The sequence below is a fragment of the Niallia sp. Man26 genome, assembly GCF_022049065.2.
In the GTDB taxonomy this organism is placed as follows: domain Bacteria; phylum Bacillota; class Bacilli; order Bacillales; family Cytobacillaceae; genus Niallia.
Genome location: NZ_CP095745.1, coordinates 57,672 through 115,342 on the forward strand (window position 1 = coordinate 57,672; position 57,671 = coordinate 115,342).

Below are 57,671 nucleotides of genomic sequence, written 5' to 3' on the forward strand. Positions count from 1 at the left end.
CATCTATTAATGTTTGTTTAACTGCTTCTATCTGGTTCGAAAATCCATTATAAGCTACAACAGATTTATCAGTTGAAAGCGTGATGTTTGTTTCAATTTTCTTATAAGGATCTTCATTAAATAACATATACACGTTTGAATCTACATGTTGATAGTGATAAGAACGCAAATATGGTTGTTTTTCACTTGTTTTAATATCATAAATTTCATTACTAAATAATGTTTTTGCCAGATTTTTTAGAGAGACAATTTCTATGTCATTAAACTCATTCTCTTTAAATTCTGCTCCAAATTCATTTCTACTTGGTAATGCGTCAATAATGAATACCTTAATACCTGCTAACTTAAATTCCATTAATTTGTCTATTAACTTTTGAGGTAATGATTCTGCATAAGGAATCACAATAGCTTTAAAATACTCACCATTAATAGAGTATTGGCTGCTTTCAATAACTGCTTCACATATTAAATCGATAGAAATTACATCAAAATCGATTTGATTCTGCATTAATTCACGTGCAGGCTTTTGAAAAAGCATATAATCTCCAAGCCATTCTGCTTCTGCGTGATAAAGTAACCCCGTACTAGCTATATGCTTTCCATCATTTAATAAATGACTTACTCTATTTAAATAATTAAATAAAATATGCATAAAGCGATATTGTGGATTATAGCCATCTGCATAGAAATGAGGTGGACAATCTGGATCTGGAAAAGCTTTAGCTGTAAATGCATGAGGAACAAAATGAGTTACCCCTCTTACTAACATGTGATCCGTAATCCATTTCATTAATTTAATACCCTCTGACCATCCATATGCACCGTAAACTTCGCACATTGTTCTGTTATGCTTCTTTGGATCCAAATGTCCTAAAGATGCACCCATTTTCGTCATTCCGTAATGAAAAAATTCCCCATCCCAACCTTTGGCTGTCATTGATTTGAATGTTCCTTTGTCCATACCAGGCATAATTTGATTTAAAACTACATCTAGTCCAGCCATATCTTGTTCCCATAAACCTCTGAAATAATGACCAGTGCCATAACCTAATCTTGCATGAGAATTATTATCTTCAATAAGATGACCTATATATTCAATACCATGATTACGGCACCAAGTCCCAAGTGTTCCGGTAAAAACTTCACCATACAATCGGCTTACTAAATCCATATATTTATATCGAATTTGATGTTCAACACCTTCTGCCTCAATTGGAGTAAGTAAGGTTAGTTGTAAGAATTCCTCGTCTGTAAACTCCTTATCAAGACCTTCTCTCCATGGAAATACCATTTCATATCTACCAATAGATCCATCAGATCCATGCATATTTCCAAATCTCGGTTCGTCGGAAAAGAATCCTGCGAACGCTTCCCCAAAATCATCTTTATACCTCTTAAAATGTGGCTCATACACTTCTTCAATTAAAACCTGTACAGCCTCTGGTACTAATGGATTTAAGTATCCTTCCGTATGTTTTTCTCCACCATAAATTGTTTTGAGTAGAACAAAAACTCGCCAATCTCCTTCAGGAATATCCCAATATAAAACACCGTCTTGGACTTGTGAACTTAAATTCACCAAAGTTTGTGAATCAATGCTATTATCTCCAGTTCTCTTTGCTGCTATAACGGCAATCACTTCATCAGGAACTGCATGCATAATTCCATCTAACGATAACTTGTTACCTGGACTTCCCCATTTTACAAGTGTGGATGCATCTTGCAGTGGACCAACAAAATCTAACGAATGAACTTTTAGATACTGTTTCATTTTATCCGGATAATTCTTTACAATCTTGCCATTAGCAGAACCTGTCGGGAAATGAGCATCGTCTAAAACCCAAACCTTCATATTTCGTTTTCTTGCTTCATCCATTATAATATCCATATCTCTCCACCATTTCTCCCCAACAAACTCAGGATGTGGTCTTGATTCAACACATATTGCTCGAATACCTGTATCATGGATTTTTTCAATTTGTTCTCTTAATATCGTTTCTTCTTCTCCATGCAACCATAGAAAAGGCAAAATATAGTTATCTTGATTATTATTTAATACCTCTATTAATTTTCTCATAAGAATTCAGTCCTTATAATTTATTAAGTTTATTCTTCTATTTTACACTGTTGTTTGATTTAATACTTAACCATTTGACTTACCAAACTTAAGTTTCTATAATCTACTAAGAGGAGGTAAATATGACTAGAGATGAGTTAAGAAAATTACTTATACAATTATCTGAAAGTGAAATGCGTCACAAGAAAAATCCCACTTCTGGTTTAAGTATTTACGAAAAGGTCAAGAAAGTAAGATCTAACGGAGAAGAAGTTTTGCTTTTTGATTTTGACCAAGATTTATATGAAATGACTCAAAAGAATACTAAGTTTCCATATAATATAAATAACCAATATTTAAATCATCAAATTGCTATTACACAGCATTCAAGATATTCACTTATACCGACACATATCCATAATTATGTTGAAATGACTTACGTTTATAAAGGTGAGTGTAAACAAATTATTAATGGTAAACTTCTTACTTTACAAGAAGGGGATATTTCTATATTAGATACAAATGTACCTCACTCTGTTTTAGAAACTTCTGAGAATGATATAATCATTAACTTTATTATGCTAAAATCCTTTTTCACTACTGCTTTTTTAAGTAGATTAGGTAGCACTGGTATCATATCGAATTTTCTTATCAATGCTATTTCTCAAACACAAGATCATAACCGCTTTATCGTCTTTCATACTGGAATAGAATCTATTTTCAAAGAAACAGTTGAGAATCTAATGTGTGAATACTTTGAACCTGATATTTGCTCAAAAGAAATAATAGAATCCTACATTGTCATCTTATTTAGTGAAATGCTTAGAACTTTTCAAAGAAATCAAGCAATGTTACATGGAAGCTCTTCTGAAAATAACTTAATACAAATACTTAAATACTTAGAGGACAATTATAAAGATTGCACACTTATTTCAACAGCAAATTACTTTAATTTTCATCCCAACTATTTTAGCTCTTTTATAAAAAAATCTACCGGTCGTACATTTAAAGAATTAATTCAAATACAACGTATGACTAGGGCTTGTATTCTATTAACGAATACATCATTAACAGTGAACGAAATTGCAAATGAAGTTGGTTACCAAAATCTTGGTTTTTTTTACAAAAAATTCACTTCCTATTTCAAGCAAACTCCCAGTGAATTCCGTAAAGGGAATTTGCAATAGATAAAGCCCTGTTAGTACTACCAACAGGGCTTTATCTTTACTTGTAAGTTTAATTAATTGTCATAACTAATTTCCCGGATTCCATATTTATACTTTGATCAAACTTTAAATCTAAAGATTCATAGTCTTGTGTATTAGTTACAATAATAGGTGTGGTTGTGTCATAATTTTCACGTTTAATCCATTCCCAATCTACTTCTGCAATTAACTGGCCTTTTTTAATTCGATCATTTTCTTTTATTTTAATATCGAATGGAGCACCTTTCAGTTCCACCGTATCAATTCCCATATGAATAAGTAATTCTACTCCATCGTCCGAAATTAGACCAATTGCATGCTTCGTATTGAAAACGGATAAAACATTCCCATCAAAAGGTGCATAAACATTCTTGTCTTCTGGGATAATGGCAAAACCTGATCCCATAGAACCACTAGAAAATACCTCATCTTTCACTTCCCCAATCGGAATAATAGTACCTTGAATGGAAGTATAAATAGCCTTATCTTCCACTTTATTAGTTTGAACTTTCTTTGCATTTTTATTTTTAATATTAGTATCTTTAAATCCGAAAAGATACGTTAAGATTGCCGTTCCAATTAAAGCTACTAAAGATGCTATGATAAAAGCGTAAAAACTAGAGTCGACACCTTCTGGATTGATAAATAGTGGAGCTGAAAATAGTGCACTTGCTCCAAAACCAAACATCTTAGCACCCATTACAGCGGTTATACCACCACCTATTGCACCTGCAATTCCAGCCATTACAAACACTCTTTTGTATGCTAGGGATACACCATAAATAGCTGGCTCTGTAACCCCTAAGAGAGCAGAAACAGTCGCTGATCCTGATATTCCTTTTAAAGATTGATTTCTTGTTTTTAAGAAAACTCCCAATGCCGCACCAGCTTGAGCAAAGATAGTCACATTTAAAATTGCATTCACTGGGTCTGAACCTAACGTAGTTATATTATTGATTAATACTGGAATAAAGGCATAATGCAAACCAAAAATAACAATAACTTGCCATAATCCGCCTAAGAGTATCCCAGCAATAATTGGTGCAAAATCATATATACCCATTGTAACGCTAGCAAGTAGTTGGCTAAATTCTGTTAGCAGAGGACCAACTGCTAAGAAAGTAACAGTACCTGTAATAAATATAGTAATCAATGGAACAAATATTAACTTAATTGAAGGAACTAATCTTTGTTCTAACCATCTTTCTATTATAGCTGCTAACCATGCTGCAAAAATAACTGGAAACAGGGATGATGTATAGCTGGCTAATATAACTGGAATCTTAAAGAACGATAAAGCTTCACCAGCTTGATATGCTGCAACAATTGCTGGATATACTAATGCTCCTCCAATTGCAGCTGGAATGTATGGGTTTCCTTTAAATTTACGACCTGCTGAAAATCCTACAATAATTGGTAAGAAGTAAAAAATACTATCCCCTAAAGCGTTTAAAAGAATATAAGTTCCATTTGTAGTTTCCATTAAATCTAGTGCTGTTGCTGCACCTAATAATCCTTTAATAATACCTCCCGCAGCCATTGTACCGATAATTGGTGTGATAATACCTATGATAATATCAATTAAGCGGTTAAATGCATTCTTTTTCACAGGATCTTGCGCTTGTCTTTCTTCTGATAAGAATGAATCTCCTAGTATATTGCCTACTTCTTTATATACCTCTTTTACTTTATTTCCAATGATAACTTGGTACTGTCCTCCACTAACGACAACTGTTAGGACTCCATCTAAATCTTTTATAGCTTCCGTATCAGCAATTGCATTATCTTTCAAGGTAAATCTTAGTCGAGTAACACAATGAACGACATTATTAACATTATTTTTTCCACCAATTAAGCGAATAACTTCAGTAGCTAACTGATGTTTCTCCATAGGAACTCCTCCTTAAAATCTTTATCCTCATTCACATCTGATAAGAACTCCCTTACTAGTAAGAAAAACCATTTTTAAGCGTTTTCATTTTTCAAAAAAATAATTCTACAAATACAAATACTTGTATTCTTTTTAAAGTTATAAGCTTATGAATGTATTTTAGCAATAATACATTTTTAAAAATACCTCTATTTCTTAATCACTTTAGTTACCAAACTTAACATGTATTATAGCGCTTGCAAACATTATAAGAAAACAAAAGGAAGAGTCTTAAAAAACGATACTCTATTCTTTTGTTTTCATTATAAATAAATTTAATTTATAATTTCACAGTAAAATTTAGTATTCCTGCTCTTGGTTTTACATTAAATGCTTTTGCAAGATCTAACAATTGTTGGTCACTAATCGTTTGTTTTTTTCCACCTTGAGCACAAACTATAGTGTAAACCTGGTTACGATTGCAATCAGATGAGGAAAGAACTCACATGCTTAAATTAGTGGATTTTGTTGTTGATCGTGATGGTACAGTCCAGCTAACTAACCTTCCCGCTCCACCAAGTGACTTCGGTACTCCCTTAGAGACTTTTCAAAAGGTATTAGAACATGAACAGTTTGTGACAAACTCTTACCGTAAAGCTTTTAATTATGTTAATCAAGTAGACCCACAAGCTGCTGTAATTGTTCAAGATTTTTTAAGAGAGCAGATTGATGAAGAAGCACAAGCTAAAACGATTACTGATCGCCTTAATCTTGTTCAGAATAATCCTTCTGCGTTGTTACTCGTAGATCAAGAACTAGGAGCTAGAACAACTCCTGCTGCTCCTGCTGCAGGTTAATTATACTTAGCTACTCCATAATGGTGACTCTCTCTCCTATAGAAAGGTCTATAGGAGAGATTTCTGACATGACATACCCTTGATTTGCAATTTCATTAATTTAAAAGGTACCTGAAAGTAACCAACTCCTAGGTCTTCTAATTATATAGACCAATAAAAATTAACCGCTAATTCAATAGAATTAATTTTAAACAACTTTAGCTCCATAAAAAATCTATGTATAAAATTGAATATTCGTTTCCTGAGTATTTCTAATTATCCGTAAAGCTTCTAGGTGGGTTTACATATTCCCCTTCAATTTTCACACCAATTCCTTGGTCGTATACCATCTTCCCTCCAAAATATCCTACTGAAAGGATTCCAATTGCGCATACCATAGATAATATAGTTCCTATTACTAGCCACTGGTTACCCATATTTTTCTTCTTTATTACAAAATAAAATCGAAATAAAGCAACAAACAAGCTTAGCCAAGTAGTAATGGTCGCTAGTTTATCATGATATTGAAAGAGATTAGTATTACCCTGAGCATCATGCCCAGGACCAGTTCCAATAGCTATCCACGCACTAATAAAAGCAAATAGCCATAGCCAATCTCCATTACGAGATGGTGTATGTTTAAAAGCTGCAAATAATAAATCGTATAGTGCTGCAAGAGTAATTATGACGATAGGAAAGTGAACAACTATAGGATGAGGATGTGAAATTATTTCATTTATCATTTTACTTTTCCTTTCTGTAACAAGAATCCTTTTCCTTCTTTATTTATAGCTTTCCTTTTATTCTTAGTTGTATTCTCTATTATGAGGATTTTAATAGCTTAACCTTATAGTAGAAACAATAGGATTGGGGTGAAGCTAGAACAGCACCTTCTATGAATTTCAAATAAGTTTTTACACTAAATCGCTATGTAACTAGAAGAGAATCATCTATACAGAAGTTTCTCTTTCCTTTTTGAAAATAACGAATAGTTTTCCTTCTATAGTTAACAAGATATAAAAGGCTTCAAAAAATTATTGCTACTAGACCATAACCATATGGTTTAGCAAACCAATATGGGGTTCCAACATAGCCTATAGGAGCAATAGGACCTACATAGCCATGATGTCCAATACCACTTATACCAATGTGTCCAATTGGGCCTACATGCCCAAAATGGCCAACTCCTATATGTCTTGTATAAGACAATATATTCATCATAATTACCTCCTTATGTGTCTTAACATTTAACATAAACGACTCTATTCTAGACAATAATTCATGAAGAATAATAACTAATTAATAGTGAAAAATACAAAATATGAAATTATCTTAGGAGGAAACAATGGCGGAACAATATGAGGTTATCCTGCGATCTATAGGTGCATTTATCATGCTATTAATTGGCTCCCATTTATTAGGCAAACAAACCATTTCTCAAATGAGAATTTTTGATTTTATATCTGCTATTTCTATTGGAGCGATTACAGGTAACTTGGCTTTTAATTTAGATATTAAAATACACCACTTGCTCCTCGCCTTTTTCATTTTCATTTTTACAGCTATACTAACTGCGGTGATAGCAATGAAAAATCGTAAATTAAGAAAATTTCTATCAGGAGATCCTACTATAGTTATACAAAATAGTAAGATATTAGAGGACAATATGAAAAAAATGCGTTATACAATTGACTATTTAAATCAACAATTAAGAGAGAAAGATGTCTTTAATATACACGAAGTGCTATATGCATTGGTTGAGACTAAAGGTACTTTAACTGTATTAAAAAAACCATAGTATCGAAATGTTACCATGCAGGACATGCACTTATACATAGCTTCTGAAAAAAAACTACCAATAGAATTAATTATGGATGGAAAGGTCATAACAGAAAATTTGCTACAAAATAACCTTTCAACACAGTGGTTGGATGAAGAACTTAAAAAACGTCAACTAGACTTAAAAGATGTGTTCTATGCCGTTCTACTTGTACAAGATAATCTTTATATTGATTGTTATAATGATTTTATTAGTTCACCCATAGATAAAGAGTAGAATCTAACATTTTAACTTTACATTAATAAGCTTTGAATTTTATTTTAAAAAATATAGAAACCATACCGCATGGTTTTGTTCGTCACTGGCTGCTCTTTTATATTGCTCTCTTATATATTCATTATCTGTTTTGGAACTTATTTCTAAATAATGGTCAACTGTCTTTTGTTCATCATGAAAAGCAAAATCTAATCCAGCTTTAAAGTTATTAGGACACTCCTCTGTTAATTTCGGGTTGTATTTTCTGCCTGTTAGTTGACTATAAATTTTAGAAAATGTATTTAAATGTCTCATTTCATCTTTCCTAATTTCAGTGATTATTTCTTTTTGTTCTCTTTTAGGTGCCATATTAATTAGTTGTTGGTAGCACGCTATTGCAGAAAACTCACCATCTATAGATTTCTCAATTAAAGGAATAATGTCGTTTTGTCTATGAGCTGCTGGAACCATTGGTCCAAGATATTGATAATAACCAATTGGAGACATTGGTGGATGTGGTATGTTATACATTTTTTGACCAAAATGAACGTGACAGGAAGGACCAGAGCAATGTAAAGGTTGCCCCCAAGGACCGTGATGAGCATGAGAATATCCCTGATAGACTACTCCATTTAGGCCAGTTGTTACAGAAGGATACATATACTTACCTCCATTTTTTAATTCATATTATGCATGGTTCAGGTAAGGGTAGGTTGTCTATTTAAGAATGGGTATTTGTGTAGTTGTTATTCCAACTAAAATTAGTTAAAAAATACATTTTTTGAAAAAACTTTCATATAAGGTGACATTTATTATGACGTACTAAAATCCTAACTTCTCTTTGTACCATCGATTATATAGAAAAAACTGCAGTATTCTGCAGTTTTTTAATTTTATTTCCTTGGATTATTATATGGTTAGTAATCATTAAATTTATGCAAATTTATTTTTCATAAGATAGATAACCATGTCTTCACTGCTGTTGCTAAAATTAATAGACCCATTGTCCCTTGTAACACTTTTATGTTAATTTTTTTACCCAATTTGGCACCTAAAGGAGAAGCAATTAAGCTAGCCACAACCATAATAACCGCAGGAAGTATTGGTATATTTCCTGTTACGATTTTGCCTGAAACAGCCCCAATAGATGAAATCAATGTAATGGCTAACGAGGATGCAATGGTCATTCTTGTTGGTATTTTTAGGACTACAAGCATAATAGGTACTAAAAGGAATGCTCCTCCTGCACCTACAATCCCTGCACCAATACCCACTATGAACGCAAACAAGGATGCAAGCCATTTGTTAAACCTTATTTGATCAAAATGAATATCCTCAACCCCTCTTTTAGGAAGAAACATCATAATAACGGCAATAAGAGCTAAGATTCCATAAACAATATTTATTCCATTCTCCGGCATATGAGTCGAACTGAGTCCCCCAATAAAGCTTCCAGTTAATATGCTTACTCCCATGTAAATGATTAACGTTTTATTTAGAAATCCATCCTTACGATAGGCTAAAACACCTCCGAGTGTTGCAAAAAACACTTGAATGGCAGTAATCCCTGAAACTTCATGGGCCGTAAAATGTCCTGCGCCTAACATTACTGGTATATATAGCAACATGGGATAGTTGATGATAGCACCACCAATTCCTAACATCCCAGAAATAAAAGAACCAACAAATCCAATTACAAAAATTGTAGCTATAATAGTAATATCCATGTTGTTACACCTCTTTAGAAAAAGGGAACCTTATTTGGTCCCCTTTATTTTCAACCCTTTTTAATCCAGAATTTTAATACTCCATTTTCGTCTTCATGTTTTATTAATTCATGTCCTCCTGATTTAGCCCAAGCTGTTAAATCGTTTAGCGCTCCTTTATCTGTTGTATGGACTTCTAATACTTCACCTGTTTCCATATCTCCCATTGTTTTTTTTGTCTTTACAATCGGCATTGGGCACGCTAACCCTTTTGCATCTAATACTTTATTTGAATTCATTTGTTATTCCTCCTATTTTATAATTAACGAACGGCACAACGGTTAGGTCCAATTTCCATCTCACGTTGTTTATCTATTTCCGGGTTTATTTTCCCCATATTTGTCTCACGAATTTCTTGATATGCATTTGGTTGTGGCGGCAAGTTTTCAGTTACTAATTTTCTAAACTCGTTTTCATTATCGATATTGAGTCCATGGTTTTTTGTAAACAATTTTCCAAGTTTTTCTGCTACGCTACCATCCTCATTTAACTCGTCTATAATCATAAAGTGTGCTGGTAGAACAATTAGTTCACCAGACAATTCTTTGTAGCGTTTATACAATGTCTCTCTTAAATCACTGACCCAGTCTTCTGCCATACCTGCAAGATCAGGCCTTCCGATAGAATCAATGAACAAAATATCACCTGAAAGCAAGTATTTATCATCCACAATAAATGAAGTTGATCCAATCGTATGTCCAGGTGAATACAATGCTGCAATATTAATGGTTGTATTACCAATTGTTACATCATTTCCATCTTCTAATGGCTGGTAAGAAAAAGTCACTTCCGTTGCATCCTTAGGTGGTAACCAATAGACAGCACCAGTTTTCTCAGCAATTGTACGTCCTCCGGAAATATGGTCTGCATGAAGGTGCGTATCAAATACGTGTCTAATTTTCACTCCCTTACTTACTGCAAAATCAAGATAGATATCCGTCATACGCGTTGAATCGATTACTACTGCTTCTCCTTCTGATAACACCATGTAGGATAGACATCCTTTACCTACTCGAACAAATTGATAAATTTCACCACCATCATTCAAGTCACCAATCTTAACTGGTTCTAAATGCTCACTCCATGCCTTCATTCCACCCTGTAAATAGAAAACATTTAATCCAACATCAGAAAGCATTTCTGCTACCATTACAGATGATCCTTCCTTTGCACAAACAACTAGTACTTCTTTCTTAGTGGAGATTTCACCTATAATTTCATCCACCCCATCAAGTAATTCAAAATAAGGAACATTTAAATATTCAATGTTTTCTCCTTCAATCTTCCAATCTTTAAAATCACTCTCATTACGAACATCAAGAATAAACAACTCTTCTTTATTCAAAACTTTTTTCGTCACATCTTTTGAAGTCATTACGTAAACAGTCATCTTTATACCCCCTATGGTATTATTTTATTTAAAAAAATATATAATTTTAAAAAGTTAAAGTTACATCTGCATCCTTTGCAAATTCCAAAAATGTTACTGCTCCGCCTACTTCCATTCCATCGACAAAATTTTCTTTTTCTAATCCCATAACATCCATTGTCATTTGACAGCCTATAAAATTAACTCCCATTTCTTTTGCCATAGACACTAATTCTGGAATGGAAGGTACATTCGCTTTAATAAATCCTTCAGCAAGCTGTTCTTTACCTTCAGGCATGATTAAGTGCTTATATGCTTCCTTATGAATCAAATTCAACCCTTCAAAAGTAAAGAAAACAGATACTTCTTGATCAGTTGCTGCTGCCGCAGTTGCAATGTTAAAAACCTTATAAGCATCAAATAATCCACCATTACTTGCAATAATTGCTACTTTTTTGTTCATCGTTAATTCCCCCATTTTTTAATCATTTATACTACTTGTTTTCCCACTCCATTGACTCATACCTTGTTCAACATTAATTACATTATTAAATCCATTTTCAGTTAACTTTTGCGCAGCAAGATCGCTACGATTTCCTGTTCGACAAACTATATAAATTTCATCATTTTTGTTTAAAACATTCATTTTGTTTTCCAATTCTCCCAATGGGATAGAGATAGCGTTAGGAATATGGTTAAAAGCAAATTCTGCATTTTCTCTAACATCAATAACTACAATGTTCTTATCCACATCTATTTTCTTTTCTAGTTCTTCATTGCTAATAATATTTGGGTGTTTTTTTTCATTCGATTCTTCATTAGAAGATTTACGCAAATAATGCTTCAGCACTTCCCCTTCTTCTATTGTTCCTAGATATTGATGTCCAGTGCTTTCAGCCCACGCTTTCATGTCTGCTTTAGAGCCTTTATCCGTCGCTTGAACTTCCAATACTTGCCCTGCCTCTAAGTTTTTCATTTCTTTTTTTGTTTTAACAATTGGCATCGGACATGCTAAACCTTTTGCATCTAAAATTGTATTTGCTTTTAAGTTCTCCATTTTTCAGCCTCCATCACTTATACCTGTTAGGGTATTATTAGTTTTAAAAAAATTTATTCTACTTTTCCTTCCCAAGCAAGCATTCCACCAGTCATATTAATCACATTAAATCCATAATCTTCAAGGAATTGTGTGGCACGACCACTTCTTGCACCAGAACGGCAAACGATGATATAATCAATAGTCTTATCTAATTCATGCATGCGAAACTCAACTAAACCTAATGGGATATTTATAGCACTTGGTATTTTCCCAGTGGCAACTTCATCCACCTCTCGCACATCAATAATATTTAATTTCTTTCCTTCGTTTATTAGAGCCTCTACTTCTTTTACAGTCATTTGTTTCATTAGTTAGTTCTTCTCCTTCTGTTTATTTTAAAACCAAGCACCCATGCCGCCTTTGACGTTAGTTACGTTTTTAAAACCTAACCTTTTTAAGACTTTACTTGCTCGTTGACTTCTCATTCCACTTTGACAAATTACGATAACTTCTTTTTCCTTTGAAAGTTCCTTTTCTGCTATTTGAGCAAGTTGATGGAGTGGTATATTTTTAAAACCTTTAATATGGTTTCCTTTAAACTCTCCATTTGTTCGAACATCTACAAATTGTTTGTTCTTATTATTTATTTCTTTTTTTAATTGATTAGTGGTAATATTGTTAATTCCCTTTATTGGTAAAAACCTTCTTATTATGAAAAATAGTACCAATGCAAGGACAAGATAATTTAAATATGTCATATTAAAACCTCCTTTAATCAAGAGAACTTATACTTTTATCTAGTTAGATAAATAGATTAACATTTCCATCCTCAGCATCCGCTAAATAAGCAGCAACACCTGCATATTCTATGTTACCTAATAACTCTTCTTGTTTTAGTCCTAATAAATCCATTGTCATGGTACAAGCTACAAGTTTTACATCTTGTTCTTGAGCCATTTCAATTAATTGTGGTAAAGGCATAGCGTTATGCTTTTTCATAATATCCTTAATCAGCTTAGGACCCATTCCAGCAAAGTTCATTTTGGATAACCCCATTTTATCAGCACCTCTAGGCATCATCTTGCCAAACATTCTTTCCATAAACCCTTTTTTTACTGCAATATCTTCGTCCTTACGTAAAGCATTTAAACCCCAAAAAGTGTGAAAAATAGTTACTTCATGATCATAAGCTGCAGCACCATTAGCTATAATGTAAGCAGCCATTGCTTTATCATAATCACCACTAAATAGTACAATGGTTGTTTTTTTCTTTTCAGTCATATTGTTACCTCCAGTATTAATTTAACCCATACCCGCATGGGTATTATAAAAAGCAAAAAATTATCCTTTTTTAATCCAAAACTTCAATACACCATTTTCTTCTTTTTGACTCAATAATTCGTGACCTACTGTTTTAGACCAGGCTGAAAAATCATTTATTGCCCCTTTATCTGTTGTATGAATTTCTAATATTTGACCAGTTTCAAGTTCAGTCATTGCCTTTTTTGTTTTTACAATTGGCATCGGACATGCTAATCCTTTTGCATCTAACAATTTGTCGAATTTCACTAGTAATCATCCTTTCCAATACCACTACCCCTATGGGTATATATAATAATTAAAAAAAGAGAAGGTGTCAACTCTTTCTTATCTGCTTTTTACAAGTAGGTTTACAGCTTCTTTTACTAATTCCTCTGTATTCTCACCATTTTTATCAGCTTCCCGAACACATTCAATTAAATTTGAACTAACAATCAATCCTATTGTTCGGTCAATTCCAGTTCTTGATGCAGATAATTGTGTAATTACTTCCTTGCAATCTTTATTCTCTTCCATCATTTTCAAAATTCCTCTTAACTGTCCTTCTATACGTTTGACTCTATTTTTTATTTGTTCATTATAATCCATTTTTCTTCCTCCCCTTTTATAGTAAATCATCATGTAATGATGCCATTTATATTAGTGTTTTAATTTTCAGCAATTTATATCAGGTTTTCATTGATAAAGTATAAGCAAATGAAATAATTTCACTTACAAGCTTTATAATATACCCCTATAGGTATATTGTCAATAAAGAATTTTATAAAAAAGACCGCAATTAGTTTAGCGGTCAAAAAGGATATATATGGCGTTAAGAAGTAATTCCATTTAAAATGATACACATTTATCAATACATCTAATTAAACGCTCTTCTATACTTTAGCAAATAACTCCATGTCCTTATCATTTAGAAGGCTTATCAGTGCAGTTGGCCTAGGCATTTTATCTTTGTTTGTCCATTATCTTCATAAACAACAATTTTACAAGGTAAAAAGTATCCTGCCATTCCATTTCCGTTTAGCACCCTATGTGCTTCATCTGGATTGCATACTTCTAAAACTTTGAACTCTTTTTGAAATTCTAACCCTTTCTCTTTAAGCTTTTCCTTAATATCAAACATCCACAAAACACCAAAATTTTCTTCTTTTAAGCTTCCCTCTAACCTAGTTATAGTATAATTTACGCTTTTATTTGTAAGAACTGTATAATCAAACACACTAAACACTACCTTCTTTTCTTTAAATAATTGCTACAATATCTCTTACTTTTGTACTAATTATAAATTGACTTCTTTCAAATCTAATCTGAAGGACGATTGAATTTACAAATTGACCTATAAAATAAATAGGAATCCTAAATAAGTTACTATTAATACATACTATTATCTGCCTTCGGAGGTGATTCCATCCACCCATTTTCTATTAAGATATTAGCTCCATCGTCTACAAATATACCAAGGTTGACGAGACTTCTACCATACATCAATCCAACATCTCTTCGCCCATTTACCGCAATTGAATTGCCCAAAGCCCTAATTTTCATTGTAAACATGTCGACTTTATGAAATAACATAAGTTTATCTGAAAATGCGGGAAAGCTGGAAGTTGTCACTAAATGATCTAGAAAGGTCGGGGTTGGCAAGTTATCCCGATGAAATTTTTCCATATATTTCTTAACCGATTTATCAGTCATATCAAGACCTCTTTTAAACAATGCTTTAACCTTTTCCTCTCTTACCGTACGATAAAATCCCAACAATAATGCTCGGCTTGTTGTATTATTTTCAATGTTATCGTATAAGTGAGTTATTTCTAATGCATGTAAAGGTCTAATATCTCCAATAAAACCTTTTAAGTAGCTTTGTTTGTTTATAAAGTCATTGTTCTTTGGTGTTGGAATAGATGGTGGTTTGATTATTAATTTTTTACCCATTAGGACACTATTGATCTTGATCTGGCCTAAGAAGATACTGGTGCATTGATTACAATAAAATAAAGAATTCTCTTATATCCTCTCTCATGATTATAGGAACAGCAATAGCATATATACTAAGTCCTGTCTTTGCTACATACTTTAAATAATGCACATAAAATTCATCTTGGTATAAACGAGGAGCACCTAAGCTTGCATCTTCATCATTAAAGCCAGATGGTATAGGGAAATTTGCATCATTAAATATTTTTTCTATTCTTTGAATAAAATCCTTAGACAAGGATTGACCATTCTCTAACAACATTCTTATATATTCATCTTCACAATGTTGTAGAAAATAGCTTATTATTTGAGAAGTCATACTGTTACCAATATAAGTGGCCCAAAGTTTACCCATTTCAACTGATGTTAAAGAATTAGTTTCATCTATTTTAACCTGGTTTAATTCTAATGGTTTTAAAATATCCATAGGGTTTAAAACATTCATGCAATAATCACCTTATCTTTTTGATTTAGATTAACCTTAATAAAGATAATTATGCTAATAGTAAAGAAATACTTTTTGGCTATCGCTTCTAAAATGAGAACCTAGAAGCGATAAAAATCGTATTAGGAATACAAAAGAAATACTTCGAGTAGTGAAGTGTTTGTATATATTATTCCTTATAGTTATTAAAGCGTAGATATTCGTCTTGTTTTTCCAAAATCCATTTGAATTGAACCTCTAATATATTTTCACAAAAACTATCCTGCCATGTTTCTCCCATAAGCTATTTTTTCATTTATTACAGGAATGCTGCCCTGTTTGTGAGAGAGCAAAAATTGCATTTTCTTTACTGGATCAACGCCCCCCTTTTTTTTAAAACACTACTTAATATCAGTTCAATTTTTTCAGGTATAGAAATTAAAGAACTCTTTCAGAAATAATGTACCTTGTACAAAAATAAAAAGAACTCTTTTTGGGAAATATAATTATCAAGTTAAAGATTATTATACGGAGTGATTTGATTGAACGAACAAGATATTCTACAATCAATTTTTGATTATAAAGAAAGAATTAGTGAACTACGTGTGGATCACTGGATGAAATATTCTAATTGGAAGACTTGGTATTTTTGGTTTAATATCCTGTCAATCTTAATTCCCTTAACCATGCTTTATTTTAAAATAGATAGAAAACGATTATTTGAAATCTGTTTTTTCGGGTTAATAGTTCATGTTACTTGGTCAAATATTGATAGCATATTATCTCAAAACAATTACTTAATTCATCCCCATGGATTTACACATTTTCTTCCTATGGGTATTACTGTTACAGCTGTCTTACTACCTGTCTGTTTTATGCTTTTATATCAATATTGCTCTAATAAAGGTAATAATTTCCATCTTTATACAATATTACTTTCTGCTTTATTTGCTTATGCTTTTGGTTACCTATCAAAGAAAGTAGAATTGCTAATAATGTATAAGGGAATGAAGTTAACATACCTCTTTCTGATTGATATTGCAGTTGCATACATAGCTTATTGGGTTACCAAATTATTCATTATAATTAAAAATCAAACGTCAAAAAAATAAATCTTCTTTAGATAGTATACAAAATTCAACTCTTTAAGTATTAGTACGTCAAAGTATCAATTAAGCAAACTTAACAAGGGATCTTATTTTTGTAAAAAAAGGAGCTAGGAATAGAATTTGCATAAGCAAAAAAACAAACCAGCTTAAAAACACGCTGAAGAAAAAATAATGATTGGTTAAAATATTATAAATAATCCTCCAATAAAGGGGATTATTTTTATTTTGTGAAGGAATGTACTTAAACTAATCTTCTTCCCTTTTTAGCGAAAAAAAAGACCCCAGGTAAACCTAGAATCTTTGATTGATTAATTGTTCTTCATATAGTTTTGATAATTCTTATTACCACCAGAAAGATTATAGATATCGTTAAACCCTAAGTTACGCATAACATTTTGTGCAGCATTCCCAGTTACACCACCATTACAGTAAGTTACTGTCGGCAAATTGGGATCAAGTTCTTTACATTTCTCACGCAATTGGCCTAGTGGTATATTTATTGCCGTCGCCACTTTTGATACATTATATTGTTTTGGTGCCCGTGTATCAATAACTTGAATGGCTTCTCCCTTTTCTATTCTCTCCGTTAGTTCCTTGGGTGTAATTAGCTTATTCTTCTTTTCAATAGCATTTTGCAAAGCCATTCCAGTGTACATTACTGGATCTTTTGTTGTACTGAATGGTGGTGCGTAGGCAAGATCAAGATGGAATAAGTCTTCTGCTTTTGCCTTAAACGTAAGAGCTGTTACAAAGACATCAATTCGTTTATCGACTCCTTCTTCCCCTACTATTTGCACACCTAAAACCCTGCCAGTTTCTCTATCTGCAATTGCCTTAATGACTATTTCTTTTCCGCCGAGGTACTCTGCTCTTGCTGGTTTAATATTATGAAGTATTTCAATATCATAGCCTTCTTCTAAAGCTTCCACTTCATTCATACCTGTTTGACCAACAGCTAAATCAAATACTCGTAGTATACCTGTGCCTAAAATACCTCGATGTTCTAAAGAGCCACCTGTTATTACATCTCCAGCTATTCTTCCCATTTTATTAGCTGTACTTCCTAATGGACGATAGATCGGTTTTCCTGTAATTACAGAGTAACTTTCAGCAACATCACCAACAGCGTATACATCAGGAAGGTTAGTTTGCATTTTAGTGTTAACTGAAATAGCACCAGTAGCACCAATTTCTACTCCGATATCCTTAGCCAATTGTGTATTTGGACGAACTCCCGTTGCTAATATAACAATATCCGTTTCAATAGCTTTTCCTGATTTAGTTTGTACTTCCTTCTTACTTATAGCAGTTACTTCATCATTTAAGATGAGGTTTACTCCTTTTTTCACTAAATGTTCTTCCACACGAGAAGCCATATCCTTATCAAGATGAGCCATTACATGATTACTGCGTTGAACTATTGTGACATCTAAGCCTCTGTGAGTAAGTTGTTCAGCCATTTCCAGACCAATATATCCAGCACCAATTATTGTTGCTTTCTTTGGTTGATTTGTTTTTATATATTGGTCAATTGCTGCTGTATTTTGTATCGTACGTACCTGGAAAACATGCTCACTATCTACGCCATTAATGTCAGGAGTTATTGGAGAAGCTCCTGTTGCAAAAATTAGTACATCGTATGTGTCTTCTTTTATTTCATTTGTATCTAAGTTCTTAACTTGAACTTTCTCCATCTTTGCATCAATTGAAGTTACTTCGTGACGAGTAAAGATATCTACGTTATAACGCTTTTTAAACCATGCTGCATTTCTCGGGGTTAATGTTTCCAACTCATCTACTTCTCCACCTAGAAAATAAGGAATACCGCATATTGAATAAGAAATGTCGTAGTCCGCATTATATAGAGTGATTTCAGCATTTTCATCGTTCCTACGTGCTTTTGCCGCTACAGATGTTCCTGCTGCTACAGATCCTATAATAAGTACTTTCATGATTAATCCTCCAAAATTAGTATCAATATTCTTTGTGTAATTAACTATCCCTTTTCAATTATGAAAGAATGGAAAGCCACAGATATAAGCCGATTAGAGTTATCAAAAGGGTTGGAATAGTTAAGACAATACCTGTTTTAAAATAAGTCCCCCATGATATTTTTACACCTTTTTGAGATAAAACATGAAGCCATAACAAAGTTGCTAATGAACCGATTGGCGTAATCTTAGGACCTAAATCAGACCCAATAATATTCGCATAAATTAACCCTTCTTTTATTACTCCAGTAGCATTTGTATCTGCAATTGCTAAAGCATCAATAAGTACCGTTGGCATATTATTCATAATGGAAGATATAATAGCCGCGATGAATCCCATACCTAAAGTTCCTACAAACAATCCTTGATCTGCAGCTGCTTGAATAACACTTGAAAGCAGGTCAGTTAAACCAACATTACGTAATCCATAAATTACGACATACATCCCAATTGAGAAAAATACAATTGCCCATGGAGCTCCCTTTACTACTTTCTTAATAGACACCGCTGAGCTTCTTCTTGCAAATACAAGGAAAATAATAGCGATTACACCAGCGATAAGTGAAACTGGAATAGACAGGAATTCGCTCACGAAATAACCAACAAGCAATACAGCTAAAATCAACCAAGATAAACGAAACATTTTTAGATCTTTAATTGCATCTGTTGGTACTTTTAATTGGTTTAAATCATAAACCTTTGGAATTCTTTTACGGAAGTATAAATACAACACAAGGATACTTGCTAATAAAGAAAAAATATTAGGCACAATCATTCGGGATGCATACTCTACAAATCCTATATTAAAGAAATCAGCTGAAACTATGTTCACCAAATTGCTTACAACTAAAGGTAAAGATGTAGTATCGGCAATAAAACCACTTGCAATGATAAATGGAAAAACCATTTTCTCATCTAACTTTAACGCCCTAACCATTGCTAAAACGATTGGTGTTAAAATTAATGCTGCGCCATCATTTGCAAATAGTGCGGCAACGATAGCCCCTAAAATAGCAACGTAAACAAACATTTTTAAACCGTTACCACCAGCCGCTCTTGCCATATGTAAAGCCGCCCATTCAAAAAAACCAATTTCATCTAAGATTAATGAAATAATAATGATAGCAACAAATGCCAGTGTTGCATTCCATACAATACCCGTTACGTCAACGACATCATTGAAATCAACAACACCAACTAAAAGAGCTAATATGGCCCCGCCACATGCTGACCAACCAATTGAAAGATTTTTCGGTTGCCAGATAACTAATGTCAGTGTTATTAAAAAGATAATTATAGCTAATAAAGTATGTAGCAAAGTTGTTAACCTCCGTTAATTACATATAATTCTTAATCCATTTTTCTCTAGCCAAACAAACTTATCTCGTTCACTCGGTACATGTTTTAAAATATCTTTTGTCAGTAAGTAATATTCACTTTCTGTATTTAGAGAATAGACTACCCATTGCCCTTTTCTTTGTTCTTTCACAATCCCAATATCCCGTAACTTTCTAAGATGCTGACTGATTGCAGGTTGGGACATTTGAAAAATTTCAACAAATTCACATACACAGCATTCTTGTTCAGCTAACATGTTCACCATGGATAATCTGGTTTTATCCCCTAAAAGTTTTAGCACAATTGCAGTCTCTTTTAAGTCTTGAGATTTGTCCTCTTTCATAATGATTACTACCACCTTTCATAGGTTAATTCACCATATAATTATATGCTTATATATTAATAAAAGAAAAGGGGAAATGTCAATACTAATTACATTTACCCTTTTTGCTCATTTATTCATATTTATATTTATTCGGATATTAGGAGCAACAAGTGTCTGTATCACAGCTATTAACACTTTTAGCATTTACGAAATTTACACTACAAACCCCTGTTTCAGGTAAATCTAATTCTACTTTTTCCGAAGCTTCTATATCCCCTGTCATATATGCAGCTATTGAACGTACCTGTTCATACCCCGTTGCCATTAAAAAGGTCGGTGCCCTACCATAGCTTTTAGATCCAACTATATATAGGTTCTTCTCCGGTTGTCTCAATTCTTTTTCACCATGAGGACGGACTGTTCCACAGCTGTGAAGATTAGGATCAATTAAGGCAGAAATGGCTGCTACACTTTCAGTAGCAAAATCAACTTTTGTTCGTAATTCATTTAGGAAAGAATAATTAGGTCGATTTCCTGTGTTGACGATGATTTCATCAATTGATTCAATTTCAGCTATTACACCATTTACTTCTCCATTAATCGTTATTGTTGCGTTATTATTCTCTCTCAATTGCTCAATTCTAAAAGAAGTATGCAATTTGACTGTCCCTTTATCTACCATTTCATGAATTCTGCTACCTAATAATCCCCTTGCTTCTAATGCATCCTTTCCTTCTCCACCATATGCATCCTCTACACATTCTTTCCGAATAATCCATATAATTTCTGTTTCTGGATGCTCTTCCTTTAATTTCTCTAATTCGAGCAAAGCATTAATAGCAGAGTGCCCACTTCCTACAACTGCAACTTTTTTATTTTTGTAACGGTTGATACTTTCTCCCAAGATATCAGGTAATCCATAAAAGACTTTTTCCCTTAGACTTTCCTCGGATTTTAGCCAAACCCCATTGGAGTTTGCTGGATTAGGGTTTCCCCAAGTACCAGTAGCATCAATGACAGCTCGTGCTTCAATAGCTTTAATTGCGCCTTTCTGCTCTGTATAAATAACAAATGGAACATTCTCTCTGTTAGCTGTCTTCATTTTATCGATATTTTTTTTAGCTATAGAAATGACTTTTGTATTTAAAGCAATTACTTCTCGTATTTCTGGAATCTTTGATAAAGGAATTAAGTAATTATCCACGAGTTCTTTACCAGTGGGTATTTCCTCTAAATTTGGTTTTTCCCATTCATATTTCTCTAATAAAGAAGATGCTGCTTTATCGATGTTATATTTCCACTGTGAGAATAATTTTATATGTTTCCAGGTAAGAATGTTTGCTCCAACTTCCGTTCCAGCTTCTAAAATAATCACTTTTTGTTTATATTGAATCAAATGAGCTGCAGCAGCTAAACCTACAGGACCAGCACCAATGATAGCTATAGGTAAATCTAAATCCATTAATCTTTTTTCTTCAACAGCATAAGATGATTGACAACAGTTGGAGAAAATTTTAAATTCAGACATATTTATTCACTCCTTTTATAAGTAATATTCCTGATTAAATAACAATTTTTCCATTAACATTACGTCTACAAATTTCCCTTTTAATCTCCCTTGTTTTTTAAATAAACCAACCTCCCGATAATTTAACTTTCTGTAAAGACCTTGACCTAAGTTATTAATAGGAAATGTAAAGAGTACTATTTTATAAAATTCCTGTAATCTTGCCTCGTCTTCTAGTACCTGTAATAGTTTTTGACCAATACCTTTACCTCTAAATTCCCTATGTATATATATTGAAAGTTCTCCTACCCCATAATAGGCAGCCCTAGTATTATAAGGATTTATTGATGCCCATCCTGTGATTTTCCCCTCTTCATTAACAGCTACAAATACAGCATATCTTCCCTGGTGAGCAGCAAACCAATTCTCCATGTAATCCTTGTCTTTTAAATCTTCCTCAAAGGTCGCTAATCCGTCTTTTATTCCTTGGTTATAGATTTCAAGTATTTCGTTTAAATCTTCTGTCGAAGCTTTCCTAAGCATTTATTATCCCTCCTATTTTATTTGACTTAAACATTAATTGACTTTATCAAATATAATCCCTAATGAAAGCCACCTATCTGGTGGCACAACTACCTAATCCGTCGTTTTTATTCATTGCATCTAGCAATAAACTTAGACTTTCTAAAACTTGCGAATGCTTATCTTCTTGAATATGAGTAAAGATGTTTCCTAAGTATTCTAACATTTGGTTAGATATTTCTTCAGCTTTTGCTTCACCTATTTCTGTCAAAGATAAAAGTACATATCTCCGATCATTTGGATCTGGAACCCTTAATATATATTGAAGTTCCACTAGTTTATTTACTTGTCTGCTTAAAAGACCAGTATCCATTATTAGCTTTTCAGCTAAAGTCTGAAGAGAAATATTTGGAGATTTGCCCAATTCATATACAATATGGCTTTGTGTTACTGTTATCCCACAACAATCAGAACCATCTTTTTGAAGAAGTCCAAAGTCACGAACTAGTTGTTGTAGTAATTCTCGAATTTGTATTTTATCTTTTGTTTTCATTTTTCATCGCCTCTTATTTAAATGATAACGTCATTAATTGATAATGTCAATTATTTTTATCCTCATTGCTTATTCCTCAAAAACACAACCTTACCAAAAGCGTATATTTAACTAATACGGAGTTTTGATAAAAATTAAAATAGGTATATGAAAATGTTTTTCATCCGCCATATAAAGGCTTCCTAACTCGTTAAAACAGTGCATTGACAGGTGAATCCAAGGGTATTACACTTGTGTACAATCAAAAGGAGGAGATAAAAAAGAATGGATTTTATTTTATATCTGTTATTAATACTTTTTAGCTACAAAAATTGCAGGTGATCTTTCTGTCAGATTAGGACAACCATCTGTACTGGGAAAACTAATAATCGGGATTATATTAGGTCCTGCAGTCCTTGGGTGGATAGAAAATAATGATTTTATTCATTATTTCTCTGAAATCGGAGTTTTATTACTCATGTTCTTAGCCGGTTTGGAGACAGATCTAGGTCAACTTAAGAAAAATTGGAAAGCTGCTTTTGCGGTTGCTATAATCGGCATCATCCTTCCTTTTATCGGAGGATTTGGTATTGGAGAACTCTTTGGATTAAATACAACATATTCCCTATTTATAGGAATACTACTATGTGCAACATCTGTAAGTATTACTGTCCAAGTGTTAAAGGATATGAATAAACTCAATTCCCCTGAGGGGAGCACTATATTAGGTGCTGCAGTTGTAGACGACGTTCTAGTTGTCGTGCTCTTAGCTGTCATGACTAGTTTTCTTGGGACTGGAGATGAAGTATCCCTTGGACTTCTAATAGGTAAAAAAGTCATCTTCTTTATTGGTGTATTACTTGCAGGAGCTTTCCTAGTTCCCCAAATGTTAAAAATACTCTCTAAATTAAAAGTTACGGAACCTGTGGTATCCATTGCCCTTGTCGTTTGTTTCGCTTTTGTATATTTTGCAGATATTCTTGGAATGGCAGGAATTATTGGAGCATTCGCAGCTGGCATAGCCATTTCTCAAACAAACTTTAAGCACACCGTCGAGAGTAAGGTGGAGCCTATAGCATATGCTGTATTTGTCCCCGTCTTCTTTGTAAGTATCGGTTTAAATGTTTTCATTTAGTGGTATAGGAAGCCAGATTGGGTTCATTGTAGCCCTAGTAATTGTTGCTATCCTTACAAAACTTGTAGGTGGGGATATTGGAGCAAAGTTAACTGGATTTAAAAATCGTTCTTCCCTTATTATCGGAGCTGGGATGGTTTCTCGAGGAGAAGTAGCACTAATCATTGCGGCTACTGGTTTGCAAGAATCTCTTTTGTTACCTGAATACTTCACTGCTATAGTAGTCGTTATAATCGCTACAACCTTGTTTGCTCCTCCTTTATTGAAATATTTAATACAAGGTGAAAGTAAAGCTGTAAATAGAGAAGAAAAAACTGTATAACTTTATAATTTAAGGTGGTCATTTTCTTGGCAAATAAAATTTATCTCTTTTCTTACGAGACAGAAAATGTGGTTACTACAGCAAGCATTGAAGCCATCATGGATGATTTATATGACGTATTAAACATCATTAACAAGAATGTATACCTTATTAAAACAGAAGATGATTTAAGTATCTTGGATAAATATATATAAACATATCTAAAGATTGATGATAGATATATATTAGTCGATATAACGGAACAACCACTAAATTACAATAATTTAAATGCTACTGATCCTAACTATTGGTTCTATAATATTTAATCTAGATTAGTTTAGTTAGGATTAATACAAACTGTCTAATATAAAACAATCTCAACTATAATGGCAGCAAAGGCATCTTGGTTTAATACTAAGGTGCCTTATGTATTATCTAAGCAAGTTTTTGTGAAGTTTTTCACTTAAACTAATCTGCCATACCAAAAGCTAGTTTTAATTTATTACAGGAATGCTGCCACGTTTCTTCCATAAGCGATTTTTTCATGAATTACAGGGTATGCTGAAGTCTTTGAAAAACAGCTACCTCATTGGCAGCTGCTTCAGTAAGAAATTAATACAATAATAATTTTAGATTATGAGAAATTAATACATCCAAAAGTTTTCCGACTCAAGTTTGTTTAACCAATTATGAACTAGTGTATTAAAAATTTCAGTCTGTTCGATTTGAAGATTGTGACCAGCCATATCAAGCACTGAAAAAGTTGCCCTTGGATAGTCTTCAATTAATTTCCATGCATCTTGGTATCCAACTACGTTGTCCTGACGCCCTGTGATAATTAAAGTGGGATACTCAAGTTTAGATGAAATGTCGAAGGTAAAACCGTAACCGTTCTGACGAATCTTGGTTAAGAACTCATTATTTGTTTGTTTAGAAGGAAGTAAAATTTCCTTTTGAAACCTAACCCATTCAGTTTGCCCCTGCACAACCCCCATAGAGCAAAATGCATCAGCATCCTCTTGAGACAAATGCGATATCAAGTCAATGTCTTTTTTAATAACAGTCTGGGGAGGTACAGACCGTTCATCGAATTCAGGTATAGTCATTGGTGCCATCAGCAGTAATCCACGAACCACTTCCTGTCGTGAACAAACTACTCCCCTAGCAATGTAACCGCCATAGGAATTACCACAAATAATAAATGGCTGATTAGGTATAAGCTCATCCAGTAGACTTAAAATAGCTTCTAACATGTCATCAGAGTTTTGAATTGAAGATTGTGGCTCAGAATGCCCCATACCAGGCAAGTCTATGTAAACTCTCTTCCATCCGTTTCGTTTCTCAAATAAAGGTTCCATTGCATGTAACATCACATGATGGTCAAGTGTCCAACCATGTAGCATAACAATGGGAAATCCGTCCCCAATTATTTTGTGGTAAATCGACATGTATTTATATCCCCTTTCTTTGTTAACCAAATGTATCGTTATGTACATTAAATCCTTTTTTATTTCAATTATAACAAATTACCTTGTTCTACCAACCTGAACCGTTTCTTCCATAAGCTATGTTTTTTATTATTACAGGAATGTTGCCATTATAGCTCCAGAAGAATCCCTATTATCTTTGATAACGATAATCAAAAGTTTCTCTTTATGTACCCTTAGTTAGTGACCTACTTAAATACTATTTAGTAAATAAATATTTATTGCTACCAGGCTGTTTCTTGATTTCATTCCAAGCTTTAATAGCTTTCTCACGACTTACTCCTTGATTCTTAGGATCTGAATAAAAATCACGAATGAATTGATTATATTCAAATTGAGGGGCTATGGTTTTCTTAAACGAAGGATTTTTCTTTCGTTCTTCTTCCTCATTCCAAGCTTTTACTACATCACGATATGTTTTTCCAACATTGTTTTTGAAAAAGTTTTGTATATAGGTGGAAAAGTGGAATTTTGGGACAACCGTCTTAAAAAATTCTCTTACATTTTGACTGCAACGATGGTTTTCAGTGATGACTGTATCCAATCTTAAGTTTCCTTGAGGCTGAGGCTTCTTATTCATATTTGATTTTCTCAAAGGTTTTTTAATTCCCCCTGTTCGAAGGAATGTTTCAATCCTATTAGTAATCTCTATTTTTGAACCAGAAGCACTCATGCCATTTTCTCTACAAAAAGACTGTAATTCTTCCTTTAACCAATAAAAATCTTTAAAACTTTCTACACTTATATCTTTCGTTAAATTAGGTCGCATTAATTTCTCCCTTCACATTCATCTCACAAAAAGAACAAATGTTCTATTTTAACAATATTACCATATTTTTACGAATAAAACAGTAAAAAAAGCCACTTTTGTGACTTAATCTTAGGTGTCATTTCAACGAAATACTAATTTATTCCTGAATTCCTTCTTCAACAATCCTGCCATTATAACACCATAATAAAAAGGCGTCCCTTTTTATTTAAGGAAAACCCCCGTTACTATAATTACATTCCTTCACAAACTTTTACAAACTTATTAAAAACTTAAAATGAGATTAGGTAAATAATTTTATTTGAAAATATATAGATATCTATGTATAATGTAATCATGATAAAATATAACACAGCATCAATGGTTGGAAAAATAAGAGACGCAGTAAACAATTTAATTTTATCTGAGCTTAACAAACATGAAATAAATGGGATCTCCCCCTCTCATGGCGATATTCTAGTTTGCCTTTACAAAAAAGATGGCTTATCTGTGAAGGAACTGGCTGAAAGAATTCATCGCACGCAACCGACAGTAACAGTACTAGTTGATAAGTTACAAAAACTTGGTTATGTTGTAAGGATAAAAAGTAAGGAGGACAGCAGAGTAACTCTAGTTAATCTTACAGAAAACGGAAATGAGTTAAAACCAATTTTTAATGAAATCTCAGAGAAAATAAACACTGCTATTTATGGTGATTTTATTACCGAAGAAAAAGAACAGTTAGAGCAATTACTAGAAAGAATTCTAAAAAGATTTTAATTTTTTTAAAATAATACATAGATGTCTATGTATTTATATGGAATTATAGAAATTAGTTGGGAGTTGGATTGATGTGAGCTTGAAATCGTCTAAATATTCGCTTGTTTTCGCTATTCTTTTGGCTGTGTTTTCTGCAATTGGGCCATTTACCATTGATATGTATTTAGCTTCATTTCCTGATATGATGGACTTTTTTGAAGCAAAAGCTTCTATGGTCCAAGCAAGTTTAACTTCTTGTATTTTAGGTGTTGCATTCGGTCAAATTATTATGGGTGCATTAAGTGATGTTCATGGTAGGCGTAAACCTTTACTAATATCCATGATTGTGTACGCTCTATCTTCTTTCGCTTGTGCTTTCGCACCTAATATCACTGTGTTTATTATCTTGCGTTTCATTCAAGGTTTTTCTGGAGCCGCTGGAATTGTTATATCTCGTGCTATTGTTAGAGATTTGTATAGCGGTATAGAATTGACAAAGTTTTTTTCCCTATTAACTGTTATTGGTAATCTTGCCCCTTTAATTGCACCACTTGCAGGAAGTGCTGTAATTTCCTTCACTTCTTGGGTTGGGATATTTATCTTTTTGGGTTTTTTCGGCATCATTTTATCCATTATTACCACATGGAAAATTAAAGAAAGTTTACCTTCAGAACAACGTGTCTCTAGTAATTTCAAAGGATTATTACGAAATTTTAAAGATTTACTACAAGATAGAAATTTCATGGGATACGCTCTTGTTCAGGGGATATTATTTTCTGGTGTTTTTGCCTATATTTCTGGAGCATCATTTATTTATCAAAATATTTATGGCGTAACACCTCAGGTGTTTTCCATGCTATTTGCTTTAAATGGTATTAGTTTAATTCTAGGCGCTCAAGTTGTGAAGTTTTTAGCTGGGCGAATAAAAGAAGATAGTATTCTTCTTATCGGACTGGTATTAGCACTTATGTCTGGGACGTTTGTCTTGATAGGTGTCTTTCTACATGGCCCATTATTAATGCTAGTCATTCCCCTTTTCTTGTTAAACGCGGCGGTTGGTATTACTGGCCCGACTTCTTTTACATTAGCAATGGACTCTCAAGGACACATCGCAGGAAGTGCCGCCGCACTCTTAGGTGTCATGCCTACTCTTTTAGGCGCTGTAACTTCCCCTCTTGTGGGGATTGAAGGTGAATATTCTGCGGTACCATTTGGGGTAATTATTTTCACTACTAGCTTGTTGTCAGTCTTTGCCTACGTTGCTATAACTAAAAATACTAAATCGCATATGTTTCCAAGAAAATTTAGTTAGGAATTTATATTGGTAGTTTTTAAAATGGTAAGTATTTATTTTTATAATGGTAATTATGCATACTTTCATAAAAAGAAAGAGCATTTACAATAAAACAAATATAGTAAGGAGTAGTTAAAATGACAAACATTTCAAAAGACTTTTATGCTGCAGTAGAAGGAAGACGTACTTATTATGGACTTAGCAAGGAATCTGATGTTTCAGATCAAAGAATTGAAGAAATCATTGCTCATGCTTTAAAGCATACTCCATCCCAGTTTAATACCCAAGCGCAAAGAATCGTCGTCCTATTAGGTGAGAATCATACAGAATTGTGGGATATCGCAACAGAGACATTAAGAAAAATTGTTCCTGCTGATAACTTTGCTCCAACCGAAGAAAGAATGAAAGGTTTCTCCAGTGGGTATGGTACGGTATTATTTTTTGAAGATATGGAAGTGATTGAATCCTTCCAAAAACAACTACCAACATTCGCAGACAACTTTCCTGTTTGGGCACAGCAATCAAACGGAATGCTTCAATATGTTGTTTGGACAGCACTTGAAATAGAAGGATTTGGTGCTTCTCTTCAACATTATAATCCCTTAATTGATGACGAAGTTAAAGGTAAATGGAATATTCCTAGTAAATGGAATTTAATCGCTCAAATGCCATTTGGTAAACCATCCGCTGCTCCAGGTGAAAAACAATATCAGCCAATTGAAAATCGAATTAAAGTGTTTAAGTAATATTTGAATTACTGGAAATAGTGCTAATGAATGAGAAAAATGCTTAAGGAGATAAAATAAATATGGCTAACCTGGATACACCTTTTTCTATAAAAGGATTAACACTCAAAAATAAAATTATTATGCCGCCGATGTGCCAATATTCTGTAGAGGCGGAGGACGGCATTCCAAACGATTGGCATTATGTACATTATGTTTCTCGAGCTGTAGGTGGAACGGGTTTGATCATTATGGAAATGACCGATATTGAACCAGAAGGACGAATTACTAACAAAGATTTAGGCTTGTGGACAGATGAACAAATTCCCGCTTTTGCCCGTATTATTTCTGATGTTCAAAAGTATGGCTCAAAAATTGGCGTGCAGATTGCACACGCTGGCAGAAAAGCCGAAGATGCGCTGTACCCTGTAGGTGCTTCGAATATCCTTGCTCCTTCGGAACATGGTGTTAGTTATAATTCACCAAGAGCACTAACAACTTCCGAAGTGAAAGATATGGTTACTAAATTTAAGGAATCCGTTCGCAGAGCAGTTACGGCAGGATTTGATGTGATTGAGTTGCATGGAGCCCATGGTTACTTAATCCATCAATTTCATTCACCAAGTATTAACAATCGAACTGATGAATACGGTAAGGATTTATCGTTGTTCGGTGTGGAAGTCATTAAAGCAGCGCGTTCCGTAATGCCAAAGGATATGCCATTAATCATGCGGATATCAGCAGTAGAATATATGGATGGCGGTTATGATTTAGAACACTCGCTAACAATTGCTAAGAGCTATAAAGAAGCAGGAGTCGATATATTCGATGTCTCTAGTGGTGGCGATGGACCCCCAGGAAAAGTGAAACCAGCAAATCATTACGGATATCAAGTGCCTTTTGCTCGAGCTTTCCGGGAGACTTTAAAAGCACCGGTGATTGCAGTTGGTAAACTCGACAATCCACATATGGTTGAAGCAACATTAGCCAATGGTGATGCCGACTTGGTTGCTGTTGGTCGTGGTATGCTTGATGATCCTTATTGGGCACTACATGCAATTAGAACTGTTACACGCCAAGTTAACCCTCCAGCGCAATATGTCCGAGGTATTTACGTACGTTAAACAATAGTCGATATAATTATTATTAGGGGCAACCAATTTAATTTGGTTGTCCCCTTTCTTATTGCACTAAACTGCCAATTTTCTTCCTTAAGCTCGTGTTCATTTATTACAGGAATGCTGCCCTGTTTGTGACACAAGAAAGGTTCTCTTCATTTTTTACAGAAATTATGCCATATTAGTACCTGAGCATAAAAAGAAGCATTAATCCTTCCTAGATCAATACTCCCTCATGCAGATACTTTTCCTTCAACCATTCTTTATAATGCTAGTTAGCCATATGACCACAAAGCAAATACTTCAAATATGCAGTGCTTCTTATTGTCTCAGAAGTATAACGCTTATGGATTTTTATCCGTTACATTTCTCCATTTATTGAGTAAACTCCATCGATTATTATTTAGTAGATACATAAAAAAATCTGTAATCCATTTAGGTATAAGTGCTACAGCTAAATATCCCCAAAAAAGCATTAAAAAGTTTTCTTTTCCACCGAAGCGAAACAAACCTATACCCACCAATAAAGGCTTTATAAAAAAAGCAAAAGCAAGGCAAAGAAACAACATCCAAATATAATAGTTCTTCTTTTTATTTAGGATATATTGGTAGAGAAGAATATAAGTTACAGGAACAAATGAGGAATCCAGAGCAATGCTTGCTGGCAATGAAGGAAGTAATTTGTAAGGATAAATCCATAATCCCTTAATAACTCCAAAAGAATCAATAATAGCAAAAAATATATGAATACCATATCCATAAAATCCAAGTTGGAAGATCTTTCTCCGGTCTATAAAAAGAATTAAAACTACGAGTGGAAGTAAAAACATTGCTAATACCATCCAAAATTGCCATGTATAAATATTAGAATACCCTTGCCAATAACTTACCCATTGCTCACTTTTTTTGATTTCTGCATCTCTAATTTCTTCTATTATCACCCTTTGTTTTTCATTCACACTATTCCCTCCTTTTTTTATTATCCATAAAAAAAGGAGGGAATATTCATTTTCTAATTCAACTATCCTGACATGTTTCTTCCCTAAGCTAATTTTCATTTGATTACAGAAATGCTGCCCTTATAGCATCAGAAGTGGCATAAGAAACAAGGCATTAATCCTTCTTGGACAATGCCCTGTTTGTTTAAGTATATTTGTTTATAATATCTAAATTTTTGATAGTTCATTACTGCTTATAACACAATAAACTGGCCATTCTTGCATTCCAGAAAAATCCCTACTAAGATTAGTCCATTAAAACATAGCTCATTATTTGAATTTTTTCAGACATAGGATTAAGATTTTTCATTTTAGGATGTATTAACGAATACCCCTTTTACAATTGGAAATATTATTATAGAGGTGAAACATTAATGAAAAAATCCGCACTAACTTCTTCTGAAATAGGTTCCCTATGGGCAGAATATGTAAATGGAACAGCAACACATACTGTGAATAAATATATGTATTCCATTATAGAAGACAAAGAAATTAAAGAAATTTTTCATATTGCTATTAATACATTTGAACAACAAAAAACAGTAATAGGTAATTTTTTTAAGGAAGAAGGATTTCCTATTCCCATTGGCTTTAATGAATCAGACTTATATCTAGGAAAACAAAGATTATTTTCTGATGCGTTCTGTCTAAATTATTTACATATTATGACTATACATGGAATATTAGGTCATAACACTGCTCTATGCATTTCAGTTAGAAAAGATTTGAGAGACTTTTATGATTCATCTAATCTAGCTGGAAACAAAATGTATCATAAAACAATTGAGCTATTACTTGAAAAAGGTTTATTTCAAAGGGATCCCCTTTACTATGCGTACGACCATCCAAGCTATGTCACCACTAGAGATTTTTCTGATGGTTTTTTTGGAAATGGTAGAACCCTTGCCGCAACTGAAATAATAAGTCTTTCATTAAACCTTAAGAAAAGTATAATGGCAAAAACTCTTTCTATTGCATTCTCACAGATATCAGGAACTAAAGAAGTTAGAAAATTTTTAACTCAATCAGAAAAGACTGCAGATGGTCAAATTAAAGCATTAGCAAAAATACTCCAAGCAGATAACTTACCAGTTCCAAAATCTCTTGAAACAGAAGTAACCACCTCAACTGACTCACCGTTTTCTGATAAGTTAATCCTTTATCATATGGGTTTCTTGTTTCAAGCAGCTCAAAATTACCATGGCGCAGGTTTAGCATCATCCATGAGGACAGATCTTGTAGCCACTTATGAAAAGACTATTCTACAAAATCTAGTAGTTACAAAAAATTGGTTCGATCTTATGGTAGAAAATAAATGGTTAGAACAACCACCTCTTGCACCTAATAGGAAAGAAATTGCAAAAAAGAAATAACAAACCATTGCCCTTCCTTATTTGGTCGGGCTATTTAATTGTAAATAACCCCAACTACCCTATCCTGCCACTTTTCTTCCATAGACAAGTTTCATTAATTACAGGAATGCTGCCACGTTTGTACTATTTAGTAATTAAATATTTATTGTTACCCGGCTGTTTCTTGGTTTTATTCCAGGCTTTAATCGCTTCTTCAGGTTTGTCTTCCCTCAATCTTATGGCTAGTGCTATAAGAAATCTAACAAAAGGACATTAACCCTTCTTGAAAAAAGCCCCCTTTATAATACTTATATGACTAATTTCCTATGAAATATTTCAACCAATTCCAATTCAAGCTTATGTAAAAACCATTCTACAGGTGATCAGGTACCTACTTTAAGGAAAATTAAATTACTTATCGAAGTGAGTGAAGAGTTAGATGCATAATAAAAAAGAGCAGCGAGGAAACTCTGCTCTTTTTAGCGACTATGATTAAAGCGATTAGTTCTCAATCCTCCTCTTTTTATTTCAGCTTCAAAGGATATGTCAATCTTTGATTTGGCAAACCCATCATACCAGTTGTTAGCCGTTTGATATTTTTTAAAATGTTTATAATCTTGGTCTCGAAAGATTTCTCCTAAACCAAAGATGTCTGCTTCATATTCTGTAATTGCTTTCTCTATAAACTCTTTTATGTTTTTTTCCATCATCGAATTTATCTTTTTTTCTAACTTACTATAAGTACGAACATCTTGGAAGTTTTCTATGCATTCTATCCCATCTAAATAACCTCCTGTTTTAATTTTAATATGAAAAGTAGGGACATCATTTATTTCCTTAGCTGTAATTGCTGTTTTGGAGTGCGTTATTTCATATGTGAACTTTTTATCACCTTCACAATTCGTACTTAATGTAGTGGTTTTTATTTTATTTTGTACAAAAAGAAGATACCTAACCTCTTTTATAGAAGCATATCCAACCAACTTTCCATGTTTAATCACACCAATACCATCAACATTTACCTGCGCTTCAGGAGTTTCATCTTTTAAGTTTTCAACATTCCCACCCTTTTTAGCATTACCAACTAAATTTATTGAAGGGAGAACAGGAGACTGTCCTTTGTCATTATATACTCGAACAAAATCATTTAGCTTTAAATCAGGTACTCCGCCATAATCTTTCTCCATGGTTTCTAATTGTATTGCTAATTTTAATGAGGCACTTTTTTTAAACATGTTAATAACCTCTAAAATATCTCCTGCGCTACTTCCCTTTTTCACAATTACAATATTAAAGTCATCTCGCATTTCTCTATTTCGATCTACAAAGTCTAGGAATCCTATAAGACCTTCTTCCGCTATTTCTTCACTAATGGCTAATACATACATATGTGAATAAATAGGGTGTGTAGCAATACCTTTATTTAGCTTAGTGGAAAGTTCAGCAATGGTATCTCCTTCTAATGAATAAACATAAGAAGGGGCAAAACCAGAAGCAGTATTTGGTATCATTTCTCTTGCTTCTGTAGTTTCAATTGTTAACTTGTATTTTGATTTCTTCCCTTTGTCCACTGCCATTCCTGTTACAACAGATTCTCCAGACAATTCTCTACGATCCCAACAACCGGCCAATGGGATTACCAAATGTATAATGATTATAATTTTTACTATTCGCATTCGCATATAAACTCCATTAACATTATTTATGTTAATATTCTTCTCAATAACCAATACATATTATTCCAGATTACCCATCGTTTTTGTTGAGTCTAAATTGAGTATCAATGAACCATTACTCCAATTCTTTCTCCCCCTTAATTTTTTCAGTAAAAGAAAGAGTTATCATATTTTGACTACAATTACGGGACACTTTGTGAAAAATCGAACTTAAACTATCCTGCCATTTTTAGCAATATTAGATAAAGAATTCTCTTTTCTAAATGGTTTAAGTGCAGTTTATATTATGAATAGATAAGCTTATATACTTATATGAAAATCAATGTTAGGCTTATTATATATACACTATCGGGGATTTGTATAACTTTTCTTAGTCAGCCTTCCCTTTATATATAACATCATATAAGAAATTAGGTTAAGATTATTGAAAAGCAAAATGTATCAGTTATTTGAGGAGAAAAGAAGTGTTCATGTTCTTTATTCTTATGATGGAATGAAGCAATACATTGATCATGTTGTAGACTTTATTCAACAAGGCATTTTGGCTGGGGATTACGTTATTCTTATAGAGAATGAGCGAATCTATCCAATGATACAAAATGAACTAATCAAACTTTTAGATAAAGATCAACTTGAATTTGTTCACTTTGTAAACAACTTAGATTTTTATTTTTCAAGTGGTAGTTATCATCCTCCTGCAATCACAAATTATTTTAATAATATAGTACAGCCATATATAGACAATAAAATCTTGTTTCGATCATGGGCACATGTAGAGTGGACTAGTATGGAAGAGCCACTTCATTTAATAGAGGACTTTGAAAAAATAGTTGACGAAGCTGTTCATACTCATCTGTTCCCATTGATTTGTGCATATGAAGGGCACAAAATGCCAGATTACCTAATATCTATTTTAATGGAAACTCATCCATACGTATTATATAAAGGTGACATTATTATATCTGAACAATACCAACCACTAAAGGACATAAAATAAGGCAACTTAAGTATTGTTATCCGTCCCTTTAAAGTTAATCAAACTTGATTATAGAAAGAAACCATTAATAATTGATGGTTTCGTTTCTTGTTCAATTGATCTGCTATATTTTTTCCATAATCTAGTCTTTCCTTTATTACAGGAATGCTGCCCTTTTAGCAACATAAAAAAAGGGCACCTTATATTTAAGAAAGCTCGTTTGTTTAGTTTAATAAGGGTATTATCTTTCTTCGTAAGGCTTCCCGTTATCATCTTTTTCATATTTAGATGTTGGCTCACCTTTTGAATGATAATTTATTCTATCTGCTCTCCCAATTTCTTTAAAGTTCTTTTGTGCTTCTCTTAAAGTTACTTTATTTGCTCCACCAATGTCAGGTTCATACGATTGTATTTCATCATCCATCCATTTGCATACTTGACAAGTTTCCCAATTATCTCGTTCATATAATGTTTTATAACCACAACAAGGACAAGTGAATTTTTTCATCTTTTACTCCTACTCTGTTCTTTTTACGCCATTAGTTTATCATATCTTATTGTACTAAACTGCCATTTTTCTACTATAAGCAAGGTTTACTTATTACAGGAATGCTGCCCCGTTTCTTTCACAAGTTTTTTCCATTTATTACAGATATGGTTATATAAAACCGGCTCACTATCTGTACATCGAATATGCTAATAATTACCAGAAGATAATAGTTAGTTAATCATATATAATACATAATGTATATAAGTTATATATGCATAAAATTGTTTCTACCCATTCAATCTTATTCAATTTTGCTTATATGCTATTCATCATGAAAGGAAAAAAGTAAATTTTTTTCTTTTGTGATGGATTATACACATTGTAGTAAGTGACGGCTAAAAAGGTAACAACTAATTCTGCTAACCAATCAGCAGAAGATCCAAATTTAGAAAGCAACTCAATACTAAATCCCTTCTTTTTGACTTTCTTCACAAAATTCATTACTAACCAAAACTCTTTAACCCTGTTATTCATTTTTGACTCTTATAGCCACCATGCAGAGTAATTAGTAAATAAAACAAAAAACCCTTAACTACCTAATTTAACCTTTAGTTAAGGCTTTTTCCAATTCATTACTTTTACACCTTTTACAAAATCCTTCTTTCACTAAACTGTCCCGTTAATAGTAGTTTTTAAATCTCTCATTAAGAAGTTGAGAGTTTGAACGGGATGAGGCTATCTATAATTATTCGTTGGAATTCTGATTATAAGGTTTTTGAGATATAATTATTATATATGAACTAGTAAAGGTGGTTTTCTAATGAGTATTTCAACAAATATTGTTGTACAAAAAATAACGACAGAAATAATAGACAAAAAATCCAGTTTAGCAGTACAACGATACACCACAGATTTGAATCATTATTCCATGGAAGTTGATAAGGAACTCAAAAAGTGGAGAGAAAACCTAATCGATATTTTTGCAAAATCTATCTCAGATGATTTAGAAATGACCTATCAACATTTAACACATTGGGGTAATGAAGGCGTAAAATTGTTAATAAAATTAAATTTACCACTAGATGTAGGTATAGAGGAAGTTAGATTCTATCGTAATGAAATTGGAGAAATTATAAAAAATGAAGCTATCCAAAATCATATGTCTCTTTCTGAGTTCTACAAAATAATTTCTAATTTTGATTCGGTTGTTGATCGAGCTGTACATTTACTAAGTTTATCCTATTCTGAAAGTTATCTTTCACGAATAAAGGCAGCTGAAATAACAGCAATGGAGTTATCTATACCGGTCATTCAAATTACAGAAAATATAGGAGTTCTACCATTAGTAGGAGATATTGATACCCAGAGGGCTCAGGAACTTATGGAGAAGGCTTTAGAATCTGTTTCTAAGTTAGGGTTATCTCATGTTTTTATTGATTTATCAGGGGTTCCTATAATTGATACAATGGTAGCAAATCATCTATTTAGAGTAATAGATGCATTAAATTTAGTAGGTGTAAAATCAATACTTTCCGGTATACGTCCAGAAATCGCCCAAACGATGATGCAATTAGGGATTAAAACGCAGAATCTAACTACATTTTCAAGTTTGCATAAAGCATTAAAGTATATCAATATCAATCCATAATATATTGGTATATAGAGTTAAGGTTTAGTATAAAAGAATTAATGAATTTAAAAGTAGTCTCCCATAAACTAATCTAAGTCTGGAGTAGTTTCATACATGAAATGATTCAGACTTTTTTATTTAAAGATGCTTAAATTTATCATACATACTGACCTAATCAGTAAGCTTATTCCTACTTAATATTCATATCTTAATAATCGGGATTATGTTATCCTTGAATTACTCCAAAATAATATTAGATACAGCTATACATCACTTTCTGTATAAATCAAATATTATTTTTTTGAATACCATTTAGGATGATGCCATATTGTATTCGGTCAGAAAGTTATATATAGAAGCAGAATCCACTTTGTTTTTTTTGACTATGAAAACGGCTTGTTAGAAGTCCAAAATCCAAGAACTAAAGCGATAATCTTAATTAAATATGAGGATATAATTATTCGAATAAAATAATGCCGTCTTTGACTTTTTTTTTTTGGCCTCTTATAGGAATTAATGAAACTATCCTACCCCAAGCTCTGGAAAGTCTATAGGAATTTTGAATTAAAGTATCCAGAGAAAGAGTAAGAGTAAAAGAACGAGTTATCAATATGGCTCTTTTAACTCAATTACGAGAAACTTTGTGAACGAATGAACTTAAACTAAACTGCCATTTTTCTACTATAAGCAAGGTTTCACAGATTACAGGAATGCTCCCTCAATAAACAAACACTTATCTCTTAATTACGCAGTTTTTCTCAATATTTCTATCCAACTCATATAACTTCGTAGATTAAGTTAGTGTGAAAAGACACTAGCCAACCTTCGGTTTATTTCAAAAAGTTGGATAAATAGGTATGTACGCACCAATGGATGTCCACATCTCTTACGGAGGTCTACCCTCCCAAGTCTCACAGAGTCTACGCTCCTACATTCCTTCGTTCAACCTTTCCATAAGGTGGATGTCGGTCATGCTGCCATACAGGATCTTATCTTGTCCTTACGTTAGTTCCGTTGCCGACTAATCCCATGCTGATTTTGTCTGTTCATCTTTCAATTCTAGTTGTTAAAAGTTTTATACTGATTAAGCTACTATTGGTTCTTGTATAAATGCATGCATATGAGGGATGTCCTTCAACATTTTCTCCTCTTGAAACACAAACTATTTCTTCCCAATAGAGAAGAGTATGCGGATGAGCTTATTACACAAAGCAATTAAAGACTGCATCTTTTTCAACGGATTATCAGGTCTCGTTATATGCTTTATTCTTGGCTACTAGAATCATAGATGCCCGAAATAGTAGTGCTTTTAGTTTCTTTCGGCCACGTTTCGTAATTTTGGTTTTCCCTTTATGCTTTCCTGAAGTTTTTTCTTTTCAGCTTAATCTGGCCAATTTGGTTATTTGATGAGGATGATTATATTCACTCAAATTCAAACCCGCCACTGTATCGCGTCCAATACCTGTTATTTCTAACATTTAATCAACTCCATGAATATCCTGAAGTAGTGTATCCAGAGTTTGTTCAAGCTCTTCGAACATGGCTTGTATGAGTTCATACTTTTGGATTAACGTTCTTAATATTCCATTTTAGCCATCATGGCACCCTGACGGATGACAATCGAGCGATTGGCTCCTTCTTTTAAAGTTTGAAGCTTCTTCATCCCTATACTACGTTTCACTGCTTGCCTTACGTATTCTAGTAATTCTTCTTCTGTATATCTCACCAGTTCTTCTGGTAATTTTAATGTCATTTTTAGTTGGAGAGTTATCTTCTAGCTCCTTACTGTGCTTGTCGTGTAAATCTGTTCCTCCATTAGTAGAATATGAGCTAAATTAAGCCAATAATGGCCTGTTGGCTCCATTCCAATAATGACAGACTCCATTTCGTATGACTCTTTTATTTGATTAATCCAATTAATAAAAGTCCTAAATCCTTTATGAGTATTATCAAAAAAACAAGTAGAACCTAGCTCTATTCCACGATAATCCTGTGCTCTACTACGCTGCTATCCGACTCCCTAAACAGCATTTGGTTTCCTTGCTTATTATCGCTTGTACACCATACTCTTCTATAAAGAAGAGACCGATAGGATCTCCCGAGTTCCCCGCTGTGGTAGAAAACTAGCGCGCACAATCAAATATGATTCACGTTTCTTGTAGCCCCCCCTACGATCCTGGACGTTCGGATTTCCCGAGTCCGGTTCTGACCTTGGATTAATCACCTACCAGCCTTCCCATACAACCGCAGGATTAAATGTTGGACACATATTCCCCCTCATTTGTAGGTTTACTTGTAAGTTAGTTTAAACATACTTTATAGCTCTGAGTCTATAATGCTTAAACATTCCAAGTGCCCAGAGGTCCTTTGCCCTATCACAGGTGTTACCTTGATAGAAAGAAGTGTAATTTCCTTACACTTAAGAAGGCATTACCCTTCCCTCATTGCTACTACGACCTCATGCGCCAATCCTAAATTATCCTACCATTTTCTATTAGCCTCTTATATGATAGGTCTTTATTGGTTAGTACCTTCCCAATTTGAAATAGGACCTTCCCCTCGTTATCTCTGAAAATCTTTCCACAGATGCCAGAACCCATACCCCGGCTGCTCTTACGGTGCTTTTGACCGTTTCTTCCCGAAAGACATTGGTCTTCCCCCGTTAGGCAAAGGTCGAGGCTAAGCAAAATATCCCTCGAACAGTTTCTTTGAGGGGCGTAGATTTCGGAATTGCAGTATTCGTTAAATCCTCCTTCTGGCCTCTGTGTTTACTCGCTACACAGACTGTTCCGACCTTATCCTCTCTGTGTAGAATAGGCCGCCGTGACTTTTACTTCCAAGCAGAACGCAGTTCGTTACCTCCCCACGCATTGGATATGCTAGTCACCCGAATCGGTCAATTGATGACTGGAGACTTTATTCTCAGACTTGATGGCTGCTCCACCTAACTGTCTACGCTTATAGATTAAAGTTACCTTTAATCCCCAAGACTCGCTACGAGCGAATGGCTAGTAATACTCGGCGGGAAGCCCACCCGCTATATGATACGACCTAGGCTCGGCCGCACATCTGCCTTGTTTGTGTATAAAATCGATTTCTACACTTATTATAGGTATGTTGCCATTCTTCACTTAAGAAAAGGACCTTCCAAGTGTACTTAAAGTAAATGCCCTGTTTGTACAAAAAGCAGTGCTGTAACCCCTGAGTTATTTTAAATTACTTATTGAATATATCAAAAAGTAAGACTTAACGGACAACTCTTCAATCATACCTCGATGATCACTTTTGCAATATTTCAGATAATTAAAATTAATTCACTTGAATATATTGACACATACCTAACACATGTAATAAAATACTTACATATGAAAGAACAATATTCTAAAGAAACATTATTGAAGTCTCTTGAAGCCATGGCCAATCCACACAGATTAAAAATCATTGCAATTTTAGCAACAGGTAGACAATATGTAAGTGAACTAGCTCGAAATTTAGAAATTAGCAGGCCTTTACTTTACTTACATTTACAAAAATTAGAGGAGGTTAATTTAGTCAAAAGTAATTTAGAAATTTCTACATCAGGTAAGGCGTTAAAATTTTATGAATTAAGTTCTTTTGAAATTCAGTTAGATAAAAATGTTATTTTTGAACTATTCCAACAAGAATTGAAAGATAATTTAAAAGGAGATTTTTAACTTGACGAATGTAACTACTTATTTAGGCTTATTTTCTTTTATACAAATGTTTCTTCCTATCATTTTGATCCTAATTATTCTTTTTTTCATTATAAAAACTGTTAAAAAGTATGAAAAAAGGGCTGATGAAAGATTAAGGCTAGAAAAACAACAGGTTGAAAGTAACCAAAAGAAATTAGATGAGATTCATCAAAAAATTGATAATGTTGAAAAAATGTTAAAAGAAATTGAATAATAAATAAAAAAATCTCTTTAAAAATAAAGAGATTTTTTTATTTATTAGTAACTATATTCAGTATAATATGAGTCTTTTCCAACAAAAAGCTTTACCCAACAAGTGCTGCTTGTAGCGCCGTTAAATGCAACCCAAGTAAAATCAAGTTTAGCAGAAGCTTTTCCATTTAGGTTTTCTGTTTTTCTAGTAATTTTAAGGTTGTCGTAAGAAGCAGTTCCTCCTACGCCAACAATTTTATAGTCATATACTCTTGAAATATAGTCATTTCCACCTTGTACAATAGTAAAATCAGCATAAAAGTGTGCATTAGCTATTCCAGTATATACATAAGCTTTAGCTTTTTTGAAATTTTTATAACCACTACCACTTGTAACAGTTCCTGGGCTAACTGCGAATGTTGAAAAACCACCAGTCGTTGGAGCCTTTTCTGTAAATTCTACAATATTTGGTTCTATTGTTGTTACTGCAATAGATCCATCTTTAAAAGTGGATATTGTTTCAACTCCATTATCTTCTGTTGTTTTTTCAACAGTATTAACAGGTTCTTGACCTTGTTTAATAGAATCCCATACTTCACCACTCTTTAATTTTGAAATCAATTGGTCTTGAGTTGCCACATCTACATTGTAACTAGTTAAAAAGTCTTTTAAAGATGCTATATCTTCAGCAGTTATTCGCTGAGATTGTTCCACTATATTATTTGAGGTTGGACTATCTAACTCACTAGCAAAACTTGTGGTAGCTCCCAACCCAAGAGAAAGTGCTAAAACTGGAATAGTTAAACCTGTAATTAATTTTTTCAAACCGAACCCGCCTTTTTGTAATTTTCTTAATTTTCCCAAATAACAATTTGATTATAAACCCATACTAGTGATAAATCTACTATTTTTGTATAAAAATTCTATTTTTTTAAAAAAAAGGTTAATTAATTATTATCTATTCATAAATTTTGTTTTAAAATAATATTAAATAATTACTAAAATAAAATGAAAAATCTCACCAAGAAGATTTTTTACATAGGCATTGTGGGATTGATTAAACTTCCTAAAATCGTTAAAACAATTTTTTTGTTATAAATAATGCTAGTAGAACGGAATCTCCCGAGTTTCTTGTTCTAATGAGAATCCCCTTTATTTGTAATTCCCTTTCCTTCACGTTTATACAAAACTGCACTACTAATAATAATAAGGAGTTTAATACTATTTTTTTTCTTTCCAGATTAAACTCCTTATTGTAAATTGTAAAAAGAAAAAACCACCCTATAAGGTGGTCGGAAAACTATTTATTTAACTAAGTAACGAAAATACAGTGCTATTGCTAACATTTAATATAGTTCTGCTAACATCACTTTTCTTTACACCCTATTCTTTTAGCATTGATAGTATTTGATTGTCATGGATTTGAGTCAATAATTTTGGACACAAAAAAGTTAAGTATTAAGCGGTTCTTCTAATCTGATCCTCCATAGCTTGAGATGTTTGATAGCCGATGCTGCTGTGAATTCTGTTTCTGTTGTACGCCCTCTATAAACTGAAACATGGCCAGCTTCGCTGCCCGGTAGTCTGTGTACTAGATATGATAGACTTCTTCTTTCTTTAATATGGCGTGAAATGACTCTATACAGGTATTGTCATAAGGACAGCCTTTCTGACTGAAAGACTGCCTGATTCCGTATTTTTGGACATGCTGAGTAAACTCACTGCTGGTATATTGTGAGCCAAGATCGGTATGAAGAATTAAGCCCTTTCGGGGATTTTGAGAAAAACAGGCGTTTTGAAGTGCTTCGATCACTAATTCCGAAGTCATAAAACGAGAAAAAGAATAGCCAACAATTTTTTTCGAATGCAGATCCAATACAGAGGCCAGATAGCACCAGCCGTCTTTTACCGTAGGAATATACGTAATATCCGCCACCCATTTCTCATTGATCGTACAGGTAGAGAAGTCTCTTTTTAAAAGATTACCCAGCTGCACAACCTTTTCTTTTGAGGGGAAAGGACGGTATTTTTTCCTGGTAATCGAACGGATGCATGCCTTTCTCATTAAGCGCCGGACACGCTTCAGGCTTAAACAAACCCCGTTGTTTGATAAGGTCTTATGGATTTTCGGTACGCCATAACGCGCCTTACTTTCCAGGTGAATCCGTTGGATTTCCTGCGTGATTTCCTGGTTTTTCAGTTCACGTTTTGACGTCGTTTTTTCAAGGGAGCCATAGTAGCTGCTTCTTGGCACGGCCAGTACTTCGCACATTTTCTGGACGGGATATTGATCCTTGTGTTCCTCGATAAAATCGATGAGCTCTAATTCGGTTACTTTTTCGCGAATATGGCCATAGACCTTTTTAGGATTTCTACCTCCTGTTTTAACGGAAGGTTTTCTTTCTGAATCTCGGCTAACTCTTTTGGTGTCAGCGCCTCTTTTTCTGAACCAATAGGGGTAAAGTCTTTCGCCCATTTATATATCGTTACTTCTGATACGCCATATTCGCTGCTTAATTCTTTAACCGGGCTGCCGGAATGATACAAATCCACATTCGTTTTCTTAAAATCATCGTTATATTTTTTGCCTGCAGGTTTACGTTCCAATTCGGACACATCCTCTCAAAATAATTGTAAGGACTTAATTAAATTGTGTCCATGAAACTATACTAACTCCACTCCAATCTACAGTTTTACTTATTCCTAAAAATGATGATTTTTAACAACTAATTCGCATCAATTAAAAGGTATTGATTTACATAGCAATACCTTTCTCTAATAACTACTACGTACTCATTTTCCATCAGTATTGCTTTATAATAATTTTACGTTCTCTTAAAACGCTAAATTAATAAAAGGTGAATATTTTATCCAATTTCAGAACCGAGAAGTCACATTCTAAATGTAAATTATTTTATTTCAAATAAATTAATTTACATTTATTTTTAAGAAAGTGAAACCAAAGTTGAGTCTGTAATCGTTAATCTTATAGGGAAACAACTCAAGGGAGGGAAATCCTTGAATAATAATCAAGTTTTAATAAATAAAATAAAAGCTGGTGACAAAGAAGCCTTTAATGAACTGGTAGTTGATATTCTCCCTTCAGCTTATAAAATGGCCTTATCTATCCTAAAATCTAAAGAATTTGCTGAAGAATCCTTACAGCTTACTTTGGAACTGGTTTATATAAGTATCCTTAAAAAGGACTTAGCAATGACAAATTTTAAAGCCTGGTTTTTCAGAGTTCTGTACACTAAGTCTATTGATACTTATAGAAAATACAAACGGGAGCAAAATTTACAACTATTAAACGTAGATATTGATTTCTCTTACAATGAACCTTCTACTCAAGCGAAGATAATTGAATCGGAAAATAAAAGAGAAGTAATTAACCTCTTAAAGCAATTAAAAGAAGAAGAAAGAACACCTATTATTCTGTATTATTACGAGGGCTTCTCAATAACGGAAATTTCCTCTATTTTAGATATTAATAGCAACACAATAAAAACTAGAATGGCAAGAGGTAGGAGAAAACTAAAGAAAATAATTAATGCGTTACAGTCCAAGGAGGGAGGATTCTATGAGCAGTAATAAAAATGATAAATCAAACTCTGTTGATACTTCTGTTCCTAAATCCATACATGTATTTGTTGATTCTCTTCCAGAAAAATATATTAACGGGAATATAGATAAGAAACTTGAAAAAGAAATGGAACTTGAATGGAAAAAATTCAATACAGGCTCCCAAAAAAATAAAAAACAAAAATTTTTGATAAGCATGGTTTCTGTTGCTTCTATCTTTATTATTTTTATTATGCTAGGCTTTGTTTCACCAACTATGGCTAATATGATGACAAAAATACCTTTAATTAATATCTTATTTGAATCAGAATCTCCTCTTAATGAAGAAATAATTACAGTATTAGAGGAGAATAATTATAAATGGGATGGAGTTAATATTTCTGTTGAAGATAAACTAGTTTCAATTAGTTTATTAGATGATAAGGAAAATAATAAAGATAAAATGGAGGAAATAGAAAAAGTAACTAAAGAAATACTTAATCAAAGGGGATATAATGCCTATTCCGTAGCGGTTACAATTGATTCTCTAGATAAAAATGTAGATACTAGCAAAAGTATAGACGGAAATATACGAATTATTGATGAAAATGTTATGAAGAACGACCCTGAAGTAAAATGGGCAACTACTTTTATTCCAGCCATAAGTTCAGCATTAACTTCAAAAACTGAGTTAAAAGTAATTGGAATATCTCACTCTTACAAAGAAGGCAGAGTATACGTTGAGATATATACTTCTTTATCATCCCTTAAGGCAGAGAGCAGTAAAGAAGTTGTAGAATCTATTAAGGAATCGATTAAAAGTTATTTAGAATCAGAAAAAGTCAACAAACTATTAAATAATGATAAATATATTATAAATCTTTTCAATAAAGACAAAAGTGAAGAATCAACCATTATGGAGAAAGCATAAAAAAAGAGCATCTAATCATTATGTTAGATGCTCCTTACTTACAACTTAGTCATAAGCAGTTACTGTTACAGAAGTAAAAGGTTGCGTTAATTTTCTTAAATATAATTCCGCTTTTTTATTATTACCATCTGTAAAGGATCTTACATTCCAGCTTAAATCATAAGTAGATGTAATACTTGGTAATTCAAAGGAAGAAACCAAATCATCATCATTTAACGGATCTTCTTCCATCAGTTTGTATTGCCATTTGAGCCCTTTTGCTGGTGTCTTTTGGGAAATTACCATTCTAAAATCTCCTCCATGCGAAGAGAATGTACTTGATTTAGTTTTAAATGTAGATGATCCCATTAAATCCCAAGTACCAGCTCCAAAAATACTAATCTGATTTTGTATATAGTTAGGGTCTGTGGAAATTAGTTTTATTTTTGGATTTACTGTGGAAACATCATTTACACCATCTTCTGGTCCATCGTTAGTTACTGCAGCGCTTTTTGTTTCTTCGTTATTAGCTTGTGTTTCTTCCGCAAATACTAAGTTGCTAACTGGTAATGCTATTAATACTACTAAGGTACAAACAACTATTTTTTTAAGATTCATTACTCTTTCTACCCCTCTGCTTCTCTAGAATATAACAAGCCTATTAAAATATTACCATAGTTATACAATTATGTATATTTTTATAAAATATTTATCGACTTACCTAGGAGACTATAATGGATATAAAAAAGAGAAATATACAAAAACTATATACTGATAAAATGCAAAATCGAGAGGAAAATAAAGGTAAATCATTACTATTATTTTGCCTATTAGCGTTGTCCGTTCTTGTATTACTGCAAAACAATACTACGAAACACTCTTTATTCCCTTTTGATAAGGATAAAGAATATACATACTATACAGGAGAAGAAGGTGAAAAAACGACAATCTTAGTGGTTACAGATCTAATTGATAAAGCATTGAAAGGGAGCAATCCAAATTTCTTAAAATTGTCTTTAATATATAATAGAGAAATTAGTCAAATAGTAATTGAAACATCTCTTGAAATAGATAGTGAATATACGAGCCTTAATTCAGAGCAGATTGTTCGAATAGTTCGCGAAATAAAAAATAATAATGTTTTGTTAAAGGAGAAAGAAATTGATGTAGTGATTAAGTCAAAGGAAAACAATGAAATTTTTCATAATCTAATAAAATAAGAAAAGCATCAACTGATTATCAAGTGAGAACGAAATAATATTTTTATTTCTTGGCTAAAATTAGAGAAAATAGAGACTTTGGAATATCCGAAAATTTAAATACCGGATGCATATGATATAGGTCTATCTATCCGAACTTTCATCATTAGTATTTAACTTTTAGCAATCCTTTAATGGTCTAGTGTATTATTCTTATTTGCTTTGGAAGCCTATAGTTTTTTCTTCAACTTACTCCACCGAGAGTCCATCTTCAATCATTTAATTAACGAAGTTGATTGCCATTCAGCTAAAACATTAAAAGAACTAAAAATAAAAAGAAATCACTATATCAACTATAGATACCAATGGAATTAAAAAAAGTAGCTCCTATTCAGTATAAGAGCCACCTTCAAGCTGCTTAATCTCTTTTTTATTGTGTACTTGACAGGGAAACAGTTTATAGGCATCTTTTACTTTACTTATTAGAAAACTCTATCCAGTTCTTCTCTAAATTAAATACAACATCTGCTTTGTAAGCTTTACCTTGCTTGGATTTTAAGTTAACCTTTACTGCTTTACCCCCAAAAAGCTTTCCTGCTTCTGTTTTTGTAATTGTCTTTTTTCCTAATTTCTCTAATCCATTTTTCCAAATGGTCGTTTTACACCCTTCTTTAAAACCTGAACAAGAGTAAGCTTTGGTATTCTCATAAATCGGCCTCTTACATTTTGGGCAGAAAGCAACTTCTTCTTTAGCAAGATTGGCAGCACTTGAGATAGATTTTACATTCCCTCTAATTTCTTCTGCTGTTTTGCTTAATAACCCCTCTAATTCTTCATAGAAAGTAGCTTCGTCCAGCTCTCCCAGTTCTACTTGAGCAAGCATAGTTTCAAAATAGGCGGTTAATCTCACACTATATAAAGAGAAATCTTCAGGCATCATGTCGATTAGTTCTCTACCTAGAGTGGTAGAGATAATCTGATTTTTCTTTTTCTCAATGAAGCCACGCTCCACTAATTTCTCAATAATGGAATCCCTGGTAGCTGTTGTTCCGATTCCTTCCACGGTCTTCATCATCTTTTTATCCGAATCATCTTCCAAGAATTTTGCAGCGTGTTTCATGTCATGTAATAATGTACCTTCTGTATAGCTTTTAGGTGGTTGTGTTTCTTTTTCTACTAAGGAATACTCTCCTACTTCATCTAAGCTTGCGTTGTTTAATACTCCAGCCTGAAGAGTTTCACCATATAGTTCTCTCCACCCAAGTTCTACTAGTACTGTTTCTTTTGTTTTAAAAGTATGTTCATAATCTCTGAACGTCGCTGTCGTTTCCTCTTTTATTGCATATGGATAAAAAGCAGCCAAAAACCGGGTGAAGATCACGTTGTATAAGATTGATTCCTCCCCAGCAAGATTATTAGCCACTTTTGATGTAATGATAATAGCCTCGTGATCCGTCACCTTAGAATGGTTCACAAATGACGGTTCCATCCTATAGCAATTATTAATTATTTTTCTTATCCACTTGTTAGAGGCATGCTTCTCTAATAATGCGGGTAGTTCAGAATCGTTCGCAATATATTGAGAGCTTGTACGTGGATACGTCACATACTTTTTCTCATATAAAGCTTGTGTTGTTTTCAACGTATGAGCTGCACTCCACTTATGCTTTTCATTCATAAACTTTTGAAGCTCGGTTAAGTCAAACAATTTTTCCGGCTTTTCTTTCTTCTTTTTTGTGTTGATATCAAATGCTGTTCTATTGCCAAGCGAGCGTAGAATACCTTCAGCAGCACTTCTCGTTAAGTGTGTATCTTTATCAAGTACTAGCTCATATTTTGCTCCATTTTTATCTGTTGCCACAATGGAGTAATGAACTACTTTCGAGAAATTTTCAATGGTTTTATCTCGACTAACTATCATGGCGAGCGTCGGTGTTTGAACACGACCAAGAGATAATACTTTGCCACTTTTACTTAACTTCGTTACTAACATGGTGCTATTTAGACCAACTAGTAAATCGGATTCTTCTCTTAACTTACCCGCAGCAGCTAAGCCTTCATAAAGAGATCCATCTTTTGCATTATTAAAGGCTTTCGTTAGCCCTTCCTTTGTCATGTCTTGAATCCAAAGACGTTTTAACGGCTTCTTTATCCCACTTAATTTATAAATTTTACGAAAAATATGTTCCCCTTCTCTTGCCGCATCCGTAGCGATATAAATAAGATTCGATTCCTTCATAAGGCTGGTAACAGTCTTATACTGCTTTTTTACTCCTGGATTATCAAGGACCATTAAAGGAATATCCTTCATAAAGAAAGGTAAACTGTTAATGTTTCCTTTCCATCCCCAATCTTCATTAATAGTAACTGGACTAACACAGCTAACCAAATGTCCAAAAGCAAACGTATATATCTTTCCGTCATTCCCTATGTAATGCCCTTCTCCTTCTTTATATCCTCCTGATAATGCTGTTGCTAAATCTCTTGCGACACTTGGCTTTTCACAAACAAATAATTCACTCATCTATATTCTCCTATCCATTCCTGTATTTTTTGTTAAAAAAGAACACTCCATGGAGTGTCTTTCATTTCCCTATTTAAATTTCGATTTCATAACTCAATTTTTTTTTAATGGGAGATTGTACTCTTCGTTTCAGTTCATTGTTCCAATCCCACTTCAATTGACCTTTCGGCAAATCTGGAATATCTGATTTAATTTCGATACTCTTTCCATCTTTTCGCTGAAAGTCATAATTTTTTATCTTATTAATGAACTCTATACCAGCACTGTCATTGTCTACACACAATGTAATAGATTCTATTTGTTTGCATGACTTTTCCAGCTCGTTTATTGCTTTTTTTACTGTTTGTACAAAGGTTTCTAACTTTAATCCATCCATACTTTTCATCTGACAATTACTAAGTGTGGACCGGTTTAACGTTAGGTAACTTAAGGCATCAATGGGAGCTTCAAAGAAGTAAAGATTTTCGGGGGACCCGCGTGTAATCGAGAATCCATTGTTGGTAGCCTCCTTTGTAGTAGGCAGTACTTTTTTAAAATAAGCCCGATCCGGATGTATTCTTTTTTTCTTCGGAATTTTCTGTGTTCCTTGAAGACTGGCTCCAATTAGTTGCCCATTTTCTATCCATTTAAAGACCACATTTTTGTAGGAATCTTCTTTGATATAATCCATATCAACTAACATTTCCACTAAATCTGCATCTATCTTTCGGTCTTTAACTAGGTATTTCATGACATAGTTTGTTGTGTTAACTTCCTCCACATCATATTGAAAGGTATCTGGATAGGTTGGTTCTGGTGCTTTAAAAGCTACAAAATCCTTATCACCTAAATCATAATTTATCTTCTTGACCGCATATTGAAAAGTAAGATTATGAACATTCATTAAATAAGTTACAGCATTCCCTGATACATTCTTACTGTTCCAGCTAAAATAATTTCTCTTCGTGTTAATGACCAAGCTATCATGTTGCTCGTGCCGATAAAACTGGTTTCCTTCTTTTTTTAATGGCTCACCTATAGATAGTAAATACTCCACCAAGTTCACATTATTAGCTTTCTCTTTCTCTTCCTTCGTGACAAATTCTTTAACTTCCTGATTCAATCGTAAAGCCTCCCCACTTATTCTTTTTTAAGATAGAAAAGCTAGTATACGTCCCTATCTTTTCTTATGAGAGCTTGATACAAGGTGATCCATGTAGTTTTCTATATCATTGAGTATAGGAAAAGTATCACCCAAGTTTAAGATATAAATAATCAAAATAAAGACCACAAAAAAAACAGCGGTTTTGAAGAGTGTTCCAACAAGGTTAAATGATTTCTTTCCTGTTGGGCTCTTTTTCATCGCTGCTATATATCGCTTCTCAATTCTGTATTGCCTACTCATTTCCTTTTCTTTTACTCGAACTGCTTTTTGAATTTCCTTTTCATGCTGTTCGCGGTCTTTTTTTAGCTCTTCCATAAACTTAATTTTCTCTAGGGCAATCTTTTCTTCTATTTCTAATTTTTTTACCGAAGCCTTCTTTTTCTCTTCCTTTTCCACTAATTGTTTGGCATGATATTCCCTAAATATCATATATGCCTTTTTAGAATTACGGACGGAAGAGCAAACGATATATTTAAGAAATTGAAAGGACAGTTTTATTAATTCATTCAAATCAAGTTCCTGAAGCCGCTCTTTCATAGTCAGTTTCGGTACTACGATGGTTGGAGATGAAGCTATTATATTTGAACTAGCTACTTCTGGATTTGTTGGGGTAAAGCTTAGTAGCTCTTTTTGATAATCTAAATTTTCCATATCATTTTCAGCTTTAAGGATATTAACTTGCCTTGTTGATTCAAGCTTTTTCCCCTCCAATTCCTGAAGTTCCTTCTTCCGTTCCAGTTTCTGTTTTTCTAATTCAGCTTCTGTATAAGCTAAATCAAGTTCTGCCTTCTTTGCTTCTTCCTCCACTTCTTTCAATCTTTTTTCATATTCTTCTTTCTTATTTCGATTTAGTTCTCTTTTTTCTTCTATTATTTGTTGTGCTTTAACTTTTTCTTCTTCCAGTACTCTTAAAACCTCAAGACGTTGAGATTCTTTAACCGCTGCTTCTTTTTCCTTCATTTCGATGGACTTTTCTAATAGCTTCTTCTCTTCCTGGATTTCTTTCAACTTCTTTTGATGTTCTAAATCCCTTTGCTGGCGTTCCCTTTCTTCCTTTTTCAATTGTTGTTGAATACTATTCTTTTCTGCCCTTAATTGCTTAAGTTTCTCTTTTTCTTCTACATTTTTAAGGAAAGAAAAGTTTTCTTCCGACTCAATGATTTCCCGACTCTCTACCTTCATGGCAAATTCTTTTACAGACTTCGGAGTATTAGACTTCTGCCGAATAACCTCATAGAGACTAGGAATATCTTTATCTATTGTAATGGAGGTATTAAAAATACCCTCCAAAGATTGAATTTCTACTATTTTAATGCCGACTCTCATACTCAACCCAGTTTGTTTATATCTAGATACTGACTCTATTAACATTTCATTTGCTTTCAAAAAGGTCAGGGGAGTATCAAACTCAAATCTTCCTTTTTCTGCGTTCAATTTATTTCTATAAATAATCCGATACATAAAAGTTCCTCCTTACTTTAACAATTTCGTAAGTAACATACGGGAACCCATTGACCCTATATTTCCAGCTCCTCGGCCGATAGCACCCGCGCCACCACGTGCACTCCCTGATCCATACCACATGTTTTTTAGGACAGAAGGTGACTTAATAATCAATGCTCCTGCACCAACCGCTAATAGAATGTTCCCCTGTGTAAAGATGATGTTGATGATTAATGTAACAAGAAAAATCTTCACTAACAGGGATACTACAATGGATAGTAACTCTCTCCACCAAACCTGAAAGTAATTATTGTCATCCGCAAGCATTGAAAGCGCCACTGGCATAATAAGAATTTGCATAATAATATAATCAGCGTAAAAAACACATACGGAATAGAGAAACATAACAAAAACTACTACAAAAAATATTAAAACGACAATTAAGACAAAACCAGATGCAGCAATCAAACTAGAGCCGGTTAATGCTGCAGACACCACCGCATATCCACCTTTTCCATCAAAATCCGTACCAGCTGCCGCAAAATAATTCGCTATGGGAAGGGCAATATCCATAAATAATAGTTTAATGAACCATGGAAGCACCAACATAGAGCCGGCACTTTTCACCACCCTTAATAGAATTTCATCTAAAGGATACTGTTGTGTTCCATTCTGTGTGTTAATGATGTATTCAATAATCTTATAGAGCGCAATAATGACCGCAAAAATGCCAGTAAACCATGCAAAAAAGGACATCGTATCATCCACGAAGTCCGACTTTGGTAAATCAAAAACAATTTTATTCATCATGGTTAAAATCCAGTTCATGAATTCTTCTACCCAACCATTAATGGTATCTTCTAGAAGTCCTTTTAACTCATCGCCAACCCAATCAAACATTTAAGCACCACCATCCTTCCTATCCTCCGCCAAATCGTCTAAGGTACTTAGTGAGTTTTGAAATTGAGCTACTAAAACCTCTTGCTCTTCCATTGCTTGATATTCCAGATATTCTTCCTCGTTATATCCTTCTACTTCAAACGATTCAGAAGTTTCAAAGACTGCTACATCTTTTTCGTACAGTTCTTTGGCTGTAGGACTTATTTGTCGTTTATATTCCATCTGTGACACTTCATATTCATCAACTAATCCTGGATACAGCTGAAATTGAATAGCCTTTTTCGCCTTAATCGGGTACTTACCAGCAATGATAACAATACTATCCTTTTCAGACATCGTTAGGATTTCATCCGCATTCATTAAAGAACGTTGAGAATAAGAAAAGTTCGAACTACTAGATGAATTACCTGTTTTCCCTTTGGAAATAGAACTCCCACCGGTCTCCACTTTAATCGTTGCCTTTCCCATGAGATTACTAAAATAAGCTGCTGTTGTATCATTAACGTTACCTAAACAAATCTTTATGGCACAGTTACCAAGAATGGATTCTGCTTTATCTTTACCGTACTTATCCATTAACTGCGTATTATTCTGTAGAATAGTACAACAAGCAATTCTGTACCCACGACAGGTAGCCAAAAACTCTTCATAATTGTTGAATTTCCCTAAGTTAGGGAACTCATCTAAAAGAAAGACAGTAGGTACAGGCAATTTAGCTCCATTCTTATCTCCCAACAAATAAAGCTCCTGAAACATTTGAGTAAAGAATAGGTTTATCAGTCCTTCCCAAGTCGAATCCATCGTTGGAATTAACACATACAAGGCAACTTTCTTTATCCCAATATCCTCAAAGAAAAAATCATTACCACTTGTAAAGGAAGCTACTTCGTCATCTACATAATCACCAATAGTAGTTAATAAACTGATGATAATACTGGCCCTTGTTTTCTCCTGTGATTTCTTGAACCCTAACTCATAACTTCTTCTTGCTGGATGGCGTTTACCTAGTTCCATAAACTTTTCATCCAGTTCACTTTCTCCGTCCTCATTTGCTTCCGGATCAAACTCCTGTAGAAAGTCTAAAATCCCTTCCATGTTTCTTTTATCCGGATGGAACTCCGATTTGGCATATAATATTAACGCCTTTAATAAACCCAATTGAGCATTAAACCAGATATCTTTTCTTTTAGGATCATTCTTTGCGCTAACAATGGTATTTGCTACAGTTGTGGCATCAAGATCTTTTCTTACATAGCCAAAAGGATTATAATGATCTGATATTGCCATATTCTTAAAGTTTACAACCCTAACCTCATACCCCTGAGCTTCTTTAATTTTGGCAGTCTTTTCGTAGACCTCCCCTTTAGGATCAGTAACGACTATACTGCAGTCCGTGATATTAATCATGTTGGTTAAAACAAAGGATTGCGTTTTAAAGGAACCTGGCCCTCCTACCACATAATAGTTTCGATTAGCTAATTTACTCGTCTCGTGTTGGATTAACGCTTTGCCATCTTTAATTCCTATCACAATCCCACTTGCATTAGTTGTAGCCATTAATTTTCCTCCTTTGTCTTTAATGTCTTTCTCAATTCGTCATACATGTTGCTTCTTGGAACAATCGTGATTTGGTCAGGCACTTTAAAAACTTCCACATTTCTCGCCCATCTAGAAGATCCTTGAACTCCATATTTATCCCCCACATTTTCATAATCCTTATGACGGGTTTTAAACAATAGATAAACGAATAAGAAAAGCGCAGCTCCAGTAGATACATACAACATTGGATTCTGTGCTGCATGCATTTCCATGATATTTTGGAAAGGATGAGCCAAGATATATACTGCGTAATCAGACAATATTTCGGTACTAAATTCCTTCTTATGCTCCGAAATAAAAGGAAGAAATCCTGCAACAAACAAAGAAAAGTAAAATAGAAAGATAAAAAGCAAAGAAAAAATAGTCGCTTTTATTTTCATCTATTCTCGCCTCAACTTTCTGACATGGAAGCAAACGTGCCTAACACTTCCAAAGAGATAATTTTTTGTTTTCCATCTTCTTCGGCAACAGTTACTTCGTAAATTTGTGTGGTCTCCGGACTATCAACACCATCAATTGTATAAACCGTATCCAATACCACTAATCCAGTCAGTTCTTTGTTTTGTGCTGTCATATATAACTTCATCTTGGTAATGTGATTCTCAAATTTAATTGTAGGAGTATCGGGAACACCAGCAGCCATCAGTTGCCCATAAACATCCTCATTCACATAGTTTTTAACCTTTTCAAATTTATCTTTATAGGTATCCGTATTGTAGTTAAAGTGTGTGTCAAAGAAATCTTCTACTGTTTTCTTGGCTTCTTCATTTCCTGCTAGTTGTTCATCCGTGATAGCCCCTTCAGCCTCATCCAATCCTTTTTCTAATTCCTTTACTTGTGCTTTTAAGTCTTTATTTAACGCCGCAAATTTTTCATTATCTTTACTCTCACTACTAACATTGAACCCTAATGCTATATTGGTAAAAATAGAAACGACCAGCATAATAGCCATCGTTACTAAAACTTTTGTATTCACTACATTCCCTCCTATTTAACCACTCGGCCAAATCCAGCTAAATGCTGCTTCCAATAACCTTGATTCCAGTTGGAGTATCCAATGCCACCATTGTTGGCGTCGTACATTCGTTTCTCATCCACATAGATGCCTACATGCGTAATAGAACTAGCTGGACGACTAGGATTAGTTCCCTTGAAAAACACTAAGTCTCCAGGCTGTGGATCGGCTACTGGTATGGAATGGGCTTCCTGTTCAGCTGCCGTTCTGGGTAAATCATACCCAAGCAATTTAAAGGCATATTGTACTAACCCACTACAATCAAAACCAATCTTCGGATTGGAACCAGCCCACGTATAAGACCAACCATCATATTTTTGTACTTCTGTCATTAAAGCTTGATAGGTTTCCGCACCTAAAGCTGAAGCATCGACATTTCCTATATCCCCTGTACCAGAACCTGGTGCAGAAAGATATTGCTGAATCAACATCACATAGTACATGTTCCCGTACGAATAACGAATGTTTCCATTGAAATCGGCCACGGGATTACTGTACTTCACCGTTTTTCCTCCTGCTTGTTTGCTAGAAAAAGCGCTGGCTAACTCAAAGGAATATTGTTTTCCGTTATCCTTTACATAATTATTAAAGGCTGATCCAAAATTATAGCTCTGGACAGGAGTCCAGAAATCTAATTCATGAGAGCGAGCATTTTGCACTACATTGGCTAAATGAGATACACCTGCATCAATAGAAACGATAGGATCACTAATGGAATTGGGAGGAAGACCAAGTGATTCCGAACTCTGCATCACATCTAATCCTTCACCCCCTGTTTCCACCATCATGATGGCAAGAATAACATCGACATACTCTGGTATTCCGTATTTTTCGGCGTATTCATCTACTACAGGTTTATAGACTAAAACAGCTTCATTTACCTTGGCGGTTCCAGAATTCCCTTGATCTCCACCGACTAACAACATGACCCCAATAACCATGACCATCAAAAAAGCTAGTACAATGAGTACTAGCTTCTTCCAATGTTTCTTCGCTTGTTGGGCTACCGTTAAAGCAACTTTAATTGTTACTGCATCCATTAATCATCCATCCCTAGCTTTTCATCTAACTTAATTAGCTCCTTCTGTAATTCCACCAGTTTATCTTCAGCCTTTTTCAATTCATCTTCCCTTTTAACTTTATCTTCCTCGGTTTCTCCAAACATGCTATCCTGGTTCAAAGTAGAGATTTGGTCATTCAGGCTACTAACCTCAATTTCCAAATCAGATTTCTTCAACAATTGATCGACCTTTTTCTTCTCCGCCTTTGTCAATTTCAACGTTTCCGAACTATCCGTTTTCATTCGTTCCAATGTTTCTTTGGCGAACTCATAGTTCTCATGTTCAATAAATGCCATCGCTAACCGTTGAAGCGTATCCTTATCTTCAATTAAAGATGCTTTTGCGGCTAAGCTATCTGAATTAAATTCCACAATCTCTTTTTCTGTACTTAAGTAATCCGATTTAGATGTTAAATCCAATAACTTTTCTTTTTGCCCTATCTTGTATAAATAAGATACAACGTATTTCTCAATACTCTTATCATAGGCAACAGCTTCATC

The 57,671-nt window shown here is 33.6% G+C and carries 55 protein-coding genes and 6 pseudogenes (2 of these 61 cut by a window edge); 18 read left to right on the forward strand and 43 right to left on the reverse strand.

The features are described from left to right. A protein-coding gene (locus L8T27_RS26485) for a glycosylhydrolase-like jelly roll fold domain-containing protein (RefSeq protein ID WP_237944260.1) crosses the window boundary here: on the reverse strand, nt 1-2,077 show its 5' portion. 527 nt of this gene lie to the left of the window's left edge; 2,077 of the gene's 2,604 nt are visible here — the first part of the coding sequence; the start codon lies at nt 2,075-2,077; its stop codon lies off the left edge, out of view. Nucleotides 2,078-2,199: 122 nt separating this feature from the next. Between L8T27_RS26485 and L8T27_RS26490 the strand changes: the two genes are divergently transcribed. Then, nucleotides 2,200-3,243, forward strand: coding sequence for an AraC family transcriptional regulator (locus L8T27_RS26490; RefSeq protein WP_237944261.1), 1,044 nt, complete (start codon nt 2,200-2,202; stop codon nt 3,241-3,243). A gap of 49 nt (nt 3,244-3,292) precedes the next feature. Here L8T27_RS26490 and L8T27_RS26495 read toward each other — a convergent pair whose 3' ends face one another. Beyond that, nucleotides 3,293-5,152: a beta-glucoside-specific PTS transporter subunit IIABC gene (locus L8T27_RS26495; RefSeq protein WP_237944262.1), complete on the reverse strand. Its 1,860-nt coding sequence runs from the start codon at nt 5,150-5,152 to the stop codon at nt 3,293-3,295. 449 nt (nt 5,153-5,601) lie between these two features. On the opposite strand from L8T27_RS26495, the pseudogene L8T27_RS26500 reads away from it, so the two are divergent. Next, nucleotides 5,602-5,988: pseudogene (locus tag L8T27_RS26500) on the forward strand (ferritin); the annotation flags it as partial. Between the two features lie 251 nt (nt 5,989-6,239). Here L8T27_RS26500 and L8T27_RS26505 read toward each other — a convergent pair. Next, complete coding sequence (locus L8T27_RS26505; protein ID WP_237944263.1) at nt 6,240-6,710, reverse strand: DUF2231 domain-containing protein; 471 nt, start codon at nt 6,708-6,710, stop codon at nt 6,240-6,242. A 283-nt stretch (nt 6,711-6,993) separates the two neighbouring features. Further along, entirely contained in the window at nt 6,994-7,188 is a 195-nt protein-coding gene (locus tag L8T27_RS26510; protein WP_237944264.1) for a hypothetical protein, read from the reverse strand. A 124-nt stretch (nt 7,189-7,312) separates the two neighbouring features. On the opposite strand from L8T27_RS26510, the pseudogene L8T27_RS26515 reads away from it, so the two are divergent. Next, nucleotides 7,313-8,023 (forward strand): annotated as a pseudogene (locus L8T27_RS26515) (DUF421 domain-containing protein). Nucleotides 8,024-8,062: 39 nt separating this feature from the next. Here the strand turns inward: L8T27_RS26515 and L8T27_RS26520 are convergent. The 14 genes and pseudogenes from L8T27_RS26520 to L8T27_RS28890 form a co-directional block, all read right to left on the reverse strand. Then, complete coding sequence (locus tag L8T27_RS26520) at nt 8,063-8,473, reverse strand: ferritin-like domain-containing protein (protein ID WP_237944418.1); 411 nt, start codon at nt 8,471-8,473, stop codon at nt 8,063-8,065. 479 nt (nt 8,474-8,952) lie between these two features. After that, nucleotides 8,953-9,729, reverse strand: a complete 777-nt coding sequence (locus tag L8T27_RS26525; protein WP_237944265.1) for a sulfite exporter TauE/SafE family protein — start codon at nt 9,727-9,729, stop codon at nt 8,953-8,955. A 50-nt stretch (nt 9,730-9,779) separates the two neighbouring features. Next, a complete protein-coding gene (locus tag L8T27_RS26530) occupies nt 9,780-10,007 on the reverse strand; it encodes a sulfurtransferase TusA family protein (RefSeq protein ID WP_237944266.1) in 228 nt (75 codons plus the stop codon). Nucleotides 10,008-10,030: 23 nt separating this feature from the next. After that, a complete protein-coding gene (locus L8T27_RS26535; protein WP_245400154.1) occupies nt 10,031-11,158 on the reverse strand; it encodes an MBL fold metallo-hydrolase in 1,128 nt (375 codons plus the stop codon). A gap of 46 nt (nt 11,159-11,204) precedes the next feature. After that, entirely contained in the window at nt 11,205-11,600 is a 396-nt protein-coding gene (locus L8T27_RS26540) for a DsrE/DsrF/DrsH-like family protein (protein WP_233315226.1), read from the reverse strand. Nucleotides 11,601-11,618: 18 nt separating this feature from the next. Further along, on the reverse strand, nt 11,619-12,194 hold the full coding sequence (locus L8T27_RS26545; protein ID WP_237944267.1) for a sulfurtransferase TusA family protein: 576 nt from the start codon (nt 12,192-12,194) through the stop codon (nt 11,619-11,621). A gap of 53 nt (nt 12,195-12,247) precedes the next feature. Beyond that, entirely contained in the window at nt 12,248-12,544 is a 297-nt protein-coding gene (locus tag L8T27_RS26550; RefSeq protein WP_182104616.1) for a rhodanese-like domain-containing protein, read from the reverse strand. Between the two features lie 27 nt (nt 12,545-12,571). Beyond that, the gene (locus L8T27_RS26555) at nt 12,572-12,934 is read right to left on the reverse strand and encodes a rhodanese-like domain-containing protein (protein WP_237944268.1); all 363 of its coding nucleotides are present in this window, start codon (nt 12,932-12,934) and stop codon (nt 12,572-12,574) included. Nucleotides 12,935-12,977: 43 nt separating this feature from the next. Next, nucleotides 12,978-13,457: a DsrE/DsrF/DrsH-like family protein gene (locus tag L8T27_RS26560; RefSeq protein ID WP_127742319.1), complete on the reverse strand. Its 480-nt coding sequence runs from the start codon at nt 13,455-13,457 to the stop codon at nt 12,978-12,980. Between the two features lie 60 nt (nt 13,458-13,517). Then, nucleotides 13,518-13,745: a sulfurtransferase TusA family protein gene (locus L8T27_RS26565; RefSeq protein WP_237944269.1), complete on the reverse strand. Its 228-nt coding sequence runs from the start codon at nt 13,743-13,745 to the stop codon at nt 13,518-13,520. A gap of 78 nt (nt 13,746-13,823) precedes the next feature. After that, a complete protein-coding gene (locus L8T27_RS26570) occupies nt 13,824-14,084 on the reverse strand; it encodes a metal-sensitive transcriptional regulator (protein ID WP_127742315.1) in 261 nt (86 codons plus the stop codon). 240 nt (nt 14,085-14,324) lie between these two features. Then, a pseudogene (locus L8T27_RS26575) lies at nt 14,325-14,712 on the reverse strand (DUF302 domain-containing protein). Nucleotides 14,713-14,864: 152 nt separating this feature from the next. Beyond that, nucleotides 14,865-15,428, reverse strand: coding sequence for a DUF3231 family protein (locus tag L8T27_RS28885; RefSeq protein WP_328040854.1), 564 nt, complete (start codon nt 15,426-15,428; stop codon nt 14,865-14,867). A gap of 49 nt (nt 15,429-15,477) precedes the next feature. Continuing rightward, entirely contained in the window at nt 15,478-15,915 is a 438-nt protein-coding gene (locus L8T27_RS28890; protein ID WP_328040855.1) for a DUF3231 family protein, read from the reverse strand. A gap of 521 nt (nt 15,916-16,436) precedes the next feature. Here L8T27_RS28890 and L8T27_RS26585 point away from each other — a divergent pair. Then, complete coding sequence (locus L8T27_RS26585; RefSeq protein WP_237944270.1) at nt 16,437-17,006, forward strand: CBO0543 family protein; 570 nt, start codon at nt 16,437-16,439, stop codon at nt 17,004-17,006. Between the two features lie 305 nt (nt 17,007-17,311). Here the strand turns inward: L8T27_RS26585 and L8T27_RS26590 are convergent, their stop codons facing one another. The 6 genes from L8T27_RS26590 to L8T27_RS26615 all read right to left on the reverse strand — a co-directional run bounded on the left by L8T27_RS26590 (nt 17,312) and on the right by L8T27_RS26615 (nt 23,239). Next, nucleotides 17,312-18,955, reverse strand: a complete 1,644-nt coding sequence (locus L8T27_RS26590; RefSeq protein ID WP_237944271.1) for an FAD-dependent oxidoreductase — start codon at nt 18,953-18,955, stop codon at nt 17,312-17,314. A gap of 58 nt (nt 18,956-19,013) precedes the next feature. Next, the gene (locus L8T27_RS26595) at nt 19,014-20,312 is read right to left on the reverse strand and encodes an arsenic transporter (RefSeq protein ID WP_237944272.1); all 1,299 of its coding nucleotides are present in this window, start codon (nt 20,310-20,312) and stop codon (nt 19,014-19,016) included. Between the two features lie 15 nt (nt 20,313-20,327). Beyond that, nucleotides 20,328-20,675 (reverse strand): ArsR/SmtB family transcription factor, encoded by a 348-nt coding sequence (locus L8T27_RS26600; RefSeq protein ID WP_237944273.1) that lies wholly within the window; start codon nt 20,673-20,675, stop codon nt 20,328-20,330. 139 nt (nt 20,676-20,814) lie between these two features. Beyond that, nucleotides 20,815-22,185 (reverse strand): NAD(P)-binding domain-containing protein, encoded by a 1,371-nt coding sequence (locus L8T27_RS26605; protein ID WP_412759287.1) that lies wholly within the window; start codon nt 22,183-22,185, stop codon nt 20,815-20,817. A gap of 15 nt (nt 22,186-22,200) precedes the next feature. Next, nucleotides 22,201-22,707: an arsinothricin resistance N-acetyltransferase ArsN1 family A gene (locus L8T27_RS26610; RefSeq protein ID WP_237944274.1), complete on the reverse strand. Its 507-nt coding sequence runs from the start codon at nt 22,705-22,707 to the stop codon at nt 22,201-22,203. Between the two features lie 73 nt (nt 22,708-22,780). Beyond that, a complete protein-coding gene (locus tag L8T27_RS26615) occupies nt 22,781-23,239 on the reverse strand; it encodes a MarR family winged helix-turn-helix transcriptional regulator (RefSeq protein WP_237944275.1) in 459 nt (152 codons plus the stop codon). Nucleotides 23,240-23,503: 264 nt separating this feature from the next. Between L8T27_RS26615 and L8T27_RS26620 the strand changes: the two are divergent. Together L8T27_RS26620 and L8T27_RS26625 are read left to right on the forward strand one after the other, a co-directional pair. Continuing rightward, nucleotides 23,504-24,675 (forward strand): annotated as a pseudogene (locus L8T27_RS26620) (cation:proton antiporter). Between the two features lie 26 nt (nt 24,676-24,701). Beyond that, nucleotides 24,702-24,869 (forward strand): hypothetical protein, encoded by a 168-nt coding sequence (locus L8T27_RS26625; protein WP_237944276.1) that lies wholly within the window; start codon nt 24,702-24,704, stop codon nt 24,867-24,869. A 429-nt stretch (nt 24,870-25,298) separates the two neighbouring features. Here L8T27_RS26625 and L8T27_RS26630 read toward each other — a convergent pair whose 3' ends face one another. Both L8T27_RS26630 and L8T27_RS26635 read right to left on the reverse strand, forming a co-directional pair. Continuing rightward, complete coding sequence (locus L8T27_RS26630) at nt 25,299-26,102, reverse strand: alpha/beta fold hydrolase (protein WP_237944420.1); 804 nt, start codon at nt 26,100-26,102, stop codon at nt 25,299-25,301. Nucleotides 26,103-26,340: 238 nt separating this feature from the next. Continuing rightward, entirely contained in the window at nt 26,341-26,910 is a 570-nt protein-coding gene (locus L8T27_RS26635; protein ID WP_237944277.1) for a DUF6434 domain-containing protein, read from the reverse strand. 336 nt (nt 26,911-27,246) lie between these two features. On the opposite strand from L8T27_RS26635, the gene L8T27_RS26640 reads away from it, so the two are divergent. The 4 genes from L8T27_RS26640 (at nt 27,247) to L8T27_RS26655 (ending at nt 30,791) form a co-directional block, all read left to right on the forward strand. Beyond that, nucleotides 27,247-27,669, forward strand: a complete 423-nt coding sequence (locus tag L8T27_RS26640; protein ID WP_237944278.1) for a MarR family winged helix-turn-helix transcriptional regulator — start codon at nt 27,247-27,249, stop codon at nt 27,667-27,669. 73 nt (nt 27,670-27,742) lie between these two features. Then, nucleotides 27,743-28,960 carry a multidrug effflux MFS transporter gene (locus tag L8T27_RS26645; protein ID WP_237944279.1) on the forward strand — a complete coding sequence of 406 codons (1,218 nt, stop codon included), beginning with the start codon at nt 27,743-27,745 and terminating at the stop codon, nt 28,958-28,960. A gap of 119 nt (nt 28,961-29,079) precedes the next feature. After that, the gene (locus L8T27_RS26650) at nt 29,080-29,688 is read left to right on the forward strand and encodes a nitroreductase family protein (protein WP_237944280.1); all 609 of its coding nucleotides are present in this window, start codon (nt 29,080-29,082) and stop codon (nt 29,686-29,688) included. A gap of 62 nt (nt 29,689-29,750) precedes the next feature. Beyond that, nucleotides 29,751-30,791, forward strand: coding sequence for an NADH:flavin oxidoreductase/NADH oxidase (locus L8T27_RS26655; RefSeq protein ID WP_237944281.1), 1,041 nt, complete (start codon nt 29,751-29,753; stop codon nt 30,789-30,791). 338 nt (nt 30,792-31,129) lie between these two features. Here L8T27_RS26655 and L8T27_RS26660 read toward each other — a convergent pair whose 3' ends face one another. Then, nucleotides 31,130-31,744: a CBO0543 family protein gene (locus L8T27_RS26660; protein ID WP_237944282.1), complete on the reverse strand. Its 615-nt coding sequence runs from the start codon at nt 31,742-31,744 to the stop codon at nt 31,130-31,132. 413 nt (nt 31,745-32,157) lie between these two features. Here L8T27_RS26660 and L8T27_RS26665 point away from each other — a divergent pair, with 413 nt between their 5' ends. Continuing rightward, entirely contained in the window at nt 32,158-33,156 is a 999-nt protein-coding gene (locus L8T27_RS26665) for a DUF3231 family protein (protein ID WP_237944283.1), read from the forward strand. Between the two features lie 458 nt (nt 33,157-33,614). Here L8T27_RS26665 and L8T27_RS26670 read toward each other — a convergent pair whose 3' ends face one another. Then, a complete protein-coding gene (locus L8T27_RS26670) occupies nt 33,615-34,811 on the reverse strand; it encodes a Ger(x)C family spore germination protein (protein WP_248574514.1) in 1,197 nt (398 codons plus the stop codon). Nucleotides 34,812-35,235: 424 nt separating this feature from the next. Between L8T27_RS26670 and L8T27_RS26675 the strand changes: the two genes are divergently transcribed. Beyond that, the gene (locus L8T27_RS26675; protein ID WP_237944285.1) at nt 35,236-35,808 is read left to right on the forward strand and encodes an MEDS domain-containing protein; all 573 of its coding nucleotides are present in this window, start codon (nt 35,236-35,238) and stop codon (nt 35,806-35,808) included. A 220-nt stretch (nt 35,809-36,028) separates the two neighbouring features. On the opposite strand, the gene L8T27_RS26680 is transcribed toward L8T27_RS26675, so the two are convergent. Both L8T27_RS26680 and L8T27_RS26685 read right to left on the reverse strand, forming a co-directional pair. Beyond that, on the reverse strand, nt 36,029-36,295 hold the full coding sequence (locus L8T27_RS26680; protein ID WP_237944286.1) for a CPCC family cysteine-rich protein: 267 nt from the start codon (nt 36,293-36,295) through the stop codon (nt 36,029-36,031). Nucleotides 36,296-36,592: 297 nt separating this feature from the next. Further along, nucleotides 36,593-36,811, reverse strand: coding sequence for a hypothetical protein (locus tag L8T27_RS26685; protein WP_237944287.1), 219 nt, complete (start codon nt 36,809-36,811; stop codon nt 36,593-36,595). 286 nt (nt 36,812-37,097) lie between these two features. Between L8T27_RS26685 and L8T27_RS26690 the strand changes: the two genes are divergently transcribed. Next, complete coding sequence (locus L8T27_RS26690; RefSeq protein WP_237944288.1) at nt 37,098-37,925, forward strand: STAS domain-containing protein; 828 nt, start codon at nt 37,098-37,100, stop codon at nt 37,923-37,925. 1,066 nt (nt 37,926-38,991) lie between these two features. Here the strand turns inward: L8T27_RS26690 and L8T27_RS28895 are convergent. Beyond that, nucleotides 38,992-39,909, reverse strand: a pseudogene (locus L8T27_RS28895) (transposase); the annotation flags it as partial. A 1,363-nt stretch (nt 39,910-41,272) separates the two neighbouring features. Here L8T27_RS28895 and L8T27_RS26705 point away from each other — a divergent pair. Together L8T27_RS26705 and L8T27_RS26710 are read left to right on the forward strand one after the other, a co-directional pair. Continuing rightward, nucleotides 41,273-41,602 carry an ArsR/SmtB family transcription factor gene (locus tag L8T27_RS26705; RefSeq protein WP_237944289.1) on the forward strand — a complete coding sequence of 110 codons (330 nt, stop codon included), beginning with the start codon at nt 41,273-41,275 and terminating at the stop codon, nt 41,600-41,602. 1 nt (nt 41,603) lies between these two features. After that, nucleotides 41,604-41,837, forward strand: a complete 234-nt coding sequence (locus L8T27_RS26710) for a hypothetical protein (protein ID WP_237944290.1) — start codon at nt 41,604-41,606, stop codon at nt 41,835-41,837. A gap of 44 nt (nt 41,838-41,881) precedes the next feature. Here L8T27_RS26710 and L8T27_RS26715 read toward each other — a convergent pair whose 3' ends face one another. Both L8T27_RS26715 and L8T27_RS26720 read right to left on the reverse strand, forming a co-directional pair. Next, nucleotides 41,882-42,640 carry a hypothetical protein gene (locus L8T27_RS26715; protein ID WP_237944291.1) on the reverse strand — a complete coding sequence of 253 codons (759 nt, stop codon included), beginning with the start codon at nt 42,638-42,640 and terminating at the stop codon, nt 41,882-41,884. 633 nt (nt 42,641-43,273) lie between these two features. Then, nucleotides 43,274-44,422 (reverse strand): annotated as a pseudogene (locus L8T27_RS26720) (IS3 family transposase). Between the two features lie 411 nt (nt 44,423-44,833). Between L8T27_RS26720 and L8T27_RS26725 the strand changes: the two are divergent. Next, the gene (locus L8T27_RS26725) at nt 44,834-45,406 is read left to right on the forward strand and encodes an RNA polymerase sigma factor (RefSeq protein ID WP_237944292.1); all 573 of its coding nucleotides are present in this window, start codon (nt 44,834-44,836) and stop codon (nt 45,404-45,406) included. Then, a complete protein-coding gene (locus L8T27_RS26730) occupies nt 45,396-46,307 on the forward strand; it encodes a DUF4179 domain-containing protein (protein ID WP_237944293.1) in 912 nt (303 codons plus the stop codon). The genes L8T27_RS26725 and L8T27_RS26730 overlap by 11 nt, the downstream gene beginning before the upstream one ends. A 45-nt stretch (nt 46,308-46,352) precedes the next feature. Here the strand turns inward: L8T27_RS26730 and L8T27_RS26735 are convergent, their stop codons facing one another. Continuing rightward, nucleotides 46,353-46,904, reverse strand: a complete 552-nt coding sequence (locus tag L8T27_RS26735; RefSeq protein WP_237944294.1) for a hypothetical protein — start codon at nt 46,902-46,904, stop codon at nt 46,353-46,355. Between the two features lie 116 nt (nt 46,905-47,020). Here L8T27_RS26735 and L8T27_RS26740 point away from each other — a divergent pair, with 116 nt between their 5' ends. Further along, nucleotides 47,021-47,506 carry a hypothetical protein gene (locus L8T27_RS26740; protein ID WP_237944295.1) on the forward strand — a complete coding sequence of 162 codons (486 nt, stop codon included), beginning with the start codon at nt 47,021-47,023 and terminating at the stop codon, nt 47,504-47,506. 454 nt (nt 47,507-47,960) lie between these two features. Here the strand turns inward: L8T27_RS26740 and L8T27_RS26745 are convergent, their stop codons facing one another. The 9 genes from L8T27_RS26745 to L8T27_RS26785 all read right to left on the reverse strand — a co-directional run. Then, nucleotides 47,961-50,009 carry a DNA topoisomerase gene (locus tag L8T27_RS26745; protein ID WP_237944296.1) on the reverse strand — a complete coding sequence of 683 codons (2,049 nt, stop codon included), beginning with the start codon at nt 50,007-50,009 and terminating at the stop codon, nt 47,961-47,963. 73 nt (nt 50,010-50,082) lie between these two features. Next, nucleotides 50,083-51,111: a DUF3991 domain-containing protein gene (locus tag L8T27_RS26750; protein WP_237944297.1), complete on the reverse strand. Its 1,029-nt coding sequence runs from the start codon at nt 51,109-51,111 to the stop codon at nt 50,083-50,085. A 54-nt stretch (nt 51,112-51,165) separates the two neighbouring features. Then, nucleotides 51,166-52,614: a hypothetical protein gene (locus L8T27_RS26755; RefSeq protein WP_237944298.1), complete on the reverse strand. Its 1,449-nt coding sequence runs from the start codon at nt 52,612-52,614 to the stop codon at nt 51,166-51,168. 12 nt (nt 52,615-52,626) lie between these two features. After that, on the reverse strand, nt 52,627-53,496 hold the full coding sequence (locus L8T27_RS26760) for a conjugal transfer protein TrbL family protein (protein ID WP_237944299.1): 870 nt from the start codon (nt 53,494-53,496) through the stop codon (nt 52,627-52,629). Further along, a complete protein-coding gene (locus L8T27_RS26765; RefSeq protein WP_237944300.1) occupies nt 53,497-55,053 on the reverse strand; it encodes a VirD4-like conjugal transfer protein, CD1115 family in 1,557 nt (518 codons plus the stop codon). Beyond that, nucleotides 55,053-55,475 (reverse strand): hypothetical protein, encoded by a 423-nt coding sequence (locus L8T27_RS26770; protein WP_237944301.1) that lies wholly within the window; start codon nt 55,473-55,475, stop codon nt 55,053-55,055. Before L8T27_RS26770 ends, L8T27_RS26765 begins: the two co-directional genes overlap by 1 nt. Before the next feature lie 11 nt (nt 55,476-55,486). After that, nucleotides 55,487-56,071: a hypothetical protein gene (locus L8T27_RS26775; RefSeq protein WP_237944302.1), complete on the reverse strand. Its 585-nt coding sequence runs from the start codon at nt 56,069-56,071 to the stop codon at nt 55,487-55,489. Between the two features lie 11 nt (nt 56,072-56,082). After that, entirely contained in the window at nt 56,083-57,150 is a 1,068-nt protein-coding gene (locus L8T27_RS26780; protein WP_237944303.1) for a bifunctional lytic transglycosylase/C40 family peptidase, read from the reverse strand. Then, nucleotides 57,150-57,671, reverse strand: the end of a protein-coding gene (locus tag L8T27_RS26785) for a hypothetical protein (protein ID WP_237944304.1). It continues 891 nt past the right edge of the window; 522 of the gene's 1,413 nt are visible here — the last part of the coding sequence; its start codon lies beyond the right edge, outside the window; it ends in the stop codon at nt 57,150-57,152. Before L8T27_RS26785 ends, L8T27_RS26780 begins: the two co-directional genes overlap by 1 nt.

Excerpts from the sequence above, each read along its gene's own strand:
- L8T27_RS26610 (WP_237944274.1), bottom strand. The coding sequence starts at position 22,707 with ATGCTTAGGAAAGCTTCGACAGAAGATTTAAACGAAATACTTGAAATC.
- L8T27_RS26490 (WP_237944261.1), top strand. The coding sequence starts at position 2,200 with ATGACTAGAGATGAGTTAAGAAAATTACTTATACAATTATCTGAAAGT.
- L8T27_RS26680 (WP_237944286.1), bottom strand. The coding sequence starts at position 36,295 with ATGAAAAAATTCACTTGTCCTTGTTGTGGTTATAAAACATTATATGAA.
- L8T27_RS26525 (WP_237944265.1), bottom strand. The coding sequence starts at position 9,729 with ATGGATATTACTATTATAGCTACAATTTTTGTAATTGGATTTGTTGGT.
- L8T27_RS26730 (WP_237944293.1), top strand. The coding sequence starts at position 45,396 with ATGAGCAGTAATAAAAATGATAAATCAAACTCTGTTGATACTTCTGTT.
- L8T27_RS26600 (WP_237944273.1), bottom strand. The coding sequence starts at position 20,675 with ATGAAAGAGGACAAATCTCAAGACTTAAAAGAGACTGCAATTGTGCTA.
- L8T27_RS26545 (WP_237944267.1), bottom strand. The coding sequence starts at position 12,194 with ATGGAGAACTTAAAAGCAAATACAATTTTAGATGCAAAAGGTTTAGCA.
- L8T27_RS26630 (WP_237944420.1), bottom strand. The coding sequence starts at position 26,102 with ATGTCGATTTACCACAAAATAATTGGGGACGGATTTCCCATTGTTATG.
- L8T27_RS28885 (WP_328040854.1), bottom strand. The coding sequence starts at position 15,428 with ATGGGTAAAAAATTAATAATCAAACCACCATCTATTCCAACACCAAAG.
- L8T27_RS26555 (WP_237944268.1), bottom strand. The coding sequence starts at position 12,934 with ATGACATATTTAAATTATCTTGTCCTTGCATTGGTACTATTTTTCATA.
- L8T27_RS26770 (WP_237944301.1), bottom strand. The coding sequence starts at position 55,475 with ATGAAAATAAAAGCGACTATTTTTTCTTTGCTTTTTATCTTTCTATTT.
- L8T27_RS26495 (WP_237944262.1), bottom strand. The coding sequence starts at position 5,152 with ATGGAGAAACATCAGTTAGCTACTGAAGTTATTCGCTTAATTGGTGGA.
- L8T27_RS26740 (WP_237944295.1), top strand. The coding sequence starts at position 47,021 with ATGGATATAAAAAAGAGAAATATACAAAAACTATATACTGATAAAATG.
- L8T27_RS26635 (WP_237944277.1), bottom strand. The coding sequence starts at position 26,910 with ATGCGACCTAATTTAACGAAAGATATAAGTGTAGAAAGTTTTAAAGAT.
- L8T27_RS26655 (WP_237944281.1), top strand. The coding sequence starts at position 29,751 with ATGGCTAACCTGGATACACCTTTTTCTATAAAAGGATTAACACTCAAA.
- L8T27_RS26605 (WP_412759287.1), bottom strand. The coding sequence starts at position 22,185 with ATGTCTGAATTTAAAATTTTCTCCAACTGTTGTCAATCATCTTATGCT.
- L8T27_RS26615 (WP_237944275.1), bottom strand. The coding sequence starts at position 23,239 with ATGAAAACAAAAGATAAAATACAAATTCGAGAATTACTACAACAACTA.
- L8T27_RS26570 (WP_127742315.1), bottom strand. The coding sequence starts at position 14,084 with ATGGATTATAATGAACAAATAAAAAATAGAGTCAAACGTATAGAAGGA.
- L8T27_RS26705 (WP_237944289.1), top strand. The coding sequence starts at position 41,273 with ATGAAAGAACAATATTCTAAAGAAACATTATTGAAGTCTCTTGAAGCC.
- L8T27_RS26560 (WP_127742319.1), bottom strand. The coding sequence starts at position 13,457 with ATGACTGAAAAGAAAAAAACAACCATTGTACTATTTAGTGGTGATTAT.
- L8T27_RS26780 (WP_237944303.1), bottom strand. The coding sequence starts at position 57,150 with ATGGATGCAGTAACAATTAAAGTTGCTTTAACGGTAGCCCAACAAGCG.
- L8T27_RS26510 (WP_237944264.1), bottom strand. The coding sequence starts at position 7,188 with ATGATGAATATATTGTCTTATACAAGACATATAGGAGTTGGCCATTTT.
- L8T27_RS26690 (WP_237944288.1), top strand. The coding sequence starts at position 37,098 with ATGAGTATTTCAACAAATATTGTTGTACAAAAAATAACGACAGAAATA.
- L8T27_RS26520 (WP_237944418.1), bottom strand. The coding sequence starts at position 8,473 with ATGGTTCCAGCAGCTCATAGACAAAACGACATTATTCCTTTAATTGAG.
- L8T27_RS26640 (WP_237944278.1), top strand. The coding sequence starts at position 27,247 with ATGATAAAATATAACACAGCATCAATGGTTGGAAAAATAAGAGACGCA.
- L8T27_RS26550 (WP_182104616.1), bottom strand. The coding sequence starts at position 12,544 with ATGAAACAAATGACTGTAAAAGAAGTAGAGGCTCTAATAAACGAAGGA.
- L8T27_RS26535 (WP_245400154.1), bottom strand. The coding sequence starts at position 11,158 with ATGACTGTTTACGTAATGACTTCAAAAGATGTGACGAAAAAAGTTTTG.
- L8T27_RS26590 (WP_237944271.1), bottom strand. The coding sequence starts at position 18,955 with ATGAAAGTACTTATTATAGGATCTGTAGCAGCAGGAACATCTGTAGCG.
- L8T27_RS26650 (WP_237944280.1), top strand. The coding sequence starts at position 29,080 with ATGACAAACATTTCAAAAGACTTTTATGCTGCAGTAGAAGGAAGACGT.
- L8T27_RS26745 (WP_237944296.1), bottom strand. The coding sequence starts at position 50,009 with ATGAGTGAATTATTTGTTTGTGAAAAGCCAAGTGTCGCAAGAGATTTA.
- L8T27_RS26670 (WP_248574514.1), bottom strand. The coding sequence starts at position 34,811 with ATGCGAATAGTAAAAATTATAATCATTATACATTTGGTAATCCCATTG.
- L8T27_RS26505 (WP_237944263.1), bottom strand. The coding sequence starts at position 6,710 with ATGATAAATGAAATAATTTCACATCCTCATCCTATAGTTGTTCACTTT.
- L8T27_RS26530 (WP_237944266.1), bottom strand. The coding sequence starts at position 10,007 with ATGAATTCAAATAAAGTATTAGATGCAAAAGGGTTAGCGTGCCCAATG.
- L8T27_RS26540 (WP_233315226.1), bottom strand. The coding sequence starts at position 11,600 with ATGAACAAAAAAGTAGCAATTATTGCAAGTAATGGTGGATTATTTGAT.
- L8T27_RS26685 (WP_237944287.1), bottom strand. The coding sequence starts at position 36,811 with ATGAATAACAGGGTTAAAGAGTTTTGGTTAGTAATGAATTTTGTGAAG.
- L8T27_RS28890 (WP_328040855.1), bottom strand. The coding sequence starts at position 15,915 with ATGAATGTTTTAAACCCTATGGATATTTTAAAACCATTAGAATTAAAC.
- L8T27_RS26755 (WP_237944298.1), bottom strand. The coding sequence starts at position 52,614 with ATGTATCGGATTATTTATAGAAATAAATTGAACGCAGAAAAAGGAAGA.
- L8T27_RS26765 (WP_237944300.1), bottom strand. The coding sequence starts at position 55,053 with ATGGCTACAACTAATGCAAGTGGGATTGTGATAGGAATTAAAGATGGC.
- L8T27_RS26665 (WP_237944283.1), top strand. The coding sequence starts at position 32,158 with ATGAAAAAATCCGCACTAACTTCTTCTGAAATAGGTTCCCTATGGGCA.
- L8T27_RS26735 (WP_237944294.1), bottom strand. The coding sequence starts at position 46,904 with ATGAATCTTAAAAAAATAGTTGTTTGTACCTTAGTAGTATTAATAGCA.
- L8T27_RS26760 (WP_237944299.1), bottom strand. The coding sequence starts at position 53,496 with ATGTTTGATTGGGTTGGCGATGAGTTAAAAGGACTTCTAGAAGATACC.